Below are 48,299 nucleotides of genomic sequence, written 5' to 3' on the forward strand. Positions count from 1 at the left end.
AATTACTTCGCTGTCGTCGCTATCGCCGCTATCGCCGCAACTCTGCTCTGGCTAACATAACTGTCCACGCGACCTAGAGCTCCAGCGATGTCGAGCGCCCAGTCCGAGGACGCTGCATTGGGCCTTAGGGCTCAATGGTTCGTGAGGCTGTTGAATGCTACGCGTGCCGCCATAGGGTCACCTGCCGCCAGTCTTCTCGTCGCTCTGCCATCCCTGGCATCGACATGGGCCAGCCTGTCTTCACGGCCGTGGGTGCCACTTCTCCGCGACGAACTGGTCAATGAAGGCTCGGAATAGCGCCACCGCTTGATGGCGTCGTTTCCGATCGCAGTTCGGAGAACTCTTGATGCAATGGCGCTTGTCGGTGGACTGGGCACGGTCGGTCTGATGCCGCCGATCATGCGTAGGAAAAGGTCGAAATGAGCAGCCTGTTATCACGCTTGTTCGCGCTGGTGGCAGCCGCCATACTGCCGGCAATCGCGATACAGGCGTACAATGAGATCGACCTGCGTCGCACGCGCGAGGTCGAAGTACAGGACGAAGCGCTCGGCCTCGCCAAGCTCGCCGCCGCTGAGCAGCAGCAGATCGTCCAGGGAGTTCGCCAGGCTTTGATTGCGCTCTCGGAGGTTCCGGCGATAAAGGCCAAGGACGTCCAGGAATGCGATGCCTACCTGTCCCGGATCAAGCAACAATATCCGGAGTTCATCTCCTTTATCGTGGTCGACATGAATGCCAGTGCCTTCTGCTCCTCATTCACGGAGCATAGGGTAGCTCCCGTAGTGCATAAGCTGGCTCCCGCCACTGGACGTGCCTACTTCGCGAACGCCGTGAGGACCGGAAAATTCACAATTGGAGAGTTCGCGTTCGGCCGAAATACCGGTCGCAGCGTCCTCCAGTTTGCGCTGCCATTCTACGAGGACGAAAACCACATGGGTGGCGTCGTCATAGCATCTCTCAGCCTTGATTGGCTCGCAGACTATATCGCGAAAAAGGGCGTTCCGGAGGGAGCCGCGCTCGCCATCACCGACCGCAACGGCATCTGTCTCGCTCGCTATCCTGACAATGCCCTGTTCGTCGGCAAGAAGCTGCCTGCCGGCAAAGATCCGACGCTCTCCAACGGGACTGTAGCTGATATGGTGAACGTTGACGGCGTGCGAAGAACTGTCGCATTCGCCGCTGTGGGGGAAGATCTTCTTGTCAGCTACGGCCTCGGCAAGGCGCAGACTTTCACCAAGATCGAACATCGCACGCAGCGCGACCTGTTGTTCATCCTCATGAGCGCCCTGATCGTCTTGATCCTGACGGCGTGGGGCGCCCAACGGTTCATCCAGCGCCCGTTTGCGCAATTGGTTGACGCTGCGAACCGCTGGCGGCTCGGCGAATTCGGCCGGCGTCTGGACATCGCGGGCAATTCGGAAATCGCACGGGTCGCCAGGGCGTTCAACGCCATGGCCGATGCGCTGAAGCACCGTGAGCACGAATTGTCCGAAGCGAGGGAGCAGTTTCATCAGAGCCAGAAGATGGAGAGCGTCGGCCAGCTCACCGGCGGCGTCGCGCACGACTTCAACAATCTGCTCACGGTGGTCTCCGCGAACCTCGAACTCATCGAGGCCGGTGATGATATCGGCAAGATCCGGCACTCCGCCGCGGCCGCGCGGCGTGCTGTCGATCGAGGGGCAAAGCTGACCGCGCAGCTTCTTGCCTTCTCGCGCCGGCAGATATTGAATCCAAGACCGGTCAACGCAAACCAGCTTGTTTCCGAGTTCCAGGGCATCATCCGCAAGGCGGTTGGGGAAGCATGCCGGGTCAAGGTGTGGACCAGCGAAGGATTGTGGCTGTGCCATGTCGATCCGGCGCGGCTGGAGACCGCTCTCCTCAATCTGGCCCTGAACGCGCGCGACGCCATGCCCAATGGCGGCGTGCTCGACATCGAGATGAAGAACGTCGTCGTGGGCGAAGGAGCCGCGGCGGGGTGCTTGCCCGGATCGTATGTCAGGCTGTCCGTCAGGGACACCGGTTCTGGAATGCCTCCCGAGGTGCGGAACCGGGTGTTTGAGCCCTTCTTCACAACGAAGGAGGTCGGCAAGGGCACCGGGCTTGGCCTTAGCATGGTCTACGGCTTTGTCCGTCAGTCCGGGGGACACATTGCCATCGAGAGTGCATTGGGAAAGGGGACCACTGTCGCCCTCTACTTGCCCAAAGCCACGCAAACGCCTGACGTCGAAACTGAAGACGCCCAACCCCAAGCGTTTCCGACCGGTTCGGAGCGCGTCCTGGTTGTCGAGGACAACGACGATCTTCTGGACCTCACGTCGGCGATGCTGACCAGGTCGGGCTATCAGGTTCGTTGCGCTCGGAACGGCACGGAAGCGCTTCGGCTGCTCCGGAGCGAGGAATTTGACCTCCTGCTAAGTGACATCGTGATGCCAAACGGGATCAACGGCATTGAGGTTGCCCGCGAAGCGAGGAAATTGAACAAGGGCATCAAGATTCTGCTTGCGTCGGGCTATGCGGGCGACGCGCTGGACCGCCATCAGGCGGTAGGCGAATTTCCGATTATCGACAAACCGTTCCGCATGTCAGAATTGGCGGCGCGCTTGCGGTCAATCCTGCACGAAGCTTGAGCTGCTCTCGCGCCGTTGCTTCCGGATCGGCAACGGGCCGCTACGGGAGCAGAACGGGCGCTTTTGCGCTACCCTGCGGCCTCCCGCGCCGGACAGGGCGGCAACTCCCCAACAACCCGATGCGCGCGCAAGCAAATTGCGGCGGACTTCGTTGACGCCGCCGGGCAGGGACACGACATATCCTCTACTGTCGATCCAGGTCACCACCGAGGAACAAGCTATGAACCCGCCGCCAAACATTGATCCCCGCACCGCGTATTCCGACGACGACGTTGTGCACTGGCTGACCAACGACACGCGCGATGAGCGCTTCATCGACAATATTTTCGCCGAGATGTGTATGCGCCTTCAGCGCGCGGGCATTCCCGTCAAGCGGGCGTCGCTTCATATCCTGATCCACCATCCTCAATGGCTCGGCGCCCGGATGATGTGGGTCGACGGAATGCGTGAGGCCAAGATTGAGAGAGTCGATTACGATGTCATAGGGCGATCCGAATACATCGGCAGTCCGGCAAACGAAATTCGCGATGGTGCCCTCGAGGTACGCGAAAATCTCGAACGTGATCCTTCGCTCGGCCGTAAGCACGCCATCTATGACGAAATGCGGGCCAAGGGCCTGACCGACTATGTCGCTTGGCCGCTATATCATACGCTCGGCAAACGGCACATCGTGACCTTCGCAACCGACCGGGTCGGAGGTTTCGACGACGCGCATATCGCCAGCCTGCTAAAACTGTTACCGATTCTGGCGCTGGTCAGCGAAATCCGTATCAAGAACCGGCTGGCGCGAACGCTGCTTGAAACCTATGTCGGGTCGCACGCCGGCGAACTGATTTTGGCCGGCGCCACCAGGCGCGGCAGCGGAACCACGGTACGCGCCGCCATCATGATCTGCGATCTGCGTGATTTCACCAGGATCTCCGATAACTGGCCGCGCGATGATGTCATCGATCTTCTGAACGGGTATTTTGACGCGATGTCGGAGCCGATTGCGCGACATGGCGGGGAAATACTGAAATTCATCGGCGACGGTCTGCTCGCCATCTTTCCGCTCAGCCAGCCGTCGGCCTGCGCAAATCTGTTGCACGCCGTCTCCGAAGCCCGTCAGGCGGTGATTGCCCTGAACGAAAAGAATGGCGAAACCGGTCGTGAACCGCTGAATTACGGTATCGGCGTCCATGTCGGCGACGTCATGTACGGCAATATCGGGTCGCGTACCCGCCTCGACTTCACCGTTATCGGTCCCGCGGTTAACATGGCATCGCGTCTCGAAACCCTGACCAAACAATTGGGTCGAAAGGTGCTGCTGTCCCGCGCGTTCGCCGACTTCGTCAAAAGCGATTTCGATCTCGAACGTGTCGGCGAATATCCGGTGCGAGGCTTCAGCGAGCCAATCGAGCTGTTTGCCTATCATGGCTGAATACAGAGCTATCGCCAGGCGCAAGTCGGCCCGCCTGTCCTTGAGTTTAGCGCAGCAAAGGTCATAGCCGTGTCAACCTTGAGAGTGGGAGCAGCGCTTCCCGATCCGCCATTCGAGTTCTTGACGAGCGATGGCCCGGCGGGATTCGACATTGCGCTGGTGCAGCGCATCGCCGGGATGCTCGGCCGCGAATGGCGGCTGGTCCCGTACACGGGCTCCGATTTCAACGGCATCTTCGCCGGTCTGGATGCCGGCAGATACGACTGCGTCGCCTCTGGCACCACCATCACGCCGGGCCGGGAAGCAAAGGCCGATTTCTGCACGCCCTATGCGATTTCAGGCCAATCACTTGTCGTCGATGTCATCCGCAATCCGGATGTACATGGCATCGCCGATCTCAAAGGTCTGGTCGTCGGAGTGCAGCAGGGGAATACCAGCCAGCCAGTTGCTGAGAAACTGGTCGCGGAAAATCGTGCTGCGCGGGTGCGCGTCTATGCTTATCACGAGATCGAGCAAGCGCTCGATGATCTGACAAGCGGAGGCTGCGACGCCTTCATGAAACTCGCACCCGTCACGGCTTGGTTCGTGCGCGGCCGGCCGAGGCTTGGGGTCGTTCAGACCGGCATCACTGTGGAGCACCTTGGCATCTGTGTCCGCAAAGGAGACATCGCGCTGCGCGATGCGATTGGCGGTGCGCAGGCCGCGCTTGCGGCCGACGGCACATTGGCCTCGCTGGTCAAACAGTGGCTTGGAGCCGGGGCGATGCTGCCATCATGAATATCGTCACATGCTCTCCGCTCGGCCGAGGCTCCCGCGTGTGCACGGCATAGGCGTCATGAACGTCGCGATCCACTGGAACTGGTGAGCTAGTTCACAATGCCCGAGATCATTGAGTGTTAGATAGGTTTCATGCGGAGCCTGACTATGCGCGCCATCATCGTATTTGCTATTCTTTTCGTCATCGTGGCTGCAACGCACCACGGTGCTTATCGACCGTATCCAACTGCTCCAATGCCTGCAGTCAATGTTCCTTGACCGGACTAGCCTGGGTTCGTAAAACATGGCTCTTGAAGAGGAGTTGTAATGGCGAAGAAAAAGAAAGCCACGCGCGTGTTATGGTCGAAGGACGACCTGAAGACGCTCAAGACCATGGCGAAAGAGAAGCGTGGTCGAGACAAAATCGCAAAGTCTCTCAAGAGGTCACCCGCAGCGGTGACCGTGAAAGCATCTGCCCTCGGCATTTCACTGAGCACCAAGTAGCTTGACACTCCTGCTTGCGAGGCTCGCGATGGGAATGCTTGGCCGATTCCGTCTCCGCGCGGTTCGGCCCATATCTTTAGATAGAATCTTTAGATAGATGGCTTCATCGCGTCGAGGCAAGGCGTTCGCGTTAGCGCGCATCCGCCTTGCCTCCGCAATGCACGTCGCTTCGGTCGCGACCAGCACGATCTGGATTCCGCATGCGAGACCCGTCACGCGTGACGGTGTTGTCTCGCGCGTCGAGCGGATCGGCCGGCGTCGAACTGATTAATCCAAAAGACGCACTGGTTCGCGCAGCGATGAGTTGCGCGACCATGCAGCGCATGCCGCCAAGCAGGCGGCGCTATGCAATTCGCATGCGGGCGCTTTGCCTGCTCCATTCAAGCGCAAATTGAATATCTCCTGATTTGAAATCCATTTGTGCCAAGAAGGGAAGTTCGGCTGGATTCAACCCATTAGAAAATCACGACTATCCACTGTCAGTTTGACGAAGATCGGCATCGGGTTGTTCAGCAAGGGCTGGGGTGCGACAGAACAGCAAATTGAATTAAACGGAGATTAATATTTAATTTGGGAGAATTAAATATTTTAAGGCGGTGTCATCGCATGAGGTCGTTATACGAAGATTTTGGTCTGGGCCGCATCGCTCTCGGATTGCAGACGTGGCCACGCACTCTCCTGCGAAGAAATGTCCGAGTTTCAGCTTCAGACCAAGACGAGTCGCTGTCGCTGCTCGCCGCGCGGAATTTGCAGGAGGGCCTGGGTCTGAGCGCCTCAGGTGCCGCGGCGTCGGCATCCGCTGCAACATCGGACGCCGGATTTGCAGCGTTGACGACAGAAGTCCGAGCGCCAGCCTCCGCGGCGGCCGAACCAGCGCCGCCAAATCCTGTGGTCATCCTTGGTCACGTGCCTTCGACTGCGACTGCCAACATTTTCGGATCTTCCACACCTCCAGCAGTCGCGCAGGTTTGCGGCTGCGGCTACTTCATTGCTCCAACACAATTGCTCGATCAGAGAGCAGCCAATGCGGCGTCGGCGCAGTTGCACGGCAGCCGCGTGTCTGGCGGAGCAGATTTCGTGTTGACCGGCCGCGCCGGGGCCATGGGCGCCTCGACCAGTGTCTCCATGTCCTTGGAGAACATTGCGCCGCTCGCAAATTGGAATGCACTACTAGGCGGAGGGGCGAGCTGGCGCACGCTGCCGGGAGGCGGCGAGACTGGTATCGGTACGGGGAAAGGTGAAATCGGAATTCTATCAGGCTCGGTGACGACTGCAGAGCTTTCTCCTGCGGGGCGGCAGGCCAACACAAGTACGTCGCCCAACGCACTCGCGGCCGCCGCGACTTCCACGAACCCAATCGTGCTCGAGAACCAGAAGACGGGAAATCCGCAAAGCGAATGGGATATCGAGGGTGCTGGCAGCTCGAATATCGAAGGTTTTGCCACCGATATCAGCGTGAATCGTGGCAACCAGATCGATTTCAAGATCAACACGGATTCATCGAACTATCGGATCGACATCTACCGCCTCGGCTATTACGGCGGCATGGGTGCGCGAAAGGTCCACACCATCCAGCACACCGGTGTGCAGAACCAGCCGGCGCCGCTGCGTGACGACACGACCGGCCTGGTCGATGCCGGCAACTGGTCTGTTTCGGCTTCCTGGGAGGTTCCTGAGGATGCCGTGTCAGGCGTCTACATCGCAAAGCTCGTACGCGAGGACGGTGTTGAAGGCGCCAATCACATCCCGTTCATCGTCAGGGATGACAGCAGCACCAGCGACGTCATCTTTCAGACCTCTGACACGACCTGGCAGGCCTATAACGGCTGGGGCGGTGCGAATTTCTATGGCGGCAACGGCCCTGCCACAGGTCAAGGTGCGGGACGCGCCTACGCGGTGAGCTACAACCGGCCGATTGCCACCCGCGGCAGCGTTGGAAGCTTTGCAGGTCCGCAGGACTATCTGTTCGGCGCTGAATACGCGGCGATCTACTGGCTGGAGCAGAACGGCTACGACGTCTCCTACATGTCGGGTGTTGACACGGACCGTTACGGCAGTCTGCTCCTCAATCACAAGCTCTATCTCGACGTTGGTCATGACGAGTACTGGTCGGGGCAACAGCGCGCCAATGTCGAGGCGGCCCGCGATGCCGGTGTCAATCTGGCGTTCTGGAGCGGCAACGAGATGTATTGGCGCACGCGCTGGGGCAACAGCATCAGCAGCGACGGCACGGCCTATCGCACCTTGATCTCCTACAAGGAGACCTGGTCACCGGACGCATCGATCGATCCAAGCGACGAGTGGACCGGGACGTTCCGTGATCCCCGCCTCAGCCCGCCGGCGCTCGGCGGAGGAAGCCCGGAAAATGCATTGATCGGACAGATGTTCCAGGTCGATGACGTCGGCCAAGGCAGCGGCCTGCAGGCAATCACAATTCCCTACGACGACGCCAATCTGCGCTTCTGGCGCTACACCAGCGTTGCGAATCTTCAGCCGGGGCAGACAGCGACGCTGACCAGGAACTACCTCGGCTATGAGTGGGACGAAGCGGTCGACAATGGATTCGATCCCGCGGGCCTAGTCCGGCTCTCCTCGACGACGGTTCCGGTCAACAGCTACCTCCTTGATTACGGCAACACGACGGGAAGCGCCATCTCGACCCATAACCTGACGCTCTACCGCGCGGCAAGCAAGGCATTGGTCTTCGCCGCCGGAACGGTCTACTGGGCGTGGGGTTTGAGCGACAATCACGACCTGACGCCAACGCCCACTGACTCGCGCGTGCAACAGTCGATGGTCAACTTGCTCGCCGACATGGGTATTCAGCCGGGAACGCTGCAGCCGGATTTGGTCGCCTCCACCGGCTCCACGGATCAGACCGCGCCGACCTCGAGCGTCAACGCGCTGGCAAACATCAGAGCCGGAGACGTGGTCACGATTTTCGGCACGGCATCGGATGTCGGCGGCGGCGTGATCGCCGGCGTGGAAGTATCGACCGACGGGGGCTTGAGCTGGCATCCGGCGATTGGTGACGAGACATGGTCCTATAGCTGGTCTCCGCAGGTCGCCGGGACCTACACCATCATGTCGCGCGCGGTGGACGACAGCATCAATCTCGAAACGCCTTCCGTGGGGCGCACCGTGACCGTCGAGGCTCCGACTTACGTCTCGCTGTTTCCGGGCTCGGCCACCCCCGACACCGTCAACACCACCGATGCAAGCGCCGTCGAACTCGGCGTGAGATTCCAGACGTCGGTTGCCGGCACCGTGAGCGGCATCCGTTTCTACAAGGGCAGCCAGGATACCGGCACCCACACCGGCCAGCTCTGGAGCAGCACCGGCACCTTGCTGGCAACGGCCACATTCACAAACGAAACCGCCAGCGGCTGGCAGAGCGTGACCTTCTCCAACCCGATTTCGCTGACGCCCGGAGCCACCTACGTCGCCTCCTATCATACGGATGTGGGCCATTACTCCGCCAGCGTGAACTATTTCTTGAGCAATGTGACGAGCGGTCCGCTGACCGCTCTCGGCAATGGCAATGGCGTCTATACCTACAGCAGCAATATCGCGTTCCCGACGAGCACGTTCGCGGCGACGAATTTCTGGGTTGACGTCATGTTCAATCCTTCGGTCACCAACAGCGCGCCCATAGCTGCCAATGACGACGGACCGATTGCGACCCGCGATCTGGCCCTGACGATTGCGGCGTCGTCCCTGACCGGGAACGACAGTGATCCCGATGGGGATGCGGTCAGCGTCATCGCCGTGAGTGCAGCAACACACGGCACCGTCGTGCTCAACGCGCAGCCCAATCCGCAGAACAACACCATCACCTTTACACCCGATGCCGGCTACACCGGTCCGGCGAGCTTCACCTACACGATCTCCGATGGGCGCGGCGGTACGGCATCGGCCACCGTCAGCTTCACCGTGGTACCGCCAGGGGCGGCTCCCGTCAGCCTGTTCAGCGCGTCAAGCACACCGGCTCTGACCGACCTCAATGACGGATCCCAGATCCAAGTCGGGATGAAGTTCACGTCCTCGGTCGCCGGGCAGATTACGGCGCTCAGGTTCTATCGCAGCGCGAGCGACACCGGCATCAACACCCTCGATCTCTGGTCGTCAACAGGCACTCGTCTCGCCACCGCCACCTTTACCAACACCTCAGCCAGCGGTTGGCAGACCGTCACGCTGTCATCAGCGGTTTCGATCGCCGCCAACACCACCTATGTTGCTTCCTATCACACCACCGGCGCCTATGTTGCGACCAACAACTACTTCACCGCGGCCGTTACCAACGGTCCTTTGACCGCGCTGTCCAGCCTTGCCGCCGGCGGCAACGGCGTCTACTCCTATGGCGGCACCAGCACCTCCGGCATCTTCCCGACCAGCTCCTACAACGCCGCCAACTATTGGGTCGATGTCGTGTTCGCGCCGTCCGGCGGCGCCAGCAATCAGCCGCCGGTTGCCAACAACGACAGCGGCTACAACACCACGCAGAACACGGTGCTGACGATTGCGGCGGCGGCGCTGCTTGCCAACGATACCGATCCGGACGGCGGCACACTGGCAATCACGGGCGCGAGCGGCGCCGTCAACGGCACGGTCAGCTTCGACAGCCAGACCAATACGATCACCTTCACCCCGACCGCCGGCTATGCCGGGCCCGCGTCCTTCAGCTACGCCATCGCCGACGGACAGGGCGGCACGGCAACTGCAACGGTCAGTCTGACAGTGAATCCGGTAGCCAACCAGCCGCCGGTTGCCAACAACGACAGCGGCTACAACGCCACGCAGAATACGGCTCTGACCATTGCCGCATCGGCCCTGCTTGCCAATGACACCGATCCGAATGGCGATCCGCTGACCATCACCGGTGTGAGCGGCGCCGTCAACGGCACCGTCAGCTTCAACGCCCAGACCAATGTCATCACCTTCACGCCGAACGCCGGCTACACCGGGCTCGCGTCCTTCAGCTACGCCATCTCCGATGGGCGCGGCGGCACCGCGACTGCAACAGCCAATTTGACAGTGATCCCGCCGACGGTGAGCTTGTTCTCAAGCTCCGACACACCAGCGATTCTCGCCGATTCTGACACGGCCCAGGTCAATCTGGGGGTGCAGTTCACGTCCTCTGCGGCCGGCACCATCAACGGCATCAAATACTACAAAAGCGCCGGTGACACCGGCACCCACACAGGTTCGTTGTGGAGCAGCACCGGCACGCTGCTGGCGACCGCCACGTTCACGAACGAGACCAGCAGTGGATGGCAGACGGTGACCTTCAGCGATCCTGTCTCGATCACCGCCGGAACCACCTATGTGGCAAGCTTTCACAGCAACGGCCGCTACGCGTCGACCAGCAACTACTTCACGTCTTCACGTGTCAATGGCCCGCTCACCGCATCCGGCAGCAATAACGGCGTCTACACCTATGGCGCGGACAACCTGTTCCCGACCAGCACCTTCGGTGCCACCAACTACTGGGTGGACGTGCTGTTCAGTCCGGCGAGCGGCGCCGCCAATCAGGCGCCCGTCGCGGCCAACGACTCCGGCTTCAGCGCCACTCAGAACTCGCCGATCTCGATTGCAGCCTCCGCGTTGCTTGCCAACGACAGCGATCCGGATGGCGATGTCCTGACGATCACGGGCGTCAGCAACGGCGTCAACGGCACCGCAAGCTTCAACGCCCAGACCAACACCATCACCTTCACACCCAACTCCGGCTATACGGGACCGGCGTCGTTCAGTTACGCCGTCTCCGACGGCCAGGGCGGGATAGCGACCGCATCCGCGTCCCTGACCGTCAACCCAGCATCCGCGAGCATCATAAGCCTGTTCGGCTCCAATCCGACACCGAGCGTGGTGTCAGTCAATGATCCGCAGTCGGTGGAGCTCGGGTTCAAATTCCAATCGTCCAGCGCCGGCGACATCACCGGGTTGCGCTTCTACAAGGGCCCATCGAATACCGGCACCCATACCGCGAATATCTGGAGCAGCACCGGCACCCTGCTTGCCACCGCCACCTTCACCAATGAGACGGCCAGCGGCTGGCAGCAGGTCAACTTCGCTGCGCCGGTCACGATCACTGCAGGGACAACGTATGTTGCGTCCTATCACACCTCAGGAAACTACTCCGCCGATCCCGGCATGTTCAGCTCGGCGGTCAGCAACGGGCCGCTGACTGCACCATCATCGGCTTCGATCGGAGGCAATGGCGTGTATGCGTATGGATCGGGCAGCCTGTTCCCGACCAGCACCTACAATGCGACCAGTTACGGCGTCGATGTGTTGTTCCGTCCACAACTCGCGGCATGAGGAAAGAAGTCAATTTATTGTCGCCTCGGCTGCGATCAGTTCTTTTCCATTGGTGGTCCTGATCGTCAGCTTCACCTGTTCGCCGCTGCTGCCGTCAGGGATCGTTGCCGAAATGCGATTTCCATTTTTCGGGTCGGCCTTCACGATGTCGTCGAACAGTGCCGTGTCGCCGCGTTTCAATGTTACGCGGAGCGGGGCGGCCGGTTCGATGCTGAAGAACTGAACAGCGACGCTAGACGCCTTGGCCGAAAGATTGATCAGGATATTCTCATTCGCATGCGTCACGTTCCTCATGCCGACCGTCGGACTGTAGGTTTCCGGAATCGAGACTTCACCCAGCGCGGGAAAGTCAGCGCTATGGAAAAATTGGTCCGACACGCCTGCCCATAATTCGACGTATGGTCGCCACTCATTCGGCTCCTTGCGGGGATCGGTTTCGCCAGTGAACGAGGGAAATCCCCACGTCCACATTTTCAAGCCCGGCGTCAGCCTGTTGTCCGCGATGCGAAAAATTCCTTCTTCGTTGTCATGGTTGATCACGCCCCAGAAATTCCCGCCCTGCATATCGGGTGCCGCGTAGGCGATGCCCATCGTCGGCCAGTTCTTGAAGAAGCGCAGGTTTTCGAAGCGCCGCCTGCCCATCCCCGCGCTCTCGTCGCCATCTGCCAGATTGGCCGACCAGGCGGGCGTGCTATAAGTTCGGATCGGCGCGATGATTTCGGCGCCGGCGGTCGCTTTAGGGTTTTTCGGATCCGATCCCGGAGCGAGCGTCGTGCATGTCCAGTACTCGTACCGGATCGCCTTGTCGTGCCGATTTTTGAGCACCACGCGCGTATCGAGTGCGGTCCGGTCGGCTTTCAGTGTGACATAGTATGTGGCTTCGATCCCGGTTGAACTCCTGAATTTGCCAGGTCGCGCGGAATAGTCGAAATTGTCTTTAAGCGACATCGCGACCGTCACTTCGCCCGTGCTCTCCTTGACCACCTCAAAGGCCCACGGCTTCAGCCACGTTTTGCCGTGCTCGGCATCCGGGAATGTCGGGAAGATGCCGCCATACACCATCAGCCAGTCGTAGTAGAAATTTCCGGCCTTGATCCCGTAGGGTACGCCGACATCCGTGCGATAGAGTTGTTCGTGGCCGGTCGGCTTGTAGATGATGGAAATAATGCGCCCGCCGAATTCGGGCACGAGTGTTACCTTCAGATATCGATTCTCGAGCACGCGCGCCCTGAACGTGCGGTCGACGATCGTGTTCTTGTCGAGCGACCCGCTGAGAAATCCGTCCTCCGCATCGGTCGCATACTTGACGGTACTCCACGTCATCGCCGTCTCTGCGAGAGACACACTATCTGCCACCGGCGAGGCCGCACGCACGACGTGAAACGCACAGAGCGCCGAAAGTGCTGCTATTCCGAAACAAGAAAGAGCACGCAAGGGAATCCCGACCGGCATCTACGTCGCCTTTGAATGAGCCGAAATGGCAGGCTGACTAATGCGCATGCTCGAGCAGCCCTTCGGCTTCCTTGATTTCGGGGAGATCTTGCCACCCCGCGTCGAATTCAGCGAGGACGGGAGCGAGCACCGAGGATACCGCCTCGGGCCGGCCATTTGTATTGTGCAGGCGCGCAAGTCCAAGTGCGCTGCGTAGCTCGAACGTCCTTGCCTGTTGGTGTCGGGCGATTTCCAGGGCTCTGTTGAAGGCATCTTCGGCACTGGAGAGGTTCGCAGCGTCATGGCGCAACAAGAGCTCACCTTGGACGCGATGCAGTTCGGCATCAAGCCAATGCTGGCCGGATTGTTGCGCCCACCCGATCAATTCCCTCACAGTTTCCAACCCGGCCTCGGGTTGGCCCGCCTCTGCATCCGCCACGGCAACATGCATCCCCCAAAACGGCTCACAGAGGTAGCAGTCATTCTCGTGCAGCAACGTCCAGCCTCGGCGCATTTCCGTGAGCCCAACCATTCGCTCGCCCGCCCGCCACTTTGCTAGGCCGTTCAGATAGGTGCCCGCGGCCACATACAACGGCATCGTATGGTCGCGCGCCAGACCCAAGGCCAGGATCGTCTCTGTTTGCTCCAACATGCCCCCGCATAGCCCGTCGAAAACCGCCCGATGAACGAGCGCATTGGCTTGAGCAAGCGCTCGCTTCTCTCCTGAGCCACTTACTGCTTCTGCAGCGAGCCGGCGTGCGCGATCGATCGCTCCGAGCGGCCAAAGCACCAGGGCAAGAAACCTCATGATAACGAACGGCAGATCGAGCGCGGACGCCCTGAATGTCGCGGGATCCGGCTCGGCACCATAGATCGCGAGTGCCTGCTCAAGATGCATTCGCGCGTTCAAGTACTCGCCGGCGAACCAGCAGGTCACCCCGCTGGTCCAGTGTGCGACAATGGCGGCTATCGGCGACTCCGGTCGTCGGTCGGCGACACCAATGATTGCATCCGCCAACTCCCGCATCGGCGCGATCTCGCCGTGAGTGAGGCATGCATTGAACAAGCCCGAATGGATCGGCGCGAGTTCGACCGGATCATTGGTATCAGCCGCGAACTGTCGGGCGCGCGTCCAAGCGGCCACCGTCTCGGGAGCGCTGTGCCCGAGACTGCCTCGCAACGCGCGGCCATATGCGATTTGAAGATGGAGCCTGCTCAGCATCCGATCAGGCTCTTGAGGCAGTTCATCGGCAATGGCAACGGCCTTGCCCAGATGTGCAATCGCCTCGGAATAGGCCGAGCGTTTCAGCGCCTGCTGGCCAGCCTTTCGCCACCACTCAAGGGCTGTCCCGCTCAACCCCGCTTGGGTGAAGTGATATGCCACGACTTCCGGCTCGGTCTCGGCCATGCCCGGAAACTGATCGCGAAGGACATCGCCAATATGCTTATGCAGCAGTTGCCGGCGGCTCTTGAGCAAGCTCTCGTAAGCCGCTTCCTGGACCAGTGCATGCTTGAAGCTGTAGCTCGCGTCGGGTGGCGCCCGCGGCGCGACAGAAGTTCGGCCTGTTCGAGCTGCGCCAGCGCCGCGCTCAGCGTCAGCTCATCCCGCCCCGCTACACATCGCAGCAGCGTGTATGAGAAGTCGCGGCCAATGGCTGCGCCGATCTGCGCAACCTCTTTGACCGGCGCCAGCCGGTCAAGCCGCGCCATGAGCGAGTCATGCAGCGTCGCGGGAATGGAGAGCGGCGGTAGCGGATTATCGAGGCGATAGCGCCCGGCTTCTTCCACGAGCAGCCCGGACTCCAGCACCATCTTGGTCAGTTCCTCAACGAAGAGCGGGATGCCATCCGTCTTGTTGATGATCTGGGTCATCATTTCGCACGGCACCTGTCGGCCGACAGCCACCTGCTCGACCAGTGCGCGCGTGTCCTGCCGGTCAAACCGCTCGAGCCGCAGCAGGCTGACGTTGGCAAGGCCCGCCCAAGGCGGCTCGAACTCGGGCCGGAATGTCATGAGCACGAGGATCGGCAGTCCCCTGATCCGATCGACCGCGAGGTCGTACAGCTCGAGCGTCGTGGCGTCAGCCCAATGCATATCCTCGCAGACAATCAGCACAGGTTGCTGCCGTGCCAAGCCCTCAAGTTGGTCGAGGAGCGCGGCGAATGTTTGTCGCCGCTGCTGCGCTGGAGTCAGGCCGAGCGGCGGATAGCGCTCGCCGGTTGCGATCGAAAGAAGCGCGGCAATAAGCGGCGTCACACTCGCCACCTGCCGCGTTCCGAGCGCCAGCATTGCCTCAAGCTTGTCGAGCGTTTGCCCGGGCGTGTCCCGTGGCGTGATGCCGGCGGCCCGTTCGAGCTGGGCGATGAAGGGATGAAGCGCACTGTTGGTATGGTAGGGCGAGCACTGATAGCGCACCCGGCGGTGCGACCCCAGCGCGAGGCTTTCGGCCAGCGTTGCCACAAGGCGCGATTTGCCGATTCCGGCCTCGCCGGAAATCAACACCACTTGACCCTGGCCCTGCCACGCCAGTTGCTGGCGCGAGAGCACGAATTCGATTTCTGCCTTGCGGCCGACAAAGCCGATCGAGCGCGCGGTGCGCACCGCCTCGAAGCGGCTCTCCGATGCGGCTGCACCTTCGACCGCCCAGACCGCGATCGGATCGGAGATACCCTTCACCTCGCGGTCGCCGACATTGCGAAAAGTGAATAGATCGCCGAGCAGCCGGCGCGTTGAAGCGGACACCACAACCACTCCCGGCTCCGCCAGGCTCTGGAGCCGGGCAGCGAGATTCGGTGTATCGCCGACCATCGCCTGCTCCTCCGACGCACCTCCGCTGATGAGGTCGCCGACCACCACAAGACCGGTCGAGATCGCGATCCGCACTTCGACCCGTTCTTCGACGCGCGTTTCGAGCTTTCCCATTGCGGCGGTGATGTCGAGGCCGGCTCGCACTGCGCGCTCCGCGTCATCCTCGTGTGCGCGGGGATAGCCGAAATAGGCGAGGATTCCATCGCCAACAAACCTGGCGATCATGCCGTCATATGCGGCGATGACCCTCGCGCAGGCAGCCCGGTAGGCTCTGATCACCTCCCACATGTCCTCGGGATCGAGGCGTGCCGAGAGCGCGGTCGAGCCCACCAGGTCGCAGAACATAACGGTGAGATGGCGTCTCTCGGCGCCATGCTGACGCGCGGACTGGGTGATGAGTTCGGCTTGATCGAGTTCGGCAATCGCACGGAGCATTTTACGGCGATGGCCGAGCAGGACTCCGAGCCTGTCGAAGTCCTCATCCTTCAGATCGGGAAGAATGCCAATATCGATCCCATTCTCGGCAAAACGCTTCGCGTATTGCCCAAGCCCAAGCTTATCAAGCCAGTCTGCAATCTGCTGCATTGGCACCACCCACCGTCTGGTTGGCGGTTAGCCGAGCTGAATTACCATGCTCCGACCACGATCTGCCTGCCGACTGATCCCGTCAAGTTTGATAGGAACGAAATGTGAGATCGCTGACAATAGGACCGAATTTTCTCTTGCCGAGGTAGAAAGAAAAACTGCCAGCGCGCCCCAGATGAGGGAGGAGGCCGGTCAGCGGGCTCAATCATATCTGTTAGTAGGTCTCGGCCCATTGGCTAAAGGTTCATGAGCGCAGGTGTGCTGAATGGGCGAACCTGAATCGGCTATGCGCAGCATCGTCGCGACCTTTCGAGAATTGGAGGGAACCTCCAGCTCAGTCCAATATCGTTGGAATGGACCGTCCCACCTCGGCGCCTGCGATCGACTGGCGCCACCGCCATCAGGTCTTCGCAATGAACTCCTCAAGGTCATCAAAGAACCGCTGCTCAAACCCCAGCATGCGATGGGGGTGATGGCCGCACTGTTTATATTGGACCACTTCAAGATGGGGGTTGGTCGCCAGCAGACTGCCGGCGTGTTCATCCGAAAATGCTCCTCCGAACCGTTCTTCGCCTCGGACGAGCTTTGCCGGGCACAGGAATGGTCGCTCGGTCGATATCGATGACAACGCCTCTTTCAAGCAGTCATCACGGAGACAACGCGGGTCGAGGCGCTGTATCGCGGAAGCATGGCTGAGCAAATGCCGAGCCGATATGTGGTCCTTGACCACACCTCCCAAGCGGTCAGGCCCATTCGAAAGAAACTCGACATAGGTTGTGAACGGCGGACGCTCCTGCTGCCATTTCGTCAGCCGCAACAGCAAGAGTGAGAACAACTTCGAGAATATCGAGTTGCTCCATTCCTCCAGACGCCCCAGGAACCACGGCGGGTCCTCAAGGAACACGGCTCGGATGTTCGGATTGGTTTGGCTGAGCACACCGGCCACGCATGCGCCCAGCGAATGCCCAACGACGATTGCCGGACGACCAATGGCCGCCAGAGCAGTCTCGGCATCGGAAACATAACCCGCAAGGTTGTAGTTCGGCGCGCGATCAGAGTAGCCGTGACCGCGAAAATCGAGCGTCCAAACGCAATATCGATTGGTCAATCGTTGCTTGGTTTCATCCCACGTATCGCGACTTACGCTTGCCCCATGCAGAAACAGGACAGGCACCGCATCTATCGGGCCATCGACTGATGCGGCAAGTCGTACATCGCCGTTCGCCAAGGTAAGGTCGGTCATGCATTATGCTCCGCGATGCGGATCGTGGACGGCAGATTGCCGCAGGAGAGTGCGAGTTCCAAAATTGAGCCTCAAGAGCTGCTGTATCAATCCTGCGCGAACACAAAAATCGCTCAATTGCGTGCCATTTCTGCCACGTCCTTGGAAAAAGGACCGTACCAATTGCTGGCTCCGGAGCTGGTTGTTGCACCCGTAAGAATCATCAGCTTAGCTCTAGTACGCCCCTGCCGGGGCTAGGTTCGTTTCGTAAGGGAATGGACCGAGACATGGGCTATCTTAGGACACGCCATCTTAGGACACGCCATCTTAGGACACATGGACACACAGCCCCCGTGCAACGTCCTTATGCTCTATCCGCGCTTCGTTGCGGACTCGTTCTGGAGCTTTGGCGAATCCTGCAAGTTGATGGGCGTTCGCCGCCCCGCGGCTCCCCTCGGCCTGATTTCCGTCGCCGCGATGTTGCCGGTCCACTGGACGGTGCGCCTGGTCGACTGCAATACGGCATCGCTCACGGACGATGATCTTGCCTGGGCTGACGTCGTCTTCACGGGCGGCATGTTGCCGCAACAGGCTGACACGCTGCGGCTGATCGAGCTTTGTCGCTCACAGGACAAGCCGGTGGTCGTCGGTGGCCCCGACCCGACGTCCAGTCCGCACATCTATGCCACAGCCGACTTTCAGGTGCTCGGCGAGGCCGAGGGTGTTATTGGCGAGTTCATTGCGGCTTGGGAGAGCGGTGCCCGGTCGGGTGTGTTCACAGCGCCCAAGTTCCAGGCCGACGTCACCAAGACGCCGGTGCCGCGCTTCGACCTGCTCAATTTTGAAGACTATCTTTATCTCGGTGTGCAGTATTCGCGCGGCTGCCCCTTCACCTGCGAGTTTTGCGATATCATCGAACTGTACGGACGGGTGCCGCGGAGCAAGACGACCCCGCAGATGCTTGCCGAGCTCGATGCGCTCTACGAGATGGGATATCGCGGCCATCTCGACTTCGTCGACGATAACTTCATCGGCAACAAGAAGTCGCTCAAGCTGTTTCTTCCGGAACTCGCGGCCTGGCAGCGCGCGCACGATTATCCATTCGAGTTCTCGACGGAAGCCTCGATCAATCTGGCCGATGATCGGGAACTCCTGGAGATGATGGCCGCGGCCAACTTCTTCGGCATTTTTGTCGGCATCGAAAGCCCGGACCCGGCGACGCTGGCCGCGACCAAGAAGAAGCAGAACACAAGGCGCGATATCGCGGAGAGCATTCACAGGATATACCGCGCCGGGATGCTCGTCACCGCGGGCTTCATCGTGGGCTTCGATAGCGAGAAAGTCTCGATCGCGGACGCCATGGTCGACTTCATCGAGGAGGCCGCCATCCCCGTCTGCATGGTTGGCCTGCTCTATGCCTTGCCGAACACGCAGCTTACGCGTCGTCTTGCCCGCGAAGGGCGGCTGCACCCCAATCACGATATGGGGCCAACCATTGGCGGCGATCAGTGCACCGACGGCATCAATTTCGATCCGACGCGCCCGTTGCGCGACATCCTGATGGACTACAGACAGATTCTGGAGAGCGTCTATCATCCTGCCGCATATGCCAGGCGTGTCGACCGGTTGATGACGATGCTCGACCGTTCGAGGCAACGTCAGGAACTGCCCGTCGGTGACGTCCGTGCCAAGGTGCGGGCGCTGGAGACCGTGCATCGCGTGGTCACCGCCATTCCCGAAGCGCACGATCCGTTTTGGCGAACCTTCCTCAACAGCGCCAAGCGAGACTCGTCCTCGGCGCGGATCGCGGTGGCCATGATTGCGGCCTACGCACATCTTGGGCCTTTTTCGCGCCAGGTCATCAGCGCCATCGATCGTCGTCTGGCCATTCTGGATGGGCCACCAAATTCGACGGCTAACATCGCGATGGCTGCGAACAGAGCCTAACGCCAACGGGAAATGGCGTGATATTTTCGAATGACACGTTCTAGTTTTGGTTGTGTCAAGCGAAAAACGCAGGTAGTTTTACCAGAACATTTTGCAGCGGGTTCACCAGACATTGAGGTGCCCCATCTGTTTCAGTTTCGAGCCAACTGCGGAAGCCGCGATTGGATTATAGGTACTGCGTACTATCGTCAGCGATAAATATCTTGCGTGAACCGGTTCACAGATGGATGGGCCAGAGCGCGATACGCTAATCGCGGCTCCTGCCCGGCGTGCGCCAGTGCGATCAGCATATTCGAGAAAGCGTCGAACATCGACGTCCACCGCTTCGTCGCACACATTCGCAATTCTGGATCTATGAGCCTATCCAAGAACGACTAGTCTCTTCACGCAATTCAGAAATTTGATCGGAGAATAAGCCACACGACAAATTAGATGGAGGAACCAATGGTGAAGAGAGCGATAGCGCTCGGCGGTGGCGGTCCGGCAGCAGGGCTGCACATTGGGGTTCTGGAAGCTCTTGCCGACGCAGATATAACCTTTGATGTGTGGGCATTGTCCTGCATCGGCGCTTGGGTTGGGATCGTCTATAATCAGTTTGATCGAGTTGCGAATAAAGATAGGGCGGAAAAGACTTATCAATTCTTCAAGAATGGCGTGTTTCGGGACGATGAAAGCTATAGGCGCTTTCCCATAAACACCGTGTTCGGCCCGGATTGGGAGAGCATTGGCAAGGCGGTGACCAACTTCGTCACAGATCCCAATACCTACAAGGATTTATGGAGCCCATCCAGCATCATGAATGCCTACAGGGAGTCCATGTCGCTCTGGTTCGATCGACAGCCTGGCACGGACGGCGGGAAGAAGCTCGCGAACCTGGACAGTGGAGACATCAACGGATGGATTCTCAATCAGGTGCTGGCACCTAATCCTGTCGTTCGTTATCTCACGTCCATGATGTATCTGTCCCATGTCACTGGCCTTTCCAGGATCAACTATCCGCACAGCCAGTTCATGAAGAGCATCAATTTCGAGGCGCTGAAAAAGCCTGGAACGCCATGCATATTTCACAACGCCTGGAATCTTGACGCGCATAAGCTCGCGTTGTTTTCCAACCGTCCAATGACCCAGAAAGCCGACGAGAAGGAGTACAAGGGGCCTATCAGCGCATCCAGCCTATGTGCGTGTTCGGCCCTTCCGTTCGTCGAAGAAACCGTACGGATCGACGGAGTTACATACTGCGAAGGAGCGCTCGTCGATACGGTCAACTTCGAGAGCTTGCTCGAGGAGCACGATAAGCCAGACGATCCACTGCACGAAATATGGGTGAGCAGGATCGTCGATGCCAAGCAAGTCCGCAAACCGCAAAACCTTCACGATGCCCTGGCAAATCTCTGTCAATTGTTCGCAGCGACCGTTGGCGAAGATGACGTCAGGCTGTTCAAATACCACGTGCGGTACGACCCACCAAAATCCGGGAACAAGAAGTGGGAAGGCACCCTCGTCGAGATTCGGGTGCCGGGGCACATCAGCTTCAAATGGAATCACAGCAACCTGGATATGGGGCGAAAGTTGGGGAAGGTTGCTACGGAACAAGCAATCAAAGCATACAACAAACACCAAGGACTTCCGGCGCATGCCGGGCCACATTTCATAAATGAGGATCCGAAGAAGAACGACCCGCAGGGGTGGGGGGAGGTGCTGGATACGTATCATGATTGTCAAAAGCGAGCGGCTTAACGCCACGGTAAAGCAGCTTCACGGCCGACTTTCAGAGCCAGGCCACGATATCTGCAGTTCGAGCAGAATTACCGCAGTCGGTCGAGCAATGCCTTTGCTTGCCTGAGATCCTGCGTATCAAGGCCCTCGGTGAACCAGGCGTAGATGGGCGCGAGCAGCTCGAGCGCTTTCTCGCGCCTGCCCTGATCGATCCACAAGGCGGCAAGGTCTACGGCAACTCGAAGTTCGAGGGCCTTGGCGTGCTGGCTCCTTGCAATTGTCAGCGCGTGATCGAGCATTGATTGCGCCTCGGTGCCTGCTTCCGGCACGCCATGGAAGAGCAACACGCGCGCTTTCAGTCGACACAGTTCGGCCTCAAATATCCGTTCGCTGTTACGGCTGGTTGTCGCGAGACCCTGTTCGATAAGCTCCAGCGCAGCTTCGCGTTGATGGCTCGACAACAAGGCCGGACACAGCAGCACGTATAGTGCTGTGATGCCGAGCTGATAGCCCGCGCTGCGATGTTCCTTCATCGCAGTCTGGATTTCCGCGAGCGCGGCGGACGAAGGATCAAGAAAAGTGGCGCTTATCCCGCGGACGGCGCGCGCCAATCCTCGCCATTGCCGGAATCCATGTTCCTCCGACAAGGCGAGACAGCGTTCGGCATAGCGCTGTGCAGTCAGGAACTCGCCCCGAAGAGCGTGGAGAATGGACGCATAATAACATCCATAGGCCTGCGAATGGGGATGATTGATGGCGTCGGCACGCTGAATGGCTGCATTCAGGCGTGCGAGTGCCGTATCGGCGCGGCCCAGCAGCCAGAGTGCCCATGACATCAGAGCAAGGTCGGCCACGCCCGCATCCTGGCCGGCGGCACGTGCCGCCAATCTGTCCTGCTCGCTGCTCGTCTCGAAGGCTTCAAAGGCCCGTTCGATTACATCGTGAGCGCCCGTGAGATGTCCCATGAACAGACGAATCATCCCTTGCCCGCGCATCGCGTTGAGCAATGTCGGTCGATCGCCGCGCGCCTCCGCGAGATCGAGCAGCGCCGAGATCATTTCCTCGGCGGCCGGCAACTCACCACGCATGACGCTCGCGGTGGTCAACCAAAACATGATTTGTAGTTCCTCGGGGGGATCTCCGAGGCGCTGGCACAACTCGCGCGCACGGGCGAAGGTCGCCACCGCGTGTGGCGAAGTCGGCCCTTCGGTGGCGATCAGGCATGGTCCCAGCGCGAATTGGAAATCAAGCTCCCGCCTGTCCTTCGGTGCGCCGTCGGCGGAATGGGCCAAGACCTCGATGCCTTTGCGCAAGTGCGCGATGGCTTCGAGGTTGGCGGAGCGCATGGCCGCCTTCTTGCCTGCCTGGAGCCAGTATTCTCCTGCCTTTTCGAACAGTCCCGCCTCCGTAAGGTGGAGTGCGAGCGTCTCGGGTTGAGTCTCCACGATTTCCGGGAACCGTTGCTCGAAGACGTCTGCGATGGTGGCATGTAGTGCCGCGCGTCGGCTCTTCAGAAGTCCCGCTTCGGCAGCGTCCCGCACCAGCGCATGCTTGAAGCTGTAGACCGCGCGAGGTATCTCGCCTCGGCAGAATATCAACTCCGCCCGAACCAACTGGGCAAGCGCCTCCTCGAGCCTCTGTCTTGGCAACCCGGTAACGGCCCTCAGCAGTTCGTAAGAGAATTCGCGCCCCAGAACTGCTCCGATCTGAGCCACGTCCTTCACCGGGGCCAATCGATCGAGTCTGGCCATCAGCGATGCGTTCAATGTCGTTGGAATCGCCATCGAGGGTAGCGGACGGCTGAGCATGTAATGGTCGTCCCGCTCCTGCAACAGCCCGGTTTCGAGCACGGCCTTGGTCAGTTCCTCGACGAACAGGGGCACGCCATCGGTCCGGGAGAGGATTTGGTCCATGACCTCCTCCGGGAGCGTCTTGCCGGCCGTGATGCGCTCGACCAATACCGCCCCGTTGCGTCGGTTCAGCCGTGTGAGCGAGACCGTCGTCACATGCGCATGACCAGGCCAGGGCGGCGTGAACTCCGGTCTGGCGGTGATCAGCAGCAGCACGCGAAGCCGCGGCATCCTTTCCAGTGTAACCGCAAGCAACTCGAGCGAAGTCGGGTCCGCCCAATGGGCATCCTCAAAGAGGACAAACACTGGCTGCCGCGCCGCCAATGCGTCGAGCTGAGCCAGGAGCGCCGCCAGCGTCATCTCCTTGCGCTTCTGCGGGCTCAGCTCGGGCAGGCGGTAGCGGCCGCTGAGCGGCAGCGACAGCAGGTTGGCCAGAGCCGGCACCACACGGTCTGCGTCTGCGCCAGACCGCAAGAGCAGAGCTTCAAGCTTGGCAAACTTCTCCGTCGGCGTCTCGCCTCGCTCGAACCGGGCAGCACGTTCGAGGTTGGTGATGAATGGATACAGCGCACTGTTGGCGTGGTGCGCCGAGCAGAAATGGCGCACGGTAATGTGTGGTTCGGTCCGGAGCCGCTCTTGAAGCGCCAGCGCGATGTGCGACTTACCGATACCCGGCTCTCCAGTTAGAACCACCACGCAGCCTTCGCCTGACGCGGCGTGCTGCCAGCGCCGCAACAGCAGCTCAATCTCCTCGTCACGCCCGATGAGTGGCGTCAATCGAGTCTTGCGCTGCGCCTCGAAGCGGCTTTGCACTCGGCTTATCCCGAGCACCTGCCAGGCAGGTACTGGCTCCGCCCATCCCTTGAGCGCGATCGAGCCGAGATCGCGATATTCGAAATATCCGGCGGTGAGCTGGTGCGTACTCTCGGAAATCAGCACCGTACCGGGTTCGGCGAACTGCTGCAGGCGAGCAGCCAGGTTCGGTGTCTCACCAATGACCGCCTGCTCTTTGGCGGCACCTTCGCCGGTCAGATCGCCCACCACGACCATGCCGGTGGCGATGCCAATGCGGACTTGCAGCTTGGTGCCGATGTCTGTCTGCAGGTTGGCCACGGCATCGACCAGCGCCAGCCCCGCGCGTGTCGCCTGCTCGGCATCGTCCTCGTGCGCCTGGGGATAGCCGAAATAGGCCAGCACGCCATCCCCCATGTACCGCGCGATGACGCCCTCATTCCGGGTGATCACCTCCGCGATGCAGTCGTGATAGGCGCTGATGACCGAGCGCAAGTCCTCCGGATCCAGTCGGGCCGAAAGTGCCGACGAATCCACCAGATCGCAAAACATGACCGTGAGTTGACGCCGCTCGGCGCTGTCCCGCGGCGCCGGTTTGACGCCCGTTCGGGCCGTTACAGGGACTTCATTCTTGAGTTCTGCAATCGCGCGCAGGATTTTGCGCCGGTGGCCCAGCAGGACGCCGAGATCCTTGAGGTCCTGCTCCGTGAGATCGCTGACGACCGAGAGGTCGATCGCGTTCTCGGCGAAACGCTGGGCGTACTCTCCCAAGCCGATCGATGCTAGCCACTCTGCAATACCCGTCATGGCATACCTATGGCCTCTGCTATGAGAATAGCACATCGGAGAGGGCTGCGAAGGCACATCTGTCGACGGAAGCCCCGATCACCGGACTTCTCGGCCAGTTTAACGCAGTGGCCTGGGCGAATGGTGGACCTGCAAAGCGATGTCTGTGAGGGCAACAGGCGAGATTGAGGTCGCCGCCGCTCCGCAACTACTTCAGGAGGCGCGGCGGCAGCACAGTGTCGCGGTGGTAGAGCGTGCCGATATGCCAGGGACACGCGATCGCGTCATAGTCCGGCGTGAAGCCGTGTCCGGACCATGGCGACTGGCGGCGCAGCTATCCGCACGGATCACCTTCGCCGAGGCGGCAAGCCTCGATGCCAGATTGTCCCATTGTCGAACTGAATGAGCATGCCATCCGGAGAATAGACCGCGCCTTCGTTGAAGGCATCAATCCAGATCCGGCTCGCCGGCGAAAACAAGTCTGGCCATGCGCGTGCAGGCACGCCTGACTCGGTCAGAAGATTCAAGTCATATCCGTTCTGCGTGACATGGGCAGGCAGACTTCCCCGACACTTGTCGACGCACGTATAGATGCCGGTCAGATTAATCGATTGAGCCGATGCGCTGGGAGCCGCGAGCGCGACCAGCACGCCGATGACCAACGATAGACGTTTCACAGAACTCTCCCTTCGAATGGTCGGGCGGACGTGGAAGGGGCGCCGTCCTGTTGGGAAATTGCGCGAAGGGCCCTGCACGCGCTATGCACTTTCGGCAGGTTGATTAGGTATGCGCGGTTGACCTGCGCAGCAGCGATCTCGGCCGGGCTTCAACTCACGTCACATGACTGGCCGAATCTGCATAGTCAGAGGGACCGGGTTAGGCTGCATTTCAAAAGGCGCGGCGTCTGCTGGGAGGCACGAGCCCGCGGTGGGGAGCGTCGTGTCGAAGGCGGCCATGAATTCCACTCCGCCGTCGTGCTCGTGTTCTTCACCTATCGCATTCGGCGCAACAAAAACTCGTAAAATTTCGGATTGTCGGCTCGCGAAACATTGATCCTTATCGCTTTGGCCAGAGAGCTATTTTTATCCAGGCAGAATAAACTTCCAGGCGCGATAAAGATGCTCTCCTTTGCTCCTTCACGCGCAAGCTTCATGTCGTCCACGCCTTCTGGAAGCAAGAGATAAAGATAATATCCCGTCTTGGTCCCAGAATAGATCTGGTGGCCTGCTCGCAATAGATCGGCTTCGACCCGGCTCAAAGCAGCTTCGGTCCGCTGCCCCAGTCGCTTCAAGTGTCTGTCGTAGTGGCCATCCGCGAGCAATCGATGGAGCAGGCGTTCGACATGCCCCGAGCTGTTTACAGTGGTGAGCATCTTGAGTTCTGCAAGCGTCGCGATGCGGTCGCTGCGGGCGGCGATGAAGCCGGATCGCAGGCTGGCCGACAGAGTCTTCGAAAATGTTCCAATCGATATGACGTTGTTCAGCTGGTCCAGCGTGGCCAATCTGTTGTTGGCAGTCGTCGGAAGGTCGACGAACGGATCGTCTTCGACGATAACGAGGTTGGATCGCGTCGCCGTCTTGAGGATGGCGTGCGCAACAGGAAGAGTGATTGAACCTCCGGTTGGATTATGACCGAGCGACTGCGTGAAGAACAGCTTCGGGCGCTCCGTTTGTATCTTGGCTGCGAGGTCGTCGACGTCGGGGCCATCAGGCATGCGTCGAACGCCCACGATCCGGGCCTGCGCGAGGGTGAGCTTTGCGAACAGGGGATAGTAGCCCGGTTCGTCGACCAGAACGGTGTCGCCAGGAGACAACATCGCTCGGATGATCAGATCGAGCGCATGGTTGGCTCCGAACGTGAGCAGCAGGCTGTCCTCCTTGATCGCAATCTGTTGCGCGCGTAGCCGCAAGGCGATCTGTTGCCTGAGCGGCAAGAAGCCAAGTGCGGACCCGTACGCGTCGGCGTCGGCCGGCAGCATCCGTCCATTGCTGCTTAGGTATCTCTTGATCTCCGAGTGCTCTGTCCACGATGCAGGTGGTCTTCCATCTCCAACGCGTATTTCGAAGTTCTGCGAGAGTTGCGCGTTCAGCAGCGAGGCGATGTCGACTGCTTCCGTGACGTGCCTTGGCCTTCCCTCAGCACCTCCACGAAATGTAATGACGAAACCAGATCCCGCCTTTGCAGTAACCAGGTTGTCCAGCACCAGTCGGTCATACGCTTCGACAATGGTGTTTTTGGAAACGCCAAATTCTGCGGCGGCTTTTCTGATCGAAGGCAGACGGCTGCCTTCCGGTAAAGCACCGGAAAGTATCTGCACGCGCAATCGATTGGCTAACCCGCTGGCGAGCGTCGCTCCGCGTTCGCGGTCATAATGTGCAGGCGCCACGCAATGCCTCCTGGCGGGTACGGTGCCGGACAATTCTTTAAAAGTGTACCTCGGCTTTTACAGTAACAAGATGAGCTCTAACGGTTCAATGGCAAGCTCGCGCAGCAGGAGCCGCCTCCAATCCAGATAACCGGATGCGCATATGGCCGCGCCAGCTACGTGGACCCTCGGTTTTCTGGGAAGGGTACAGTTACGGACAATATTTTGAAATTGTCCCTTTTGATCGCAGTGCGATGGTGCCTAACGTCGCGGCAATCGAAAAACTCTCGACGGGAGGCGCGGCGATGGCCGGAGTGGAAGAACAGCCCAGAAATATCAACTCCCGTTTGGAAAACCTGCGCAACCTTGCGCCCGCCGAGAGGATGGGGCGCGTTGCCAAAGCGACATCGCTGGGTGACGCAGAGAGAGCCGCCTTCAACGCCGGCGCACTGCCGATCGCGCTCGCCAATGGCATGATCGAGAACGTCATCGGTACGTTCGAATTGCCGATCGGCATCGCCACCAATTTCACCGTGAACGGTCGTGACTATCTCGTTCCGATGGCGATCGAAGAGCCTTCGGTGGTCGCAGCGGCGTCGTATATGGCGCGGATAGTCCGCAAATGCGGTGGCTTCCAGACGTCGAGTTCTGCGCCAATGATGCGGGCGCAGGTGCAGGTGCTGGGTGTGACCGATGTGTACGGCGCTCGCGCAAGGGTGTTGAAGGAGCGCACAGCGATCATCGCTGCAGCCAATAGCAGAGACAAGGTTCTGATTTCGCTTGGGGGCGGATGTCGCGACATTGAAGTTCATGTCTTTGAGCACACCCCAGTGGGGCCGATGCTCGCCGTACATCTCATCGTCGATGTTCGCGACGCGATGGGAGCCAACACGGTCAATACGATGGCGGAGACGGTTGCTCCGATCATCGAAAAGATCACGGGCGGCACGGTCCGTCTCCGTATTCTCTCGAACTACGCGGATCTGCGCATCGCCCGAGCCATGGTGTCCGTGACATCAGATGCGCTGCAGACCGACGAGTACAGCGGCGAACGTGTTGCTCAAGGCATCGTCGAGGCTTGTGCGTTCGCGATCGTCGATCCCTACCGGGCAGCAACACACAACAAAGGCATCATGAACGGCATCGATCCGGTTGTTGTGGCCACCGGCAATGACTGGCGGGCGATCGAGGCCGGTGCCCATGTCTGGGCAGCCCGGTCCGGCCGCTATACGTCGCTTTCCAACTGGGAGCTTGACGGCAATGGCAATCTCGTCGGCACGCTCGAAATGCCGATGGCGCTCGGCCTGGTGGGCGGCGCCACCAAGACCCATCCTGCCGCTCGGGCCGCGTTAAAGATACTGGGCGTTCAGAGTGCTCAGGAGCTGGCGGAGGTCACCGTCGCCGTCGGGCTGGCTCAGAACATGGGGGCCCTTCGAGCGCTCGCGACTGAAGGAATCCAGAAGGGGCACATGGCGCTTCACGCCAGAAACATCGCGATCGTTGCCGGAGCTGCCGGCGATGAGATCGAGAAGGTCGCCGCCGCGCTTGCAGCCGATCACGATGTTCGTGTCGACCGCGCCAAGGACGTTCTCGAGAAGCTGCGTTCGTAAAACGTTGAGACCATGCACGCCACTTTGTGCAGGCATTATGCCGCCTCGACGAGCGCGCATGAAAATGTACCTTCGGTGCTCACGCTCTTGAACGAAAATCACTCGCTATGTCGGCGGGAATTCGTAAGGGATGGGAGGATAACGTGAACAAGGAAGAAAAGATTGGTAGAGCCGAGGAGCGCAGCGGCCCTCTCAAGAACGTAATGGTCCTCGATATAACGCGTGTCGTTGCTGGTCCATTCTGCTCGATGTTGTTCGCAGACCTGGGTGCCACCGTGATCAAGGTAGAGCACCCCGGCGAGCCGGACTATGCGCGGACATTCCCACCGTTCGTTGGCGCGGACGATGAGCAGCTCAGCGCCTTCTTCACGCAATTCAACCGCAACAAGCTGGGAATCACGCTCAATCTCAAATCCGATGACGGCAAGGCATTGCTGAAGAAGCTGGTCCGCAAGGCCGACATCCTTGTCGAGAACTTCCGTCCTGGCACGATGGACAAGCTTGGCCTCGGTTATGACGTCCTGCGGGAGGTCAATCCCAAGCTCATTTACACCGCTATCAGCGGTTTCGGCCGCACAGGCCCCAACTCGTCCAAGCCTGCTTATGACAACACAGGTCAAGCGGCAGGGGGACTGTGGTCCATGAACGGCTACGCCGACATGCCCCCGGTCCGCGTCGGCACGATCATCGGAGATCTCGCCGCCTCGCTCTATGCCGCCATTGGAACGTTGGCGGCGCTGCGCGAGGCCGAGACAACCGGCGTCGGCCAGGTTGTCGATGTCTCTCAGCAGGATTCCGTCCTGACATTGACCGAGAATGCAGTGGTCCGATACACGGCCCAGAAAGAAGTCGCCTCGCCACTGGGCAACGATCATCCATTTGTCCGACCCTATGGCCAATTTGCCTGTAAGGACGGCTACGTCTTCTTCGGTGGCTATACCGACAAGTTCTGGGCGATCACCTGTACCCTGTTCGGCGAACCGGAGCAGGCCACCGATCCGGAAATCGATACGATGGAGAAGCGGTTCGATCGGGTCGTGGCAGAAACCAAAGTCAAGCCGCTGCTGGAGCGTTGGTTCAGTCGCTACACCAAGGCCGAGCTCGAGGCAATGGCGGGCGACAAGATCCCGCTCAGCGCGATCAAGACCATCGCCGAAGTTGTCGAAGATCCGCATATCGCGGCTCGCAACATGATCGTCAACGTCCCGATCGCGGGGAAGCTGATCGGGATGTTCGGTCTCCCGATAAAGCTGTCCGGGACGAAACAGACATCATTCGAGAAAGCGCCGCTGCCTGGCGAACACAACGCGGACGTTCTCTCCCGGTTGGCGGATGTAACGCCTGCCGAGCTGGAGCGTCTCAGGGCGTCGGGAGCGGTCTGATGTCGATCGATTTTATCAAGGACGGAAGCGTTGCGACGGTCCGAATCAACCGGCCCGACAAGCTGAACGCGCTGACCCTGGCCATGTATGATGATCTCGGGCGCGCATTCTTCGAAATCAAAGCTGATGACGAGGTTCGGTCAGTCGTGCTGACGGGGGCAGGCGACCGGGCATTTTGCGTCGGCGCCGATCTCACGGAGTCCATTCCGGCACTTGCCGCCGACAAATTTGACATCTCGGCCTGGGATCCGGCCCACATCAAATTTCCCGGCTTCTACAAACCGGTCGTCAGCGCTGTTCGTGGCCTCTGCATGGGCGGCGGCTTCGAGATCATGCTGGCGACGGACATTCGCGTCGCCGCGCGTGGTGCGGTCTTTCAGTTACCCGAGCCGAAGCACGGCTTCGTGCCGGCCGGCGGCACGCTCGTGCGTCTGGTCAGGAAGATTGGCTACGCGCATGCCATGGAGATCATGCTGACTGCCGAGCGCTTTTCCGCAGACGACATGCTCGCCAAAGGCGTCGTTAACCGCGTCGTCGATGCGGATCAGGTCGAACCGCTCGCCTACGAGCTTGCTGCGAAAATCGCCGCGCTGAGCCCGACCGCGATCCAGACGATCAAGGAAGCCGCACTGACGCTTCAGGATGTTCCGTTTGCGGAAGCATTTCGCCTTGAGGCTGCGCTCGGTCAGCGCACTTTCACGAGCGAGGAGGCCAAGCGGGGTCTGGCCGCGTTCGCGAAGAGAGGAACCGAGAGGTGATGATGCAACCGGTCGTCTCGGAAGACCGTGGGGCAGCAACAAGAAGATTTCATGAGATAGGCGCATTGAGCCAATCGATATCTTGAAAGGTCGAGGAAATGAGACAATCCGAATTCGGTTTGCGTTGCTTTGCGACAGCGGTTGCCGGCCTATTGCTTTCCACAGCCTGCGCCGCTGCGCAAAACGAAAAGGTTTCGGATGGCGTTGTCCGCATCGGGCTCATTGAGGATATGTCGGGCGTCTACGCCGATATTACTGGCAAGGGAGCGGTCACTGCCGCGCAGATGGCGGTTGAGGATTTCGGCGGCAAGGTGCTTGGCCTGCCTGTCGAAATCGTGTCCGCAGATCATCAGAACAAGCCCGACATCGGCGCCACCATAGCGCGCAAATGGTTCGACACGGATAAGGTAGATGCAATCCTCGACGTTGCATCCTCGTCGCCTGCCTTGGCCGTCCTTGAGATCGCTAAAGAGAAGAAAAGGATCATTGCGCTCAGCTCGCCGGGGTCAACCAGAATCACCAATGAAGTCTGCGGACCCTACGTGGTTCATTGGGCCTATGACACGTTCGCGATCGCCAACAGTACGGGAAAGGCGCTCGTCAGTCAGGGATTCGATACTTGGTATTTCGTGACGGCCGACTATGCGTTTGGCCAGGGCCTCGCAAAGGATACGGGCGACATCGTCACGAATCTGGGTGGGCGTGTTGTGGGGAGCACAAAACATCCGGTTGGAACAGCCGATTTCGCGTCTGTCTTGCTCGCGGCGCAGGGGACGAAAGCGAAGGTCGTCGCGCTTGCCAACGCGGGCGGCGACACCATCAATTCGATCAAGCAGGCGGCGGAGTTTGGCTTGACTGCAGGCGGCCAGAAGCTCGCGGCACTGGCTGGTTTCATCAATGACGTTCACGGGCTCGGATTGAAGGAAGCGCAGGGGCTGACGATTACCGAGGCGTCGTACTGGGACATGAACGACGACACGCGGAAGTGGGCGCAGCGCTTTTACGTGACGATGAACGCCATGCCAAATATGCTTCAAACCGGCACGTATTCATCGGTCCTGCACTATCTGAAAGCCGTTCAGGCCGCGGGCACGGATCGAACCGACGACGTGATGCAAAAAATGCGCGAGTTGCCGGTCAACGACGTCTTCTACAAGAATGGAAAAATTCGAGAAGATGGCCGAATGGTTCATGACATGTATCTGTTCGAGGTAAAGAAGCCTCAAGAGTCCAAGGGGCCGTGGGACTACTATAAATTGCTTGCCACAATACCTGCCGATCAGGCATTTCAACCATTGGCTCAGTCGAGATGTCCGTTGATCAAGAAGTAGGGGTGGGCGCCGCTGGAAGATGACCGTTCCTGCTGCGGTCCAAACCCACACATTGCTTTCGGAATAAGGCCGACAGCAGTGCGCCTCTCATCGGCGTCGAAGGCTCGGTGCCGTTCGCCGGAAACGGGTCGTTCGATTATCTCGGCGATGTCGCCTTGCTGTTCGGCAGGCAGGAGCAGGTCGTGACGGCGACGGGGGGGCCATCGCCAGCGATGCGGCGCTCATCGAGGCGGGCCTCGGCGCTCGGCGCCAACACCTCGCCCTCGATCTTCTATGCCGGCCAGCTTGCCGAGACCGACACCAACAACATGCTCAAGGGACGCTTCACGCTGAGGGTCTGAGAGACCGATCTGGACCCGCGTGCGACATCGCAAGTACCCACGCACTGCTTGATACAATCAGGTAGAATAAGGCTCGTCTGCCGAGTCGGGGCCTTGTGTCGAGATCATGAGGAGGTCAGTCCATGAAGATCGAACGCACTACATTCGGCACCATCACGATTGACGGAGAGACTTATGAACACGACGTGATCATTCGTCTGTCCGGCGAAGTGGCAAGGCGGAAGAAGAAGCTGTCGAAGAAGTACTACGGCACCTCGCATGTCCTCTCGAAGGACGAAGCGAAGTTCGTCTTCGAGAAGGGATGTGAGCAGCTCATTCTGGGCTCGGGCCAGTTCGGCAATGTGCATCTATCGCCGGAAGCTGAGGCGTATTTTGCGAGAAAGGGCTGCACGGTCCTGCTGCAGCCGACGCCCAAGGCGATTGACACGTTCAACAGCTCGCATGCGAAGAAGATCGGCCTTTTTCACGTGACCTGTTGAATCGGGCCAGGCCGCCGACCGCGCTGGGGATGAGCATAAGTCCGAGAGCGCATCGATTCACCCTCGTACGTGCCGACCGGCGGCGGAAACGACCATCGCCTGGGTCGGCAGGTCCTGACCAATGTCCGCACTGACGTGAGCAGAGCCGGCCCCGAGAGTCGGCTTGCGGTCAAAGCGCGACTTGGCGTGGAGGACGGCTCCTGGCGCAAAGTGGACATTTGGTCGGACCCGCGACTCTGAGAAGGGCCAACAGGCGACAGTGTACGCGTAGTTTGATATGAAAGACGCCACCAACTGAGGCGGCCTAGGAGGATCGATTTGTCATGCCGCGGGTTCGATGCGCTACTCATGGGGACCAACCGCAAACCTCGGTCTGCCAGCATATCGTTCAAGGGTTGGTAGACCGACGGCGCGTCGGCTTCTTTTGGAGCGTAGACGATCCCAACAATCCAAGGGGAGACGCCTGGTGCTCCGATTGCAACGATAGAGTGAAGCTAACAGGCGAATGGGTTGGACTTGCGCTTGAACACCTTCAGCCAAAGGTTTTGTGTGGTGAATGTTATGACTTTGCCAAGGCATTTAACTTGGGCGCAAGTTTTAACTAGAAAAAAAGCATTCGGCTAAACACGTTGGCGAGTCCGCTACGGGTCAAAATGCGACCTGGCGGCGAGAACAGCTTTTGGCGCAAAGCGGACAGCAGCGCCAAGTCCCGAAGCGGCAACGGGCCACGTCTGGACATTGGGGGCTTCGCTCACGCCCCTTCCGCATCCCCGCCATAAACGAGGCAGAGCATACGGGTCGAGAGGGGCGGATGGATGCCGCAATGGAGATGAGCCAACACAAGGGAGAAGCCAATGACCAGATCAAATGCGATGATTATTCGCAAAGCCTACGAGGACTTCGCACAGGGAAACGTCCCTGCGGTCTTTGCAGCCTTCGATCCGGGCATTACTTGGCATGTTCCCGGCCATAGTCCGCTGTCAGGCGACTACACCGGGCACGATCAGGTCGGGAGCTTCTTTCAACGCACGATGGAGCTTTCCGGGAACGTGTTTGGCATTGACGTGCACAACGTATTGGCCGATGGCGATGTCGTGGTTGCGTTGGCCACCGTGAATGCACAAAGAAGCGGGGTATCCGAGTCATTTCCAGAGGTGCATGTCTGGAAAATGAGGGATGGGAAGGCGGTCGAGTTTCGTGAGTATCAAGGTGACGAGCAGCGAGAGGATCGCTTCTGGTCCTGAGACTCATATTTCGGTCTGCCTTTTGGTCATGAAGTCAGCGACGCGAAATTCCGCGGCGACCCCGCGCATGTCTGCTTTATCCGCCAAGCAGGCACCGTTGGTTTGGATGCGCGCTAGATCAGCTTCTCCGCACTTAACCTCGCTTCGATCTCGGCAAGGATCCGGGCCAGCCTGTCCGCCCATGCCTTCTGTCCGGCCTGATCGGTGATCAGGTCCTGGCGGATCTCTAGTCCCGTGTTCATCAGGCCGCGCCGCTCGCCATGGACCGGGATCGTGTAGTCGGTCTCGTCGCTGACCGCATAGGGCTCGTTGTTGCCGACCACGAGGTCGCCTTCGCTGCGCAGACGCTTCAGCAGCAGCGGCGGCAGTACGGTATCGCGGTGATAGAGCGTGCCGATGTGCCAAGGACGCGCGATGCCGGCATAAACCGGCGTGAAGCTGTGCATGGACAGCAGCACCGTCGGCTTGCCCGCGTGCAGCCGCTGGTCGATGATCTCGCCGATCCGCCGGTGATAGGGATCGAAGATCGCCTGCCGCCGCGCCTGCGCGGCTTCGCGCGTCAAACCCTCATTGCCGGGGATCGTGGTGGCTTCGCTGATCAGCGGAATCGAGGCTGCGACATGCGGGGGGCGGTTGCAGTCGATCACGAGCCGCGAATAGCGCTGCGCGATCAGATGCGCGTCGAGCTGCGTCGCAAGCTGCTCGGCGACTTCGGCGATCCCGATATCCCAGGCGATGTGCCGTGTCAGCTCGTCTTCGGAGAGGCCGAGATTGCCGAGCACGCGCGGGATCAGCCGCCCATAATGGTCGCAGGTGAAGAGGAACGGCGAGCCGCCTTCGGCATTATGTTCGTGGACCGGCGGGATGTTTTCGTCCGTGAGCAGGAACGTCGCGCCGGTCGTGGTGTCCAAGATTTTGTCCTCAACTTTGCCTATCGAAGTGGCACGCCGATCTTAAAAATGAGCAGCGCCCACTATAGATTAGACCGCCGAAAGTCACGATGATTGCCGCACGATGCCGCTACTCAAGATTCGTCACAAGACCGTATATCGCTACACCCATCCGGTGGCGTTCGGCGAGCACCGCATCATGCTGAGCCCGCGCGACAGCCATGACCTGCGCGTGGTCGAGAGCGATCTCAGAATCGAGCCGCAGCCGATGTCGCTGCGTTGGATCCACGATGTGTTCGGCAACAGTGTGGCGATCGCGGCTTTCGATGAGCGGGCGGACACGCTGTCCTTCACCTCGACCGCCACCGTCGACCATAATCCGGCCGAGGAGTTCGCGCTGACGCCGGACGACCCCGCTTATTTCTATCCATTCCTCTATGACGAGGAGGAATTTCCGGATTTGCTGCAATATATCAGGCCGCAATATGCCGATCCGGACGGCGAGCTTTCGGCCTGGGCGCGGCAGTTCCTCGATGCCGAAGCGCCGACGCCGACGTTCAAGATCCTCAGCGGCATGACCCATGGCATCCGTGAAAGTTTTAATTATCGCAAGCGCCATGAGCAGGGCACGCAGCATCCGCTTGATACGCTGCAGACGGCTTCCGGCTCCTGCCGCGACTATGCGCTTTTCATGATCGAGGCGCTGCGGCGCCTTGGCATCGCCGCGCGTTTCGTGTCCGGCTATCTGTCGACGCCTTCGGACAGCTTCCATGTCGGCGGCGGCTCGACGCATGCCTGGGTGCAGGTCTATCTGCCGAGCGCAGGCTGGATCGAGTTCGATCCGACCAACGGCATCGTCGGCACGCGCGATTTGATCCGCGTCGCCGTCGCCCGCGATCCGCGCCAGGCGATCCCGCTGCACGGCGTCTATCTCGGCGCGGCGGACGCCTTCGTGAACATGGAAGTTGCGATCGCGGTCGAGCCGGTCGGCGAGGAGGAGAGGGAGAGCGAGCTGGCATGATCGAGATCAAGGTCGGCTTCGAGATTGCCTATGCGGCCGCGCAGCCGACGCCGATGGTGATGATGCTCTCGATCCATCCCTCGCGCTTCCAGGACATCATCGGCACCGAGACAATCATAGCCGAGCCCAATGTCCCGATCGGCTTCTATCGCGACAGTTTCGGCAATGTCTGCGGCCGCCTGGTGGCGCCGGCCGGCGGCGTGACCTTGCGCGGCCACGCCTTGGTGCGCGATTCCGGCCTGCCTGACGTCGTCAACCCGAGCGCGCAGCAGATTGCGATCGAGCAATTGCCGGACGAGATGCTGCTCTATCTGATGCCGAGCCGCTACTGCGAGACCGACAAGCTCACCGACATCGCCTGGTCGCTGTTCGGCAACACGCCGCCCGGCTGGGCGCGGGTGCAGGCGATCGTCGAGTTCGTGCACCACCACGTCACCTTTGGCTATCAGCATGCTCATCACATGAAGTCGGCGCATGATGTCTACGAGCAGCGCACCGGCGTCTGCCGCGACTTCGCCCATCTCGCGCTCACCTTCTGCCGCTGCATGGGCATCCCCGCGCGCTACTGCACCGGCTATATGGGCGACATCGGCGTGCCGCCGGACCCCGCGCCGATGGATTTCTCCGGCTGGTTCCAGGCCTATCTCTCGGGGGAGTGGTACACCTTCGATGCCCGCCACAACGTGCCGCGCATCGGCCGCATTTTGATGGGCACCGGCCGCGACGCCGCCGACGTCGCGCTGACCACGAGCTTCGGCTGCATGACGCTGACCAAGTTCATCGTGATCAGCGAAGAGGTGGCGGCTTGATCCGGCTGCGGGCGGCAGGATAACAAGCGGCCATGATCTCCGACCGTCTCTTCGTCTACGGCACCTTGATGCGCGGTTTCGACCATCCGATGGCGCGGCTGCTTTCGGGCAATGCCGATTTCATCAGTGAGGCGCGCTGCCAGGGCCGGCTCTACCGGGTGGCGCATTATCCCGCGCTCGAGCTCTCCGACGATCCGGCCGACATCGTGCACGGCGAATTGTTTCGCCTGCGTGTCCCGGACGAACTGTTACGCGAGTTCGACATGTATGAAGCCTGCGGCGAGGGTTTTCCGCAGCCGACCGAATATGTCCGCCAGATGTTGCCCCTCACCTTGGCCGACGGCACCACAGCCGAGGCGTGGACCTATGTCTACAACTGGCCGGTCGCGCACCTGCCGCGCATCGCCTCGGGCCGGTTCTTGCAGGCGTAAGCTGCTTCACTCCTCGCGCACGAGGCGGATGTCGACCTCGCGCTCGACATAGCTCCATTCTTCGGTCGCGCGCAGCATCGCCACCATTTCGTCGAACAGCGCGGTGTGCTCGGGGGCGAATTCGAACCAGGTGAGGAAATCGAAGGGCTCGCCGAGGTCGCGGCTGTGGAAGAGCTGCCGCGCGATCGCGGGCAGATATTTCAGCGTGCCGGCGATGTGGTGCGACTTGTCCTCGAAGATCTCGCGCCGCTCTTCCGGCGTCAGATTCCACCATGCGACAGTCTTCCGGATCGGGATCAGCGCCGCGCAGCTTGCCTCGCGCCGGCCAAGCCCGGCTTGCTGCGCGTCGAGCTGTTCCTTCTCCGCGCGGTTCGTATAGTGCAGATAGCTGATGACGCCGGCGAGCCGCCAGGCCGTGGTCGACGGCAACAGCGGCAGCGCGATCGCCTCGCTCGCGATGATCGACAGCGCCGGCACGCGCGGCAATGTCTCGCCCTTCACCTTGGAGATCGAGGTGACGCGCCAGCCGCCGCTCTGTCCGCCTCTAAATGTCGTAAACATGCCACTATCCAACAGCGGAACCGGGCGGGGTGCAAGATGCCATTACCACCGAGGGCTCCAACGGAGCCCTGAGCGGCCTGTGAATACCGGGCGAATCGCCACAATCCTGATACTTTGAGCCCGCGCTCACTATATCGGTGACCCCTCACGCTGGCCCCAAATCCGCCCCATGCGCTTCACCCCACAATTCCTCGACGAGCTGCGCGCCCGGCTTCCGGTCTCGGAAGTCGTGGGCAAGCGTGTGCGGCTGAAGAAGGCGGGCAAGGAGTGGAAGGGGCTGTCGCCGTTCCAGCAGGAGAAGACGCCCTCGTTCACGGTCAACGACCAGAAGGGCTTTTATCACGACTTTTCCTCGGGCAAGCATGGCAACATCTTCGACTTCGTGATGGAGACCGAGGGCGTCTCCTTCCCCGAGGCGGTCGAGCGGCTGGCCTCGATGGCCGGCATGCCGCTGCCGGCGGCAACGCCCGATGCCGCCCGCCACGAGCAGCGCCGCAAGACGCTGTATGACGTGATGGAACTCGCGGCAAAATTCTTCGCCGATACGCTGGCCTCGCGGAACGGGGCAAAGGCGCGCGGCTATCTCGCCGACCGCGCGATCTCGCCGGCGACGCAATTGCAGTTCCGCCTGGGCTATGCGCCGCCCGACCGCTTCGGGCTGAAGGAATTCCTGGGCTCCCAGGGCATTTCGACCGAGGACATGGTCGAGGCGGGGCTTTTGGTCGCCGGCGACGGCATCCCCGTGCCTTACGACCGCTTCCGCGACCGCGTGATGTTTCCGATCACCGACCTCCGCGGTCGCGTGATCGCCTTCGGCGGCCGGGCGCTGGAGAAGGACGTCCCCGCCAAGTACCTGAATTCGCCGGAAACCCCGCTCTTCCACAAGGGCGACAACCTCTACAATCTCGCCACTGCCCGCCAGGCCGCCCATGACGGCGCTGCCCTGATCGTGGTCGAAGGCTATGTCGACGTCATCGCCATGGTCACCTCGGGTTTTGCCGGCGCGGTGGCGCCGCTCGGCACTGCGCTCACCGAGAACCAGCTCGCGCTGCTCTGGAAGATGGCGGACGAGCCGATCCTCTGCTTCGACGGCGACCGGGCCGGCCAGAAGGCCGCCTACCGCGCCGCGGATCTGGCACTGCCGCATCTGAAGCCGGGAAAAAGCCTGCGTTTCGCGCTGCTGCCGGAAGGCCAGGACCCCGACGACCTCGCCCGCTCGGGCGGGCGCGGCGCGATCGAGGAGGTGATCTCGGCCGCCCGCGGCCTTGCCGAGGTGCTCTGGTCGCGCGAGATCGAGGGCGGCAATTTTGCAACGCCCGAGCGCCGCGCCGCCCTTGAGGCCCGGATCGGCGAGCTCACCAATGCCGTCCGCGACGAGGTGGTCCGCCGCTACTACCGGCAGGATTTTGCCGAGCGCCTGCAGCGCAATTTTGCTCCCGCGGCCGCACGTAGCGGCTATGGCCGCGGCCCGTTCCGCTCAGCCAAAGGCGGCGAATCATCCCGCCGTTTTGCGCCCCGCGCCCCGGGTGGCAGCCGATTCGGCCCGCCAGCAGGCCCGGCCCAGGGGCTGCTCCCCGGCCCCTACCAGGCGGCGAGCCCGCAGCTCGCGAGTAGCCCGATCATGCACGGCCAGCGCAGCGCGCTGTCCCGCCGCGAGGCCCTGATCCTGCAGACCCTGATCAACCATCCCTGGCTATTGCACGACCATCTGGAGGAGGTCGCGGCCCTCGAGCTCGCCCACCCGGAGGCGCACAAGCTCCGCGCCGGCATCATCGCCGCCTTCGCCAACGATCACCACCATTCTCCCGACGAGGAGGAGCAGGCCGAAAAAATGCGGGCCGATCTCGAGGCGGGCGGATTTTCACAAATCCTTCAAAGGGTTGAGCGGGCGATCACGACCCAGGCGGTGTGGGGCGTCAAGGTCGGCGCGGCACGCGAGGATGTTCTTTCCACCTGGCGGCAACTCGTTGCCTTGCATCAGAAAACACATGCATTACTTAGGGAAAGGAAGGACGCCGAGCAGGCTTTGGCCGAGGATTCCAGCGAGGCGAACTTGGCGTGGCTGCGGGACATCCAGGCACGAATGGCAGAAGCCGAAGGCACCGAGGCCCTGATCGAGGGATTTGGTGAGCTGTCGGGCCGGTTCCAGCGCAGCGTATGATGAAAGAATCATGCGGACGGTTCGGGCCGGACCCGCAAAAAGACTCGCCAAACCCATGGTTTGGCTGCAAAAACAGGGTTAAGCGAAACTTAATAGGCACACCCTTATTTGGTGTGCAGACCGTCAGGGCGGACTAAAGCGGAATTATGGGGTGGCGACATGTTGCGCCGCCCTTTCCGTATCATGAGCATGGTCGGGGGAGGACGTAACGGTTTTCCTGATCCTGCTCAAGCGAAGAGATTGAGTGCGAATGCTTCTTACCAAAAGGAAGCTGTCGCGCTTGTGACGTCAGTGGATCATGAGAGGCGCGCGTCGCAACGCCGGCCTCACGTGAAGCGCGTTTCGGGAGCTTGATGAATGGCCACCAAGGCAAAGACGCTGCAGGTTAAGGACAAGGAAAAAGACGACAAGGCAGCGGATGCCCCCGAGAAGGAACAGGCGGATGCGCCGTCGCCATTGCTTGACCTCTCGGATGCTGCCGTCAAGAAGATGATCAAGCAGGCCAAGAAGCGCGGCTTCGTGACCTTCGATCAGCTCAACGAAGTGCTTCCCTCCGACACCACCTCGCCGGAGCAGATCGAGGACATCATGTCGATGCTCTCGGACATGGGCATCAACGTCACCGAGGCCGACGACGTCGACGGCGAGGAAGAGGACAAGGACACCGACGACGAGACCGATAACGAGCTTGTCGAGGTCACGCAGAAGGCCGTCACCGAGGTCAAGAAATCCGAGCCGGGCGAGCGCACGGACGATCCCGTGCGCATGTATCTGCGCGAGATGGGCACTGTCGAGCTGCTCTCGCGCGAGGGCGAAATCGCCATCGCCAAGCGCATCGAGGCCGGCCGCGAGGCGATGATCGCAGGGCTCTGCGAAAGCCCACTGACCTTCCAGGCCATCATCATCTGGCGCGACGAACTCAACGAAGGCAAGATCTTCCTTCGCGACATCATCGATCTCGAAGCAACCTATGCCGGCCCTGACGCCAAGGGCGCCATGAACACGGCGATGATCGCGGGGCCGGTCGCTGACGGCGCGTCCGCCGCCGAGGGCGAAGGCGAGACCGGGCAGGCCGCGCCGGCCCATGTCGCACCGCCTGCCGCACCGCCGTCGCCGACCCCGTTCCGATCAGCGCCCGCCGGCGGCGAGCCTGAGGGCGAGGAGAAGGATCCGGGCGAGGCCGCCGCCGAAGCCGACATGGACGACGACGAGTTCGAGAACCAGATGTCGCTGGCGGCGATCGAGGCCGAGCTGAAGCCGAGGGTGGTCGAGACCTTCGACAAGATCGCGTCCGAATACAAGAAGCTGCGGCGCCTGCAGGAGCAGGACATCGCCAACCAGCTCCAGAGCGAGTCGCTCTCGCCCTCGCAGGAGCGCAAGTACAAGAAGCTGAAGGACGAGATCATCGTCGAAGTGAAGTCGCTGCGCCTGAACCAGGCCCGCATCGATTCGCTGGTCGAGCAGCTCTACGACATCAACAAGCGGCTGGTCTCGTTCGAGAGCCGGATGATGCGGCTTGCCGACAGCCACGGCGTCGCGCGCGAGGATTTCCTGCGCAATTACCAGGGCTCCGAGCTCGATCCGCGCTGGCTCAACCGTGTCTCGAAACTCTCTGCAAAAGGCTGGAAGAACTTCGTCCACCACGAGAAGGACCGCATCAAGGATCTGCGCCACGACATCCAGCAGCTCGCAGCGCTCACCGGCCTCGAGATCGGCGAGTTCCGCAAGATCGTGCACGGTGTGCAGAAGGGCGAGCGCGAGGCACGCCAGGCCAAGAAGGAGATGGTGGAAGCCAACCTTCGCCTCGTGATCTCGATCGCGAAGAAATACACCAACCGCGGCCTGCAGTTCCTCGACCTGATCCAGGAAGGCAACATCGGCCTGATGAAGGCGGTCGACAAGTTCGAGTATCGCCGCGGCTACAAGTTCTCGACCTACGCCACCTGGTGGATCCGGCAGGCGATCACCCGCAGCATTGCGGATCAAGCCCGCACCATCCGCATCCCCGTGCACATGATCGAGACCATCAACAAGATCGTGCGCACCTCGCGCCAGATGCTCAACGAGATCGGCCGCGAACCGACGCCTGAAGAGCTCGCCGAGAAGCTCGGCATGCCGCTTGAGAAGGTGCGCAAGGTCCTGAAGATCGCGAAAGAGCCGTTGTCGCTCGAGACGCCCGTCGGCGACGAAGAGGATTCACACCTCGGCGATTTCATCGAGGACAAGAACGCGATCCTGCCTATCGACGCCGCGATCCAGTCGAACCTGCGCGAGACCACCACGCGCGTGCTCGCCTCGCTCACCCCGCGCGAAGAACGCGTGCTCCGCATGCGCTTCGGCATCGGCATGAACACCGACCACACCCTGGAAGAAGTCGGCCAGCAGTTCTCGGTCACACGCGAACGCATCCGCCAGATCGAGGCCAAGGCGCTGCGCAAGCTCAAGCATCCGTCACGCAGCCGGAAGCTGCGGAGCTTCCTGGATAACTGACGCACCAACACAGGTCGTCATGCCCGGGCTTGATCCGGGCATCCACGAAAACGGCGGGCGAAAGCCCGCCGTTTTTATTGAATAATCGCGCGCAGGTGCCTCCGTGTTCTGCCACTGCGTCCTTCGAACTTATGGTCTTATGATGAAACGCTTCACTTTCGCTGGCAAAACGGCTGCGCGGGCTTTCATCTTTGGAAACAGGTCTTCCAATTCAGAGCCATGCGGTACTGCGCTCTCCATAACTATGTGTCGGGTTGCGAAACAGAATAGAGATATGTCCCATCTCGAAACCTCTGAAATGTTTCGCAAAGAAAGAATACCTTGCATGGTCATAGAAGAGATCAGGCACGTTAGCATCAAGACAAATACTTTAAGATTCTCATCATTGTCGTGCGTAAGTGAGAAACCAGTACTGTTATCGATCCATGTCCTGGCGATGTGGCGTGACCCCGAGTGGACAAAAGAACTTAGGTATTCGTACAGAACTTCGAATAGCTCCCTATCTTCCGAAAACCTCGAGGTTGAAATGTATTCGTAGAAACTGCGCGTTCGAGGGATTTGCTTCCCCGACCTTCGGTTGACTAGGATGTGTCTCTTTGTCTTTCCGTCTTTTACCAGCACTTCATATACTCCGGAACTCAGTCCGAAGTCAGAGTCTAGGAGGTATTGGGCGTTTCGTTTGCTGCGTGTTGCGTAGACCAACTTGCAATAGATCTCGTACAAAGACCTGACTAAAACGAGCGCCTCTTCGCTGGTCGTATATTTTTGTGAGCGAAAGATCGCCCTCACAATTCTGTATGTGCGGACTAATAGGTACGCGCAAACGAACCGTTGAACGTCCACAGTGTGGCGTCCCGAGTTGACGTTCCGCTCAATGAAATTTCCAAAAATATAGAGGGCATTTCTTAGAGGATCGTCTTTCTCTCCCCCCATCTCATCATAGTCTGACAGCTTATAAACGTTATCTTGGCCTTCTTGAGCGAGCGTATCGTATTCCAGTCCTGCTCGTTGGATTTCCTCTTTTTCATCCTTTGTCAGGCGCTTGTACCCTTCTTTTGATACCATAAAGCCTGTTTTGTCGAAGATGTAGATCAAACGTTGAGGTGTGTTCGCTCGCAGCATGGTCGCAATCATGAGCGCACGAAACTCTGCGTCTGAATAGCAGTAGCTCCAATAGAAAAGGCGATCGCCGTCTCTAGGCGGTCTACGCATCGCTTCGAAGAAACTTTGCTCTACCTGCTCAGTAAGCTCCGACAGATTTGGACTGTCAGGCGTTCTTGATCTTCGTTTCGTTGAACGGTTCATATCCCCAGCTCTCTATTTCGGGTGAGGCCAGCCGCGCGTTCGTTCCAAAGGTCAATTTGTAGACCTTCATCTGTTAATATCACCGACGTCATGCCAATCGGCGACGTCCTCCTATTCCAGCAACTGAAGGTCAACTTACTGACCATGCCGTCCCAATATATCGTCTGGTACAACATGCGCTGCCCCGTTTGCTGCAATGGCGTCGACTGGCAGCGCAACAAGCTCCTCGCCGCGGTGCGCGTCGGCACCATCTGCTTCAAGGACATCAACGAACAACCGGATGCGCTCGCGTCCTACGGCGCAACCGTTGACGACGTGCGCCGCGGCCTGCATGCGACCGACGAAGCCGGCCGCCTGATCCTCGGTGCCGACGTCGCGATCTGGTGGCTGACACCCGGCGAGGGGAAGCTCGCGACGCTGCTCGGCAATCGCGTCATGCTGCCGGTGACGCGGCTTGCGTACGACTGGTTCACGGATATGCTGTTCGCCTGGAACAAGCGGAAGGGGCGCTGGTGAATGCCGACGATTGCCTACTTTTACGGAATAGCGATCCGAATGTTCTTCGTTGATCATCCCCCGCCGCATTTTCTAGCTTCGTATAGCGGGCATGAGGCGAATGTCTCTATCGAGACCGGCGAGGTTATCGAAGGGCGCTTGCCTGGCAATGCGGCGCGGCTCGTCAAGCAATGGACGCTGGTACATCGGGGTGAATTAGAGGATAATTGGCGGCGAGCGCGCGCCAATCAGCCGCTCGTCAAGATTGTGGGTCTCGACGATGATTAAGGTCGCAAAGATCAGGTACCTCGGAAGCTACCGCTTGCGTGTGTCGTTCAGCGACGGCATGGCGGGGGAGTATGATTTTACGCCCATCGTTCAGCGTGGTGGGCCGATGGTCGAGCCGTTGCGCGATCCGGCATTCTTCGGACGGGTCTTCCTGGAGGATGGCGCGCCGACCTGGCCGAACGGTTACGATGCCGCACCAGGCTGGCTACGGCGTGAGATCGAGGCCGGCGGGACGTTGGTACGCGACGTCGCCGCCTGATTTGCCTTCGCCGTCGAGCGCGAAACCGGACGTATGATTGGCCAGCCATCCACGAAATGGCGGACGAAGGCCCGCCGGTTTTGTCTCCCCGAATACGCTATACGAAGGACGCCGGGTGGCGGCTTATTTCTTCTTTGCCCCAACCCGCTCGATGGTCTTGATCGCCAGCGGTGGGCGGCCGGCTTTTTCGGCGATCTCGCGGTCCTGCTCGATGATGAAGCCACGTGCCGGCTCGTCGCCATCGAGGCCGCCAAGCAGCTCGGCGGGTACGCGGCGGTTGGAGCGCTGCGAGCCGTCTTCGTAAACGACATTGAAAAAGGCGAACTCGCCTTTGGGATTGGTGCCGGGTTTCTTGGCCATGGGCGGCTTGTCGTCGATCACGGTGCGCCTGTCAAAGAAATAACGCGCGTTGGTGTGATTGGCTGCCCTGCGCGAAAAACGCGCTCCCTTCATGCCGTCGCCTTCGAGGCAACTGCGAGCTGGAGCTTTTATGCCAATATGAGTATTCCGGCTGCGGGCGATCGGTGCGGCGGCATAGTCGTCAGCGCGTTGCAGCCTCGCACCGCGCCTGATTCACTCGTTCGAACGGGGTGGACTAGGATCCACAATGGTTTTCGACGCACCGCCAGGCGCAGGCTGCATCGGCGGCGGGGTGCCACCTTGCGGGCTTTCAGCGGGCGCGCCACCCGATTCAGTGTCAAGCGGTCCGGTCCGCCCCTGCGGCTGTTGCTGTCCCTTGTTATCGGGCAAAACCGTGCGGCCTGTACTCCAGGGGGAGTCGCCTGGTTTTTTCTCGTCACTCTGAGGCTGGGCTGCGGCGATTGAACCCCAGATGCCGACGCACAGCACCGTAAGAAGAATGCGCATGGACGCTCCTTCGCCAGCTTTCGGCTGGGCTCTTGGGATGGGTGCCCGAAGGCGGAGGATTCGACGCCCAACGAACCCATTGGTTCCAGTCGTCCTGGATCGCGCTTCAGCGGTAACCACGTTCCAAGATTCCTCACGAAATCCCGCCGCGGTTACCAACTGTCAGGGATTACGGCCTTTGCTCCTGGTCACATCAGCACGGTGACGAGAGATGGTTATGCCTGTCGGACGATACATCGCCTGGGTTGGCGCATCGCTTCTTGCGTTGCTGTACATCGCTGACTGGTGCTCGCCACAATCCTTAACAGTGGAGGCGGGTGAGCCGGTTGAGCGGCCGGCCATCCGGATCGCGTCGGTTGAGCGGCCGCCCGAGCTTGTCGTCATGGACACCAGCCTGCCCACCATTGTGCCGCCGCCGACGCTGGCCGAATCGGTGCCGCCAAGCGAACCGCCTCCGGTGCGTGCGCTCGCCGCAGCGCCGCCGCCTCCGCCGGCGGTCGAGGTCGAGAAAAAGACCAAGAAGGTCGTCAAACGGCAGGCGCCGAAGGTCGCGGCGGTGCAGCCGCCACTACCGCTGGCTCCCGCGGCCAGCCCGGCGCCGCCGCCCGCTCAGGGGATCAAGCTGTCGTTCGCGGATATCATTTCCGGGCAACTGGTGAAGGATCTTTTCAACCTGCATTGAGGTGCAGGCTTATCCTGCGAGCCTCGTAGCCCGGGTGGAGCGAAGCGCAACCCGGGGCGGCTGCGTCAACACTTATCGGCGGTCCCCGGGTTACGCTGGCGCTGCACCCGGGCTACGCGCTCTAGCTGCCGGACGCCGCCTTGCCCTGCGTTGGAGCCATCGCAGCGACGCTCTGTGCCACGAGTTGGCCGCGGCCGCGCCGCGGGCCGCTGTCGGTCTGCTGCTGGCCCATCGCCATGATCGCCGTGCCCATCGCGCTCGAGCCCAGCGTGACGATGAAGCCGAACAAGAGCAGCCCGAGCGCAACGCCGGGCGTATCGTCAGCCAGGATCAGGTCACGCAGGTGGCCGGGATTGAGCAGCAGCAGGCCGCCGACGAGCAGCACCGCAACCGAGACACCTGCGGCGAGGTTGATCGCGAGCAGCCGAAACAGCGGCGCTCCGAAAACAAGGGATTCGCGCGGCGAGGGCGTCTCTTCCTGCAAATCGTTCATGATGAAATCCTATCGCATTTTCCAAGCGACAGGGACGGCGGCTCAGCCGACAAACCGGCGAATTGAAAAGCCGGAGCCCGGTGCTCACCCATAACCGGCACGGCCCCAGCTTCGTTCCTAAATCCGCAGGCCGCTTCGCCATTTGCGCCGGTCTTTTGACGGGTCTGACTTTCACGGGCATGATCATCGCTCCCGCCCGCCGTTCTCTCTTGAAGGAAATCCGATATGCCGAGGCTTGTTCTGGCCGTCCTACTGCTTGCGCTGTTTGCTTCCGGCCCGGCCAGGGCTGCCCGCTGCGGCGGGGACTTCCACGCGTTCATCGGCAGCTTTTCGCAGGAAGCGGCCGCGGCCGGCATCTCGCAAAGCGTGATCTCGCAGGCGCTCGACGGCGTGCAGCAGGATGCGGGCGTGCTTGCCTTCGACCGGCGCCAGCGCGGCACGTTCCGCAAGAGCTTCGAGCAATATGTCGCGACCCGCGTCGGGCCCGGGCGGATCAACACGGGACGCGCAATGCTGCAGCGTCATGCGGCGCTGCTATCGAGTATCGAACAGAAGTACGGCGTGCCGCGCCAGATACTGGTCGCGATCTGGGGCTTGGAGACCGATTTCGGCAAGGGCGACATGGGCAAGCTGCCGGTCTTCCGCGTGCTCGCCACCCTCGCGCATGATTGCCGCCGCACCGAATTGTTTCAGGGCGAACTGCTTTCGGCGCTGCAGATCGTGCAGCGCGGCGATCTCCGCCTGAACGACATGATCGGCGCCTATGCCGGTGAGATCGGCCAGACGCAATTCCTGCCGTCGTCCTACATCAAATACGGCGTCGATTTCGACGGCAACGGCCACGTCGATCTGCGCCATAGCGTGCCCGACGTGCTCGCCTCCACCGCGAACCTCCTGCACACCAACGGCTTCAAGATGGGCGCGTCCTACGAGGAAGGCAGCGCCAATTTCGAAGCGATGCGCGAATGGAACAGGGCTGTCGTGTACCGCAAAACCATCGCCTATTTCGCCGATCAACTCATGGGCCGATGACATGCCCGGTGCCGTCATTCCGGGGCGCGCCTCTTGGCGCGAACCCGGAATCCATCGAGCCGCAGCACAGGTGGAGAAATGGATTCCGGGCTCGCCGCTTTGCGGCGCCCCGGAATGACGGAGGGATGCATTGCGCAATCCTCTCCTCCGTCATGGCCGGGCTTGAGGTCCTAACCGGCTACATAGGTAACAGAATAGACCGGCGACATGGGTAACAGGTCAACTGATCGGCAAGGAGGAGCT

At 60.5% G+C, this 48,299-nt stretch carries 34 protein-coding genes and 1 pseudogene; 24 read left to right on the forward strand and 11 right to left on the reverse strand.

The genetic code is table 11. From position 1 onward, the window contains the following. The first annotated feature begins 419 nt into the window (after positions 1-419). The 5 genes from AC5ZGW_RS34835 to AC5ZGW_RS34855 all read left to right on the forward strand — a co-directional run bounded on the left by AC5ZGW_RS34835 (position 420) and on the right by AC5ZGW_RS34855 (position 11,625). Positions 420-2,624, forward strand: coding sequence for an ATP-binding protein (locus AC5ZGW_RS34835; RefSeq protein ID WP_130226562.1), 2,205 nt, complete (start codon positions 420-422; stop codon positions 2,622-2,624). A gap of 220 nt (positions 2,625-2,844) precedes the next feature. Further along, positions 2,845-4,044 (forward strand): adenylate/guanylate cyclase domain-containing protein, encoded by a 1,200-nt coding sequence (locus AC5ZGW_RS34840; RefSeq protein WP_130226567.1) that lies wholly within the window; start codon positions 2,845-2,847, stop codon positions 4,042-4,044. A 69-nt stretch (positions 4,045-4,113) separates the two neighbouring features. Continuing rightward, on the forward strand, positions 4,114-4,821 hold the full coding sequence (locus AC5ZGW_RS34845; protein WP_130226561.1) for an ABC transporter substrate-binding protein: 708 nt from the start codon (positions 4,114-4,116) through the stop codon (positions 4,819-4,821). A gap of 306 nt (positions 4,822-5,127) precedes the next feature. Further along, entirely contained in the window at positions 5,128-5,304 is a 177-nt protein-coding gene (locus AC5ZGW_RS34850) for a hypothetical protein (protein WP_165421322.1), read from the forward strand. 1,077 nt (positions 5,305-6,381) lie between these two features. Next, complete coding sequence (locus tag AC5ZGW_RS34855; RefSeq protein WP_245474769.1) at positions 6,382-11,625, forward strand: DUF4082 domain-containing protein; 5,244 nt, start codon at positions 6,382-6,384, stop codon at positions 11,623-11,625. A 9-nt stretch (positions 11,626-11,634) separates the two neighbouring features. On the opposite strand, the gene AC5ZGW_RS34860 is transcribed toward AC5ZGW_RS34855, so the two are convergent. The 3 genes and pseudogenes from AC5ZGW_RS34860 to AC5ZGW_RS34870 all read right to left on the reverse strand — a co-directional run bounded on the left by AC5ZGW_RS34860 (position 11,635) and on the right by AC5ZGW_RS34870 (position 17,692). Next, the gene (locus AC5ZGW_RS34860) at positions 11,635-13,077 is read right to left on the reverse strand and encodes a DUF5107 domain-containing protein (RefSeq protein ID WP_130226559.1); all 1,443 of its coding nucleotides are present in this window, start codon (positions 13,075-13,077) and stop codon (positions 11,635-11,637) included. Positions 13,078-13,114: 37 nt separating this feature from the next. After that, positions 13,115-16,449, reverse strand: a pseudogene (locus AC5ZGW_RS34865) (adenylate/guanylate cyclase domain-containing protein). 400 nt (positions 16,450-16,849) lie between these two features. Then, a complete protein-coding gene (locus AC5ZGW_RS34870; protein WP_130226558.1) occupies positions 16,850-17,692 on the reverse strand; it encodes an alpha/beta fold hydrolase in 843 nt (280 codons plus the stop codon). 315 nt (positions 17,693-18,007) lie between these two features. On the opposite strand from AC5ZGW_RS34870, the gene AC5ZGW_RS34875 reads away from it, so the two are divergent. Both AC5ZGW_RS34875 and AC5ZGW_RS34880 read left to right on the forward strand, forming a co-directional pair. Further along, positions 18,008-19,618 carry a B12-binding domain-containing radical SAM protein gene (locus tag AC5ZGW_RS34875; protein WP_130226557.1) on the forward strand — a complete coding sequence of 537 codons (1,611 nt, stop codon included), beginning with the start codon at positions 18,008-18,010 and terminating at the stop codon, positions 19,616-19,618. A gap of 444 nt (positions 19,619-20,062) precedes the next feature. Continuing rightward, a complete protein-coding gene (locus tag AC5ZGW_RS34880; protein ID WP_245474766.1) occupies positions 20,063-21,355 on the forward strand; it encodes a patatin-like phospholipase family protein in 1,293 nt (430 codons plus the stop codon). Positions 21,356-21,423: 68 nt separating this feature from the next. On the opposite strand, the gene AC5ZGW_RS34885 is transcribed toward AC5ZGW_RS34880, so the two are convergent. The 3 genes from AC5ZGW_RS34885 to AC5ZGW_RS34895 form a co-directional block, all read right to left on the reverse strand. After that, on the reverse strand, positions 21,424-24,783 hold the full coding sequence (locus AC5ZGW_RS34885; protein WP_130226555.1) for an AAA family ATPase: 3,360 nt from the start codon (positions 24,781-24,783) through the stop codon (positions 21,424-21,426). Positions 24,784-25,109: 326 nt separating this feature from the next. Further along, complete coding sequence (locus tag AC5ZGW_RS34890; RefSeq protein WP_130226554.1) at positions 25,110-25,439, reverse strand: hypothetical protein; 330 nt, start codon at positions 25,437-25,439, stop codon at positions 25,110-25,112. A gap of 314 nt (positions 25,440-25,753) precedes the next feature. Beyond that, positions 25,754-27,148 carry an aminotransferase-like domain-containing protein gene (locus AC5ZGW_RS34895; RefSeq protein ID WP_130226553.1) on the reverse strand — a complete coding sequence of 465 codons (1,395 nt, stop codon included), beginning with the start codon at positions 27,146-27,148 and terminating at the stop codon, positions 25,754-25,756. A 284-nt stretch (positions 27,149-27,432) separates the two neighbouring features. Between AC5ZGW_RS34895 and AC5ZGW_RS34900 the strand changes: the two genes are divergently transcribed. From AC5ZGW_RS34900 to AC5ZGW_RS34930, 7 genes are all read left to right on the forward strand, one after another. Continuing rightward, on the forward strand, positions 27,433-28,737 hold the full coding sequence (locus tag AC5ZGW_RS34900) for a hydroxymethylglutaryl-CoA reductase, degradative (protein WP_130226566.1): 1,305 nt from the start codon (positions 27,433-27,435) through the stop codon (positions 28,735-28,737). Positions 28,738-28,880: 143 nt separating this feature from the next. After that, positions 28,881-30,119, forward strand: a complete 1,239-nt coding sequence (locus tag AC5ZGW_RS34905; RefSeq protein WP_245474764.1) for a CaiB/BaiF CoA transferase family protein — start codon at positions 28,881-28,883, stop codon at positions 30,117-30,119. After that, positions 30,119-30,877 (forward strand): enoyl-CoA hydratase/isomerase family protein, encoded by a 759-nt coding sequence (locus AC5ZGW_RS34910; RefSeq protein ID WP_130226551.1) that lies wholly within the window; start codon positions 30,119-30,121, stop codon positions 30,875-30,877. Before AC5ZGW_RS34905 ends, AC5ZGW_RS34910 begins: the two co-directional genes overlap by 1 nt. Positions 30,878-30,975: 98 nt before the next feature. Further along, entirely contained in the window at positions 30,976-32,208 is a 1,233-nt protein-coding gene (locus AC5ZGW_RS34915) for an ABC transporter substrate-binding protein (RefSeq protein ID WP_130226550.1), read from the forward strand. A 107-nt stretch (positions 32,209-32,315) separates the two neighbouring features. Further along, a complete protein-coding gene (locus tag AC5ZGW_RS34920; protein ID WP_130226549.1) occupies positions 32,316-32,549 on the forward strand; it encodes a hypothetical protein in 234 nt (77 codons plus the stop codon). A gap of 122 nt (positions 32,550-32,671) precedes the next feature. After that, complete coding sequence (locus AC5ZGW_RS34925; protein WP_130226548.1) at positions 32,672-33,028, forward strand: Mth938-like domain-containing protein; 357 nt, start codon at positions 32,672-32,674, stop codon at positions 33,026-33,028. A gap of 854 nt (positions 33,029-33,882) precedes the next feature. After that, positions 33,883-34,272 (forward strand): nuclear transport factor 2 family protein, encoded by a 390-nt coding sequence (locus AC5ZGW_RS34930; RefSeq protein WP_130226547.1) that lies wholly within the window; start codon positions 33,883-33,885, stop codon positions 34,270-34,272. Between the two features lie 113 nt (positions 34,273-34,385). Here AC5ZGW_RS34930 and AC5ZGW_RS34935 read toward each other — a convergent pair whose 3' ends face one another. Beyond that, positions 34,386-35,183 carry an N-formylglutamate amidohydrolase gene (locus AC5ZGW_RS34935; RefSeq protein WP_130226546.1) on the reverse strand — a complete coding sequence of 266 codons (798 nt, stop codon included), beginning with the start codon at positions 35,181-35,183 and terminating at the stop codon, positions 34,386-34,388. 103 nt (positions 35,184-35,286) lie between these two features. On the opposite strand from AC5ZGW_RS34935, the gene AC5ZGW_RS34940 reads away from it, so the two are divergent. From AC5ZGW_RS34940 to AC5ZGW_RS34950, 3 genes are read left to right on the forward strand one after another with little or no spacing between them, the layout of a single operon-like run. Beyond that, on the forward strand, positions 35,287-36,183 hold the full coding sequence (locus AC5ZGW_RS34940; protein WP_130226545.1) for a transglutaminase family protein: 897 nt from the start codon (positions 35,287-35,289) through the stop codon (positions 36,181-36,183). After that, positions 36,183-36,992: a transglutaminase-like domain-containing protein gene (locus AC5ZGW_RS34945; protein WP_130226565.1), complete on the forward strand. Its 810-nt coding sequence runs from the start codon at positions 36,183-36,185 to the stop codon at positions 36,990-36,992. The genes AC5ZGW_RS34940 and AC5ZGW_RS34945 overlap by 1 nt, the downstream gene beginning before the upstream one ends. 32 nt (positions 36,993-37,024) lie before the next feature. Next, the gene (locus tag AC5ZGW_RS34950) at positions 37,025-37,423 is read left to right on the forward strand and encodes a gamma-glutamylcyclotransferase family protein (RefSeq protein ID WP_130226544.1); all 399 of its coding nucleotides are present in this window, start codon (positions 37,025-37,027) and stop codon (positions 37,421-37,423) included. Between the two features lie 6 nt (positions 37,424-37,429). On the opposite strand, the gene AC5ZGW_RS34955 is transcribed toward AC5ZGW_RS34950, so the two are convergent. Continuing rightward, positions 37,430-37,984, reverse strand: a complete 555-nt coding sequence (locus tag AC5ZGW_RS34955; protein WP_130226543.1) for a chlorite dismutase family protein — start codon at positions 37,982-37,984, stop codon at positions 37,430-37,432. 169 nt (positions 37,985-38,153) lie between these two features. Between AC5ZGW_RS34955 and dnaG the strand changes: the two genes are divergently transcribed. Together dnaG and rpoD are read left to right on the forward strand one after the other, a co-directional pair. Next, positions 38,154-40,145: a DNA primase gene (gene dnaG, locus AC5ZGW_RS34960; protein WP_130226542.1), complete on the forward strand. Its 1,992-nt coding sequence runs from the start codon at positions 38,154-38,156 to the stop codon at positions 40,143-40,145. 357 nt (positions 40,146-40,502) lie between these two features. Further along, positions 40,503-42,635, forward strand: a complete 2,133-nt coding sequence (gene rpoD, locus AC5ZGW_RS34965) for an RNA polymerase sigma factor RpoD (protein WP_028168456.1) — start codon at positions 40,503-40,505, stop codon at positions 42,633-42,635. A 129-nt stretch (positions 42,636-42,764) separates the two neighbouring features. Here the strand turns inward: rpoD and AC5ZGW_RS34970 are convergent, their stop codons facing one another. Next, positions 42,765-43,940, reverse strand: a complete 1,176-nt coding sequence (locus AC5ZGW_RS34970; protein WP_130226541.1) for a DUF5677 domain-containing protein — start codon at positions 43,938-43,940, stop codon at positions 42,765-42,767. Positions 43,941-44,084: 144 nt separating this feature from the next. Between AC5ZGW_RS34970 and AC5ZGW_RS34975 the strand changes: the two genes are divergently transcribed. From AC5ZGW_RS34975 to AC5ZGW_RS34985, 3 genes are read left to right on the forward strand one after another with little or no spacing between them, the layout of a single operon-like run. Next, entirely contained in the window at positions 44,085-44,456 is a 372-nt protein-coding gene (locus AC5ZGW_RS34975; protein WP_130226564.1) for a DCC1-like thiol-disulfide oxidoreductase family protein, read from the forward strand. Continuing rightward, positions 44,457-44,723, forward strand: a complete 267-nt coding sequence (locus tag AC5ZGW_RS34980; protein ID WP_130226540.1) for a DUF4160 domain-containing protein — start codon at positions 44,457-44,459, stop codon at positions 44,721-44,723. Then, entirely contained in the window at positions 44,716-44,982 is a 267-nt protein-coding gene (locus AC5ZGW_RS34985) for a DUF2442 domain-containing protein (RefSeq protein ID WP_130226539.1), read from the forward strand. The genes AC5ZGW_RS34980 and AC5ZGW_RS34985 overlap by 8 nt, the downstream gene beginning before the upstream one ends. A gap of 123 nt (positions 44,983-45,105) precedes the next feature. Here the strand turns inward: AC5ZGW_RS34985 and AC5ZGW_RS34990 are convergent, their stop codons facing one another. Beyond that, positions 45,106-45,342, reverse strand: coding sequence for a hypothetical protein (locus AC5ZGW_RS34990; RefSeq protein WP_130226563.1), 237 nt, complete (start codon positions 45,340-45,342; stop codon positions 45,106-45,108). An 889-nt stretch (positions 45,343-46,231) separates the two neighbouring features. On the opposite strand from AC5ZGW_RS34990, the gene AC5ZGW_RS34995 reads away from it, so the two are divergent. Then, a complete protein-coding gene (locus tag AC5ZGW_RS34995) occupies positions 46,232-46,531 on the forward strand; it encodes a hypothetical protein (protein ID WP_130226538.1) in 300 nt (99 codons plus the stop codon). Positions 46,532-46,652: 121 nt separating this feature from the next. Here AC5ZGW_RS34995 and AC5ZGW_RS35000 read toward each other — a convergent pair whose 3' ends face one another. After that, a complete protein-coding gene (locus AC5ZGW_RS35000) occupies positions 46,653-47,024 on the reverse strand; it encodes a hypothetical protein (RefSeq protein WP_245474763.1) in 372 nt (123 codons plus the stop codon). A 225-nt stretch (positions 47,025-47,249) separates the two neighbouring features. Here AC5ZGW_RS35000 and AC5ZGW_RS35005 point away from each other — a divergent pair, with 225 nt between their 5' ends. Beyond that, complete coding sequence (locus tag AC5ZGW_RS35005; protein ID WP_130226537.1) at positions 47,250-48,056, forward strand: lytic murein transglycosylase; 807 nt, start codon at positions 47,250-47,252, stop codon at positions 48,054-48,056. The last annotated feature ends 243 nt before the right edge of the window (positions 48,057-48,299 follow it).

The organism is Bradyrhizobium sp. Crot121 (assembly GCF_059512385.1).

Excerpts from the sequence above, each read along its gene's own strand:
- AC5ZGW_RS34980 (WP_130226540.1), top strand. The coding sequence starts at position 44,457 with ATGCCGACGATTGCCTACTTTTACGGAATAGCGATCCGAATGTTCTTC.
- AC5ZGW_RS34885 (WP_130226555.1), bottom strand. The coding sequence starts at position 24,783 with ATGACGGGTATTGCAGAGTGGCTAGCATCGATCGGCTTGGGAGAGTAC.
- AC5ZGW_RS35000 (WP_245474763.1), bottom strand. The coding sequence starts at position 47,024 with ATGAACGATTTGCAGGAAGAGACGCCCTCGCCGCGCGAATCCCTTGTT.
- AC5ZGW_RS34925 (WP_130226548.1), top strand. The coding sequence starts at position 32,672 with ATGAAGATCGAACGCACTACATTCGGCACCATCACGATTGACGGAGAG.
- AC5ZGW_RS34850 (WP_165421322.1), top strand. The coding sequence starts at position 5,128 with ATGGCGAAGAAAAAGAAAGCCACGCGCGTGTTATGGTCGAAGGACGAC.
- AC5ZGW_RS34995 (WP_130226538.1), top strand. The coding sequence starts at position 46,232 with ATGGACACCAGCCTGCCCACCATTGTGCCGCCGCCGACGCTGGCCGAA.
- AC5ZGW_RS34970 (WP_130226541.1), bottom strand. The coding sequence starts at position 43,940 with ATGAACCGTTCAACGAAACGAAGATCAAGAACGCCTGACAGTCCAAAT.
- AC5ZGW_RS34975 (WP_130226564.1), top strand. The coding sequence starts at position 44,085 with ATGCCGTCCCAATATATCGTCTGGTACAACATGCGCTGCCCCGTTTGC.
- AC5ZGW_RS34950 (WP_130226544.1), top strand. The coding sequence starts at position 37,025 with ATGATCTCCGACCGTCTCTTCGTCTACGGCACCTTGATGCGCGGTTTC.
- dnaG (WP_130226542.1), top strand. The coding sequence starts at position 38,154 with ATGCGCTTCACCCCACAATTCCTCGACGAGCTGCGCGCCCGGCTTCCG.
- AC5ZGW_RS35005 (WP_130226537.1), top strand. The coding sequence starts at position 47,250 with ATGCCGAGGCTTGTTCTGGCCGTCCTACTGCTTGCGCTGTTTGCTTCC.
- AC5ZGW_RS34940 (WP_130226545.1), top strand. The coding sequence starts at position 35,287 with ATGCCGCTACTCAAGATTCGTCACAAGACCGTATATCGCTACACCCAT.
- AC5ZGW_RS34985 (WP_130226539.1), top strand. The coding sequence starts at position 44,716 with ATGATTAAGGTCGCAAAGATCAGGTACCTCGGAAGCTACCGCTTGCGT.
- AC5ZGW_RS34910 (WP_130226551.1), top strand. The coding sequence starts at position 30,119 with ATGTCGATCGATTTTATCAAGGACGGAAGCGTTGCGACGGTCCGAATC.
- AC5ZGW_RS34915 (WP_130226550.1), top strand. The coding sequence starts at position 30,976 with ATGAGACAATCCGAATTCGGTTTGCGTTGCTTTGCGACAGCGGTTGCC.
- AC5ZGW_RS34900 (WP_130226566.1), top strand. The coding sequence starts at position 27,433 with ATGGCCGGAGTGGAAGAACAGCCCAGAAATATCAACTCCCGTTTGGAA.
- rpoD (WP_028168456.1), top strand. The coding sequence starts at position 40,503 with ATGGCCACCAAGGCAAAGACGCTGCAGGTTAAGGACAAGGAAAAAGAC.
- AC5ZGW_RS34860 (WP_130226559.1), bottom strand. The coding sequence starts at position 13,077 with ATGCCGGTCGGGATTCCCTTGCGTGCTCTTTCTTGTTTCGGAATAGCA.
- AC5ZGW_RS34870 (WP_130226558.1), bottom strand. The coding sequence starts at position 17,692 with ATGACCGACCTTACCTTGGCGAACGGCGATGTACGACTTGCCGCATCA.
- AC5ZGW_RS34955 (WP_130226543.1), bottom strand. The coding sequence starts at position 37,984 with ATGTTTACGACATTTAGAGGCGGACAGAGCGGCGGCTGGCGCGTCACC.
- AC5ZGW_RS34835 (WP_130226562.1), top strand. The coding sequence starts at position 420 with ATGAGCAGCCTGTTATCACGCTTGTTCGCGCTGGTGGCAGCCGCCATA.
- AC5ZGW_RS34990 (WP_130226563.1), bottom strand. The coding sequence starts at position 45,342 with ATGGCCAAGAAACCCGGCACCAATCCCAAAGGCGAGTTCGCCTTTTTC.
- AC5ZGW_RS34840 (WP_130226567.1), top strand. The coding sequence starts at position 2,845 with ATGAACCCGCCGCCAAACATTGATCCCCGCACCGCGTATTCCGACGAC.
- AC5ZGW_RS34880 (WP_245474766.1), top strand. The coding sequence starts at position 20,063 with ATGGTGAAGAGAGCGATAGCGCTCGGCGGTGGCGGTCCGGCAGCAGGG.
- AC5ZGW_RS34875 (WP_130226557.1), top strand. The coding sequence starts at position 18,008 with ATGGACACACAGCCCCCGTGCAACGTCCTTATGCTCTATCCGCGCTTC.
- AC5ZGW_RS34930 (WP_130226547.1), top strand. The coding sequence starts at position 33,883 with ATGACCAGATCAAATGCGATGATTATTCGCAAAGCCTACGAGGACTTC.